Source organism: Parazoarcus sp. PS-13 R2A (genome assembly GCF_057621855.1).
The window spans coordinates 1-57,671 of sequence record NZ_JBYEXN010000025.1 but is presented as its reverse complement, the minus strand read 5'-3'; the positions used below and the strand labels follow the sequence as shown (position 1 = coordinate 57,671).

The 57,671-nt window shown below is 64.8% G+C and carries 46 protein-coding genes (1 of these 46 running past the window's edge); 37 read left to right on the top strand and 9 right to left on the bottom strand.

Translation table 11 applies throughout. The features are described 5' to 3' along the window. From AC22G6_RS18965 to AC22G6_RS18930, 8 genes are all read left to right on the top strand, one after another. Positions 1–33: the 3' end of a thiazole synthase gene (locus tag AC22G6_RS18965; RefSeq protein ID WP_487368086.1), read on the top strand. Its footprint begins 801 nt before the window's first position; the window shows 33 of its 834 coding nt (coding positions 802–834); its start codon lies beyond the left edge, outside the window; it ends in the stop codon at positions 31–33. 108 nt (positions 34–141) lie between these two features. Next, a complete protein-coding gene (pdxR, locus tag AC22G6_RS18960) occupies positions 142–1,644 on the top strand; it encodes a MocR-like pyridoxine biosynthesis transcription factor PdxR (protein WP_487368085.1) in 1,503 nt (500 codons plus the stop codon). 166 nt (positions 1,645–1,810) lie between these two features. Next, positions 1,811–2,197 carry a nuclear transport factor 2 family protein gene (locus AC22G6_RS18955; protein WP_108948058.1) on the top strand — a complete coding sequence of 129 codons (387 nt, stop codon included), beginning with the start codon at positions 1,811–1,813 and terminating at the stop codon, positions 2,195–2,197. Between the two features lie 38 nt (positions 2,198–2,235). Continuing rightward, complete coding sequence (locus AC22G6_RS18950; protein WP_487368084.1) at positions 2,236–3,678, top strand: NAD(P)/FAD-dependent oxidoreductase; 1,443 nt, start codon at positions 2,236–2,238, stop codon at positions 3,676–3,678. Between the two features lie 180 nt (positions 3,679–3,858). Further along, the gene (locus AC22G6_RS18945) at positions 3,859–4,854 is read left to right on the top strand and encodes a TRAP transporter substrate-binding protein (protein WP_487368083.1); all 996 of its coding nucleotides are present in this window, start codon (positions 3,859–3,861) and stop codon (positions 4,852–4,854) included. A 157-nt stretch (positions 4,855–5,011) separates the two neighbouring features. Next, the gene (locus AC22G6_RS18940; RefSeq protein WP_487368082.1) at positions 5,012–5,557 is read left to right on the top strand and encodes a TRAP transporter small permease; all 546 of its coding nucleotides are present in this window, start codon (positions 5,012–5,014) and stop codon (positions 5,555–5,557) included. Between the two features lie 27 nt (positions 5,558–5,584). Next, positions 5,585–6,925, top strand: coding sequence for a TRAP transporter large permease (locus AC22G6_RS18935; protein WP_487368081.1), 1,341 nt, complete (start codon positions 5,585–5,587; stop codon positions 6,923–6,925). A gap of 83 nt (positions 6,926–7,008) precedes the next feature. Further along, positions 7,009–7,908: a cache domain-containing protein gene (locus AC22G6_RS18930; RefSeq protein ID WP_487368080.1), complete on the top strand. Its 900-nt coding sequence runs from the start codon at positions 7,009–7,011 to the stop codon at positions 7,906–7,908. Between the two features lie 156 nt (positions 7,909–8,064). Here AC22G6_RS18930 and AC22G6_RS18925 read toward each other — a convergent pair whose 3' ends face one another. Continuing rightward, positions 8,065–8,325 carry a hypothetical protein gene (locus AC22G6_RS18925; protein WP_487368079.1) on the bottom strand — a complete coding sequence of 87 codons (261 nt, stop codon included), beginning with the start codon at positions 8,323–8,325 and terminating at the stop codon, positions 8,065–8,067. 306 nt (positions 8,326–8,631) lie between these two features. Between AC22G6_RS18925 and argC the strand changes: the two genes are divergently transcribed. Next, positions 8,632–9,591: an N-acetyl-gamma-glutamyl-phosphate reductase gene (gene argC, locus AC22G6_RS18920; RefSeq protein WP_487368078.1), complete on the top strand. Its 960-nt coding sequence runs from the start codon at positions 8,632–8,634 to the stop codon at positions 9,589–9,591. A 107-nt stretch (positions 9,592–9,698) separates the two neighbouring features. On the opposite strand, the gene AC22G6_RS18915 is transcribed toward argC, so the two are convergent. After that, positions 9,699–12,029 (bottom strand): putative bifunctional diguanylate cyclase/phosphodiesterase, encoded by a 2,331-nt coding sequence (locus tag AC22G6_RS18915; protein ID WP_487368077.1) that lies wholly within the window; start codon positions 12,027–12,029, stop codon positions 9,699–9,701. A 299-nt stretch (positions 12,030–12,328) separates the two neighbouring features. Continuing rightward, positions 12,329–13,234 carry an AEC family transporter gene (locus AC22G6_RS18910; protein WP_487368076.1) on the bottom strand — a complete coding sequence of 302 codons (906 nt, stop codon included), beginning with the start codon at positions 13,232–13,234 and terminating at the stop codon, positions 12,329–12,331. A 455-nt stretch (positions 13,235–13,689) separates the two neighbouring features. Between AC22G6_RS18910 and AC22G6_RS18905 the strand changes: the two genes are divergently transcribed. The 26 genes from AC22G6_RS18905 to gshA all read left to right on the top strand — a co-directional run bounded on the left by AC22G6_RS18905 (position 13,690) and on the right by gshA (position 48,612). Further along, the gene (locus AC22G6_RS18905; RefSeq protein ID WP_487368075.1) at positions 13,690–14,142 is read left to right on the top strand and encodes a DUF4399 domain-containing protein; all 453 of its coding nucleotides are present in this window, start codon (positions 13,690–13,692) and stop codon (positions 14,140–14,142) included. A gap of 84 nt (positions 14,143–14,226) precedes the next feature. Next, positions 14,227–14,475, top strand: coding sequence for a hypothetical protein (locus tag AC22G6_RS18900; protein ID WP_487368074.1), 249 nt, complete (start codon positions 14,227–14,229; stop codon positions 14,473–14,475). A gap of 157 nt (positions 14,476–14,632) precedes the next feature. Further along, positions 14,633–15,295, top strand: a complete 663-nt coding sequence (locus AC22G6_RS18895) for a response regulator (RefSeq protein ID WP_487368073.1) — start codon at positions 14,633–14,635, stop codon at positions 15,293–15,295. Further along, a complete protein-coding gene (locus AC22G6_RS18890) occupies positions 15,292–16,635 on the top strand; it encodes an ATP-binding protein (RefSeq protein WP_487368072.1) in 1,344 nt (447 codons plus the stop codon). The genes AC22G6_RS18895 and AC22G6_RS18890 overlap by 4 nt, the downstream gene beginning before the upstream one ends. A 76-nt stretch (positions 16,636–16,711) precedes the next feature. Further along, positions 16,712–18,184: a DegQ family serine endoprotease gene (locus tag AC22G6_RS18885; protein WP_487368071.1), complete on the top strand. Its 1,473-nt coding sequence runs from the start codon at positions 16,712–16,714 to the stop codon at positions 18,182–18,184. 60 nt (positions 18,185–18,244) lie between these two features. After that, positions 18,245–18,685, top strand: a complete 441-nt coding sequence (locus AC22G6_RS18880; protein WP_487368070.1) for a hypothetical protein — start codon at positions 18,245–18,247, stop codon at positions 18,683–18,685. A 257-nt stretch (positions 18,686–18,942) separates the two neighbouring features. Then, positions 18,943–22,083 (top strand): PAS domain S-box protein, encoded by a 3,141-nt coding sequence (locus AC22G6_RS18875; RefSeq protein ID WP_487368069.1) that lies wholly within the window; start codon positions 18,943–18,945, stop codon positions 22,081–22,083. 541 nt (positions 22,084–22,624) lie between these two features. Further along, complete coding sequence (locus AC22G6_RS18870) at positions 22,625–24,907, top strand: phage tail sheath subtilisin-like domain-containing protein (RefSeq protein WP_487368068.1); 2,283 nt, start codon at positions 22,625–22,627, stop codon at positions 24,905–24,907. A gap of 54 nt (positions 24,908–24,961) precedes the next feature. Further along, positions 24,962–25,486 (top strand): phage tail protein, encoded by a 525-nt coding sequence (locus AC22G6_RS18865; protein ID WP_487368067.1) that lies wholly within the window; start codon positions 24,962–24,964, stop codon positions 25,484–25,486. 12 nt (positions 25,487–25,498) lie between these two features. Next, entirely contained in the window at positions 25,499–26,197 is a 699-nt protein-coding gene (locus AC22G6_RS18860; RefSeq protein WP_487368066.1) for a hypothetical protein, read from the top strand. Positions 26,198–26,204: 7 nt separating this feature from the next. Next, positions 26,205–27,098 (top strand): hypothetical protein, encoded by an 894-nt coding sequence (locus AC22G6_RS18855; RefSeq protein WP_487368065.1) that lies wholly within the window; start codon positions 26,205–26,207, stop codon positions 27,096–27,098. After that, positions 27,095–28,387 (top strand): Pvc16 family protein, encoded by a 1,293-nt coding sequence (locus AC22G6_RS18850; protein WP_487368064.1) that lies wholly within the window; start codon positions 27,095–27,097, stop codon positions 28,385–28,387. Before AC22G6_RS18855 ends, AC22G6_RS18850 begins: the two co-directional genes overlap by 4 nt. After that, a complete protein-coding gene (locus tag AC22G6_RS18845) occupies positions 28,384–30,345 on the top strand; it encodes an ATP-binding protein (RefSeq protein ID WP_487368063.1) in 1,962 nt (653 codons plus the stop codon). Before AC22G6_RS18850 ends, AC22G6_RS18845 begins: the two co-directional genes overlap by 4 nt. Then, positions 30,342–30,614, top strand: coding sequence for a hypothetical protein (locus AC22G6_RS18840; RefSeq protein WP_487368062.1), 273 nt, complete (start codon positions 30,342–30,344; stop codon positions 30,612–30,614). The genes AC22G6_RS18845 and AC22G6_RS18840 overlap by 4 nt, the downstream gene beginning before the upstream one ends. Further along, the gene (locus AC22G6_RS18835) at positions 30,611–32,506 is read left to right on the top strand and encodes an eCIS core domain-containing protein (RefSeq protein ID WP_487368061.1); all 1,896 of its coding nucleotides are present in this window, start codon (positions 30,611–30,613) and stop codon (positions 32,504–32,506) included. Before AC22G6_RS18840 ends, AC22G6_RS18835 begins: the two co-directional genes overlap by 4 nt. After that, on the top strand, positions 32,503–33,156 hold the full coding sequence (locus tag AC22G6_RS18830) for a hypothetical protein (protein WP_487368060.1): 654 nt from the start codon (positions 32,503–32,505) through the stop codon (positions 33,154–33,156). Before AC22G6_RS18835 ends, AC22G6_RS18830 begins: the two co-directional genes overlap by 4 nt. Next, positions 33,153–33,494: a hypothetical protein gene (locus AC22G6_RS18825; protein WP_108948034.1), complete on the top strand. Its 342-nt coding sequence runs from the start codon at positions 33,153–33,155 to the stop codon at positions 33,492–33,494. The genes AC22G6_RS18830 and AC22G6_RS18825 overlap by 4 nt, the downstream gene beginning before the upstream one ends. After that, a complete protein-coding gene (locus tag AC22G6_RS18820; RefSeq protein ID WP_487368059.1) occupies positions 33,487–34,614 on the top strand; it encodes a hypothetical protein in 1,128 nt (375 codons plus the stop codon). The genes AC22G6_RS18825 and AC22G6_RS18820 overlap by 8 nt, the downstream gene beginning before the upstream one ends. Further along, on the top strand, positions 34,611–35,126 hold the full coding sequence (locus AC22G6_RS18815) for a phage baseplate assembly protein V (protein ID WP_487368058.1): 516 nt from the start codon (positions 34,611–34,613) through the stop codon (positions 35,124–35,126). The genes AC22G6_RS18820 and AC22G6_RS18815 overlap by 4 nt, the downstream gene beginning before the upstream one ends. Before the next feature lie 25 nt (positions 35,127–35,151). Beyond that, on the top strand, positions 35,152–35,475 hold the full coding sequence (locus tag AC22G6_RS18810) for a hypothetical protein (RefSeq protein ID WP_487368057.1): 324 nt from the start codon (positions 35,152–35,154) through the stop codon (positions 35,473–35,475). Between the two features lies 1 nt (position 35,476). Beyond that, positions 35,477–35,836, top strand: coding sequence for a GPW/gp25 family protein (locus AC22G6_RS18805; RefSeq protein WP_108948031.1), 360 nt, complete (start codon positions 35,477–35,479; stop codon positions 35,834–35,836). Further along, entirely contained in the window at positions 35,833–38,283 is a 2,451-nt protein-coding gene (locus AC22G6_RS18800) for a putative baseplate assembly protein (RefSeq protein WP_487368056.1), read from the top strand. The genes AC22G6_RS18805 and AC22G6_RS18800 overlap by 4 nt, the downstream gene beginning before the upstream one ends. Next, a complete protein-coding gene (locus AC22G6_RS18795) occupies positions 38,280–41,402 on the top strand; it encodes a putative baseplate assembly protein (protein ID WP_487368055.1) in 3,123 nt (1,040 codons plus the stop codon). Before AC22G6_RS18800 ends, AC22G6_RS18795 begins: the two co-directional genes overlap by 4 nt. Then, on the top strand, positions 41,399–43,534 hold the full coding sequence (locus AC22G6_RS18790) for a hypothetical protein (RefSeq protein ID WP_487368054.1): 2,136 nt from the start codon (positions 41,399–41,401) through the stop codon (positions 43,532–43,534). Before AC22G6_RS18795 ends, AC22G6_RS18790 begins: the two co-directional genes overlap by 4 nt. 52 nt (positions 43,535–43,586) lie before the next feature. Next, positions 43,587–46,700 (top strand): DUF6519 domain-containing protein, encoded by a 3,114-nt coding sequence (locus AC22G6_RS18785; RefSeq protein ID WP_487368053.1) that lies wholly within the window; start codon positions 43,587–43,589, stop codon positions 46,698–46,700. Positions 46,701–47,019: 319 nt separating this feature from the next. Continuing rightward, on the top strand, positions 47,020–48,612 hold the full coding sequence (gene gshA, locus AC22G6_RS18780; RefSeq protein WP_487368052.1) for a glutamate--cysteine ligase: 1,593 nt from the start codon (positions 47,020–47,022) through the stop codon (positions 48,610–48,612). A 9-nt stretch (positions 48,613–48,621) separates the two neighbouring features. On the opposite strand, the gene AC22G6_RS18775 is transcribed toward gshA, so the two are convergent. Both AC22G6_RS18775 and AC22G6_RS18770 read right to left on the bottom strand, forming a co-directional pair. Next, positions 48,622–50,733: a transglutaminase family protein gene (locus AC22G6_RS18775; protein WP_487368051.1), complete on the bottom strand. Its 2,112-nt coding sequence runs from the start codon at positions 50,731–50,733 to the stop codon at positions 48,622–48,624. Between the two features lie 380 nt (positions 50,734–51,113). Beyond that, positions 51,114–52,007, bottom strand: coding sequence for a LysR family transcriptional regulator (locus AC22G6_RS18770; RefSeq protein ID WP_487368050.1), 894 nt, complete (start codon positions 52,005–52,007; stop codon positions 51,114–51,116). 143 nt (positions 52,008–52,150) lie between these two features. On the opposite strand from AC22G6_RS18770, the gene AC22G6_RS18765 reads away from it, so the two are divergent. Together AC22G6_RS18765 and AC22G6_RS18760 are read left to right on the top strand one after the other, a co-directional pair. After that, positions 52,151–53,014, top strand: coding sequence for an SDR family oxidoreductase (locus AC22G6_RS18765; protein WP_487368049.1), 864 nt, complete (start codon positions 52,151–52,153; stop codon positions 53,012–53,014). Between the two features lie 82 nt (positions 53,015–53,096). After that, the gene (locus AC22G6_RS18760; protein ID WP_487368048.1) at positions 53,097–53,297 is read left to right on the top strand and encodes a hypothetical protein; all 201 of its coding nucleotides are present in this window, start codon (positions 53,097–53,099) and stop codon (positions 53,295–53,297) included. A gap of 161 nt (positions 53,298–53,458) precedes the next feature. Here the strand turns inward: AC22G6_RS18760 and AC22G6_RS18755 are convergent, their stop codons facing one another. The 4 genes from AC22G6_RS18755 to AC22G6_RS18740 all read right to left on the bottom strand — a co-directional run. Next, complete coding sequence (locus tag AC22G6_RS18755; RefSeq protein ID WP_487368047.1) at positions 53,459–54,415, bottom strand: AEC family transporter; 957 nt, start codon at positions 54,413–54,415, stop codon at positions 53,459–53,461. Positions 54,416–54,636: 221 nt separating this feature from the next. Continuing rightward, positions 54,637–55,287 (bottom strand): 3-isopropylmalate dehydratase small subunit, encoded by a 651-nt coding sequence (leuD, locus tag AC22G6_RS18750; RefSeq protein ID WP_487368046.1) that lies wholly within the window; start codon positions 55,285–55,287, stop codon positions 54,637–54,639. A gap of 9 nt (positions 55,288–55,296) precedes the next feature. Continuing rightward, positions 55,297–56,700, bottom strand: a complete 1,404-nt coding sequence (leuC, locus tag AC22G6_RS18745) for a 3-isopropylmalate dehydratase large subunit (RefSeq protein ID WP_487368045.1) — start codon at positions 56,698–56,700, stop codon at positions 55,297–55,299. 427 nt (positions 56,701–57,127) lie between these two features. After that, on the bottom strand, positions 57,128–57,671 hold a 544-nt coding region (locus AC22G6_RS18740), incomplete at its 5' end, for a hypothetical protein (protein WP_487368044.1).

The following is a 57,671-nucleotide window of genomic DNA, read 5'->3' as shown; positions in this document are numbered from 1 at the left end:
CCGTCCTCCCCGATGGCCGGTCTGATGGCCTGAGTACATGGCGGGGGCGCAAGTCCCCCGCCATCAACGTTTTCGGCAATATCCTGCCGACGTTTGCGACGGGATAATCCTCATCCCAGTCATGACCTCCACAACGAACCCATGAGCATTCGCCCCACCTCCGCGATGTGGAAGCAGTTCATGCAGCGCGAAGCCAACAGCGCGATGAGCCTGCAGGGCCAGATTCGCCAGATGCTGGTCGCGACCATCCTCGACGGCCAGATTCCACTCGACGAGCCGATTCCCTCCAGCCGCGAACTGTCTTCGCACATCGGCGTTGCGCGCAACACCGTGGTCATCGCCTATCAGCAACTGGTCGACGAGGGCTATCTGCTGTCGCTGGAGCGCAAGGGCCACTTCGTCAACCCGGCCATCCTCGAAGGGCGTGCGGGGAAGACCGACCTCACACCGGTCGCAAGCCCTGCCGGTGCGCCCGACTGGAGCCGTCGCTTCCGCTTCCAGCCCTCCACCCAGCGCAACATCTGCAAGCGGGCGGACTGGCAGACCTACCCCTACCCCTTTGTCTACGGTCAGTTCGACCCCACCCTGTTCCCCACCGCCGACTGGCGCGAGTGCTGCATGAAAACGCTCAGCGTGCTCGAGATCAGCGAATGGGCGCAGGACATGATCCTGCGCGACGACGAATCCCTCGTGCGCCAGATCCGCACCAGGGTGTTGCCGCGTCGCGGCGTACGGGCGACGGACGACGAGATCGTGATCACCGTCGGCACCCAGCAGGCGCTGTATCTGCTGGCCGATCTGCTGACCAGCAGTGACACACCGGTCGGCATGGAAGACCCCGGCTACCCCGACGCGCGCAACATTTTCAGCAGCCGCACCAAGCGCATGGAAAGCCTTGCAATCGACGAGCAGGGTCTGATCGTCGACGACCGGCTCAAGCGCTGCGATTACGTCTATGTCACGCCCAGCCACCAGTGTCCGACCACGGTCACCATGCCGCTCGAACGTCGCGAGGCCTTGCTGAAGATGGCCGAGGAAGCGGACTTCATCGTCATCGAAGACGACTACGACAGCGAGAACCCGTTCGAAGGCGAGCCCCTGCCCGCGCTCAAGAGTCTGGACCGCAACAACCGCGTGATCTACATCGGCAGCCTGTCCAAGAGCCTCGCACCAGGCATGCGCCTGGGCTACGTCGTCGGCCCGGCCGAGCTCATCCGCGAACTGCGCGGTGTGCGGCGGCTGAACCTTCGTCACCCTGCGGCTTACATGCAGCGCGCGTTCGCGATCTTTCTCTCGCTCGGTCACCACGACTCGCTGCTGCGCAGGCTCTCGACGGCGCACAACGAACGGGCATGCGCACTGACGGCGGCACTGGCGAGCCATCTTCCGGCTTTTCGCCATGTGCCGATCTCGGGTGGTTCGTCGTGCTGGGTGGAAGGCCCTCCCTGGCTTGATGCCAATGTACTCGCAGAGCAGGCCCTCGCGCACGGCGTCCTGATCGAGACCGGCAGCGTATTCTTCATGTCCGAACCGCCCCCGAGAAACTACTTCCGTCTAGGCTTCTCCTCGATTCCGGTCGAGCACATCGACGCTGGCATCAAATGCCTGGCCGGCGTTGTCGCAAATCTGCAAACTTCAGAATAATTTCCATATTCTTCAAAGCCTTATCTGGACCAAACGATTCCCCCCAACTGGTCCTACGTCGTCCTCCGCAAGGGCCTTAACCTGTACCCACGTTGTCGATGGCCAGAGACACTGTTTTCGGCCACCGGCGCAACAGACAAGCCCAGCACCATCACGGAGAGATCACATGACCCAACCCACCACTGCCCTTCTGGAAGCCTTCGGCGACGCCTGGAACCGTCACGACATCGACGCCCTGATGAGCTTCATGGCCGATGACTGCTCCTTCCACGCCGTCGGCGGCCCCGACCTGCTCGGCCGCAGTTTCGTTGGCCGCGAGGCAGTGCGCGAAGGCTTCATGCTGGCCTGGCAGACCTTCCCTGACGCAGCCTGGCTCGACGGCGACCACTTCGTCGATGGCAATCGCGGTGTGAGCGAAACCACCTTCGTCGGCACCAAGGCCGACGGCACCCGCATCGAAGCACGCATGGTCGATATCTTCACCTTCCGTGACGGCAAGATCGCGGTCAAGAATGCATTCCGCAAGGATCGTCCGCCGGTATCCGTAGCCTGAGCGCGGATTCACGTCACACTGAATCAAGGAATCCGAGCATGGACGCTGCTACCGCCAACGTGAGCGCCGCCGCCGAAGGCCGCGCCACTCCCCCCTCCAAACCCTACGATCCCGCCTACGACCCCCTGGTCTCCGCAACGCCCGGCCAGGGCCGCGAGTACGCACCGACCTACTGGATCGGCACTGCCGGCGAGCCGCCCGCGGACGATGGTCCGATCACCCATGACATCGATGTAGACGTCGCCATCATCGGCTCCGGCTTCACCGGCCTGACGACCGCCATCTTCCTGGCGCAGGAATACGGCATCAAGGCGACCGTGCTGGAAGCCAACCGCACGGCGTGGGGCTGCAGCGTGCGCAACGGCGGTCAGGCGCAGTGCGCCTCCGGCCGGCTGAAGCGCTCGCAGTGGATCACCCGCTACGGTCTTGAAGCAGCCCTCGGCCTGCACCGCGAATGTGTGGACGGCATGGAAAACTTCAAGGAGCTGATCAAGGACATCGACTGCGATCCTCAACCCGGCGGTCACCTGTATGTTGCGCACCGCGAACGCATCATGCCGACGCTGGAGAAGGAAGCAAAGCTTCTGCGCGACGTGTTCAAGTACGACGCGCGCATCCTGGATGCCGACACCGTCAAGCGCGAGTGGGTTGGCGACGAGGAAGCCTGCGGTGCGATGCACGAACCCGAAGGCATCGGCATTCACGCCGGCAAGCTGGCCTTCGGTTACGTCAAAAAGGCACGCGCACTGGGCGCCACCATTCATCCCGCGAGCCCAGTACAGGGCTGGGAAACGCGCAACGGCGTGCATTACCTGAAGACCCCCGGCGGCATTGTGCGTGCCCGCGCTGTAGGTGTGTGCACCGGTGGCTATACTTCAAACAGCCTGCACCCCGAGCTGAAAAACCGTCTGCTGCCGATTCTGTCGAACTCCATCGTCACCCGGCCGCTGACCGCACAGGAAATCGAAGCGTGTGGCCTGCGCACGCACCAGGTCATTACCGATACGCGCGTACTGCGTCACTACTACCGCCTGATGCCGGACAACCGGCTGCAGATCGGCAGCCGCAGCGCGATTACCGGCAACGACGCACCGCAGAAGCAGTACGAGCAACGCCTGATCGGAGACATGTGGCGCAAGTTTCCGGCGCTCAAGGGTGTTCAGATCGACTACTCGTGGTGGGGCTGGGTGGATGTGAGTCACGACATGATGCCGCGCATCCACCAACCCGATCCGAAGGAAACGATCTATTACTCCCTCGGCTACGGCGGCAACGGCGTGATGTATTCGGCCCAGGCAGGGCGTCGCCTGGCACAGTGGATCGCAGGCAAGGGGAACGAACTGACATTGCCGATCTTCACCTCGAGGCTGCCGTTCCCGAACATCCGCGAGATGGTGGTTTCGGAGGCCTTTGCCCCGTTCCGCCGCTTCGGCCAGCGCTTTCTCTACCGCTGGTACGCCTACAACGACGAACGCCCCTGATTCATCCGCTGGCCTTCCGGCTCGCCGGAAGGCCCCCGCCCACCCCACTCATGGAGCGCAGGACCTCATAACAAGGGAATCCGCAGCGGGTACGCGAAAAGCGACCAAGGGTTTCCATCCCGAGCAGCACCACAGCCCTGTCCGAAACATCGGACCAGACAGACAAAGTTGGAGCCAACCATGAACATCAAGAAAACCGTACTGATCTCGTTCCTTACCGCCGGCCTGATCGCCGGATCGCAAGGTGCCTTCGCAGCCAATTTCAAGATGGCGCTGGGTGATGCTGCTGGTGGTACGCAGTGGGAACTGGGCCAGACCTTCAAGACCCTTTTCGAACAGAAAACCGGTGGCAAGCACAAGGTTGACCTCTTCCCCAACGGTCAGCTGGGTGACGAACAGAACACCGTGAACAACGCTGCGCTCGGTACGCTTGATTTCTCCGTGCTCGCAATCAACAACATCACCCCGTTCTCGCCCTCGGTTGGCGTGCTGACCCTGCCCTATGTCATCCAGAGCGCAGAGGAGGCCAAGAAACTCACCCAGGGCGACGTCGGCAAGGAACTCACCGAAAACACCGTTCGCGACGCTGGCGTTCGCATCGTCGGCTGGGCTTACTCGGGCTTCCGCGTACTGACCAACTCGAAGAAGCCGGTAACCAGCGTGGCCGACCTCAAGGGTCTGGTCGTTCGCGTACCGAAGAACGAAATCATGATCGCCACCTACCAGGCATGGGGCATCAACCCGACGCCGATGTCCTGGACCGAAACCTTCACCGCCCTGCAGCAGCGCGTCGTCGATGGTCAGGACACGCCCTACATCACCATTTCGGCGATGAAGTTCAACGAAGTCCAGAAGTACGTCACCAACATCCGCTATGTCTTCCTGCTCGAGCCGCTGATCGTCAGCGAGTCCGTATTCCAGGACCAGAAGCCGGACGTGCAGAAGGCCATTCTCGAAGCCGGTCGTGAAGCCACCGACCACAGCTACAAGTACCTGGTCGAAACCGAAGAGAAGATCAAGAAGGAACTCGCCGCCAAGGGCATGCAGATCAGCGACCCCGCCAACGGCGAAAAAGAGTTCATCGAAAAGGCCACCACCACGGTGTGGCCGAAGTTCTACAGCAGCATCGGCGGCAAGGACAAGCTCGACAAAGTCCTGAAGTCGCTCGGCCGCTAAGTCCCGGACTGCCGGCGCATCAATGCGCCGGCAGTGTTATTCCCGAGGTGCGCCCCCTTCTGCACCTGCCCCTGATCGAAATGCCGAACGACGCTGCTGCACTGCCCGCTTACGGCCCGATCACTGCTTTTGCACTTCTGATTCCGCGGAGCCTGCCATGTCCATCAAAAACGCCGCTCTGAAGCTCGTTGGAAATATCGAGGAGTACCTGGCAGAAGCGCTGCTTGCCTGCTTCGTGGTGCTGCTGTTCGTACAGATTCTGTTGCGCCAGTTCTTCCAGTATTCGCTGCCCTGGGGTGAAGAGCTCGCAACCTACATGTTCGTCTGGTTCGCCTACCTCGGTGCAACCGTGGCGGCAAAGATGTCGGCCCACAACCGCGTCACCTTCCAGTTCAAGTTCTTCCCGCCCATCGTGCGCAAGGTCTGCATGGCTCTGTCCGACCTGCTGTGGGTGTGCTTCAACATGTACTTCGTGTACCTGAGCTACGACTTCGTGTTCAACCGCATGAACCTGTTCTGGAAGTCGCAGACCCTCGGACTGCCGATGAAGTACTTCTACATGATCCTGCCGATCGCCTTCACGCTGATGTCGATCCGCATTCTGTGGAACCTCTACCTCACCCTGTTCAAGGGCGTGGAACTGATGGACCCGGAAGCCGAAGAGATCGAGAAGCTCAAGAAAACCGCAGCCACACAACAATAATCACGGCCACCCGCAGAGAGAACACACATGGACGCCTATATCGTAGAAATCCTGTTCGGCGGATTCTTCCTCATGCTGTTGCTTGGGGCGCCGATCACCATTGCACTGGGTGGCGCGGCACTCGCCACCTTCATCGCGGTGGAGAAGAACCCGATCGCCTTCGTGCAGATCGCCTTTACCTCGGTGGGCAGCTTTCCGCTGATGGCCCTGCCCGCGTTCGTGCTTGCCGGCGCCCTGATGGAAGCCGCCGGCATCTCGCGCCGTCTGGTGGACATTGCGGAAAACCTTGCCGGCCCGATCACCGGCGGCCTCGGAGCCGCCACCGTTCTGGCCTGCCTGTTCTTCGGCGCCATCTCCGGCTCCGGCCCGGCCACCACGGCGGCCGTCGGCATGCTGATGATCCCGGCCATGACCAAGCGCAACTACGACCGCAGCTACGCCTCGGCCGTGACCGCCGCCTCGGGTGGTCTTGGCATCATCATTCCGCCCTCCATCCCCATGGTGATTTTCGGCATCTCGGCCATGGGCCTGATGCCACCGCCGGACGCCGTCGCCAAGTACGGTGAATTCGCATCGGTGTCGATTCCGAAGCTGTTCGTTGCCGGTGTTGTTCCAGGCATCGTGATGGCGGGCAGCCTGGTGGTGATCAACTACTTCATCTCGAAAAAGCACGGCTACGTTGGTCTGACCGAGAAGTGGTCCTTCCCCGATATTCGCAGCTCGCTGCGCAGGGGCGTGTGGTCCATGCTGGCGCCAGTGATCATTCTCGGCGGCATCTACGCCGGCCTGTTCACCCCGACCGAATCGGCCATCGTGGCGATCTTCTACACGCTCTTCGTCGGCATTTTCCTGCACCGTGAGCTGAAGTTCGCATCCTTGCTCAACTCGCTGCGCACCACGACCTGGATCACCGGGCGCGTGCTCCTGATCCTCTTCACCGCGACCGTGTTCGGCCGCCTGCTGGTAGAGCAGCGCATCCCGGCAACCATCGCGGACTCGATGCTCAGCCTGACCGACAACATCTACCTCATCTGGTCGATGATCATCGTGTTCCTGCTCTTCGTCGGCATGTTCATGGAGACCCTGGCGGCCATCATGATTCTGGTGCCGGTGCTGCTGCCGGTGATGTACACCCTCGGCATGGACCCCACCCACGTCGGCATCGTCATCATCTGCACGCTGTCGGTCGGCTTCATGACACCACCGCTGGGCGAGAACCTGTTCGTCGCCTCGGGCATCGGCGGATCAACCATCGAAGCGATCGTCGCCCGCATCCATCCATTCGTGATCGTGTCGACCATTTCGATCTTCCTTATCGCCTTCTTCCCGCAAATCTCCCTGTGGCTGCCTTCGATGGTCGGCTACTGAACGTGAATCCCGGCCGGCGCATCGACGCCGGCCGGACACCTAACGGCATTTGTTGCGCATAAAGCCATCAACGGAGACTCATCATGTCGCTGAACCAAGGCCCCGTTTACGCAATCGCGCTGGCCACCCTGATCGGGGTCGGCCAGCCCACTGCATCAGTCGCAGCGCAGCCTGCTGCAGTCACGAGCGCCGAAACCCCTGCCGGCGTTTACAGCAACCCTCAGGCCGAGCGCGCCAACGCGCTGCTTGAACGCGCGGTAGAACATGTGCGCAAGAACGGCGTGATGGGGGTGGACGCCTTCAGCCGCGAGGCTCAATTCATCGATCGCGACCTCTACGTGTACGCGCTCGACATGAGCGGCCGCTTTCTCGCCAGTGGCGGCGCCTCTGCGGTGCTGATCGGGCAGAACGTGCTGACCGAGACCGATCTCGACGGTCGCCCTTTCTTCAGTGAGATGATCGAGATGGCAAAGGCCAGCGATCACGGCCGCATCGAATACCACTGGTTCAACCCCGCCGACAGCAAGAGCGAGCCCAAGCTGACCACGTTCCGACGCGTGGGCAACATTATCGTTGCGGTCGGCTACTACGCGCCGCGCGCCACGCCGGCTCAGGCCAGAAGCCTGCTCAAGCGTGCGATGAAGGCCATGATCGACGACGAAGCCGCCGCACTCACCGCCTTCCAGCACTTCAAGGGCCCCTTCGTGCGCGACGACCTGTACGTGGTCGTCGTGGATATCGCCTCTGGCAAGGTCCTCGCCCACGGCGCCAACCCGGCATTGGTCGGCACCGACGCCAACGCGCAGAAGTCACCGGACGGTGTCGAGATCGGGCGCGAAATGCTGGCACTGGCGCGCAAGGACGGCAAGGGCGAGTACGAATACAACTGGCGCAACCCCCTGACCGGCCGACTGGAAAAGAAGCACAGTTACTTCAGCACCCAGAACGGGCGTCTGATCGGTGTGGGCTATTTCTCGCGCTGAGTTCAAGCGCGGCAAGGTGACCGAATGACGGGCAAGGTACGCGCATCCGGTTTCCTGTTTTCGCTGACAGAATGTGCGCCCATTCCCACCAGCAACGGGATCAGGCACTGAAGATCCGGCACGTCGGCAGGCCAGGAGCGCCAGCCTGTCTCCTGGTCAGGCCTGATCCAGCTTCTTCCGCCATGCATCGAATTCGTCGCGCTGGATGTAGGTCTCCAGCCGGTTGATGTTCCCCGGCAGCTGTCGCCCTTCCCACTGCTCGGTTGCCCACCGTTTTATGTTGGCGTGCAGGTCGCCATGCTGAATGGCCGCCGCCAGCAACACTTCGGCATCGTGCTCGGCCAATGAGGCAGAGCTCATCTCGTGCGCCGCCTCCAGCAGGCTCAAGACGTTCGATCCGGATTCATGCTTGATCATGCGAGTCTCCTCGGTCTTGTTCTGTTTTCAATCCGGTGAGTCCTTGCCCGCATCGCTGGCGGAGCCCGACTCAGACCAGAAAAAGCGGGCAACTGCGCCCTCGCCTTCCCTCGCTAGTGTGCCTCAGCCTGTGCCAGGGAGATACAGGCCTCGGGATGCACGATGCAGGCAGGCACTGAAGCAGCCGTGACTTGCGTGGCGGGCATTCGTCCGGCCAAGAACCTACTGGCGCTGCATCCGACGCCAGCCCTTCATCAAAACGGACATAGAATACGGGCTTGAGTAAATGCCCAGCGGAGCACACGCATGACTTACAAGGTTTTCATCGACGGTCGTCACGGCACCACCGGTCTCAAGATCGACGAGCGCCTCTCCGGCCGCGACGAAATCGAAATCCTGACCATCCCCGAAGACAAGCGCAAGGACCCCGCCGTCAAGGCCGAGTTCGTCAATTCGGCCGACGTCGTCTTCCTGTGCCTGCCCGATGCGGCATCGAAGGAATCGGTTTCGCTGCTCGCCCCGGGCAACACCCGCACCCGCTTCCTTGACGCCAGCACCGCCCACCGGACCAACCCTGACTGGGTCTACGGCCTGCCCGAACTCAATCCGGGCCAGCGCGAACGCGTTAAGAATGCACAGAAAGTCGCCGTGCCGGGCTGCCATGCCAGCGGTTTCATCATGCTGATGCACCCGCTCGTCGCCGCCGGGATCGTGCCCGCCGACTACCCGGCCAGCACCTACTCCATCACCGGCTACAGCGGCGGCGGCAAGGAGATGATTGCCAGCTACGAAGAAGCCGGCGAACTCGGCGACAACATGAAGAGCCCGCGCTTCTACGCGCTGGGCCTCGCCCACAAGCACCTGCCCGAAATGCAGACGCTCACCGGCCTCGCCAACAAGCCGCTGTTCACCCCCATCGTCGGCAACTTTGCCCAGGGCATGGTGGTGGCTGTGCCGCTGTTGCCGCGCCTGCTCAAGCAAAAGGTGTCCGCAGCCGATGTCCAGCGCTTCTTCGCCGAGTACTACGCCGGTGAGACCTTCATCAAGGTCATGCCGTCGGACCCCGCGCCGATACTGGACAACGGCTTCCTGCCCGCGACCACCTGCAACGACACCAACCGTGCCGAGATCTTCGCCTTTGGTCACGAAGACCAGATCCTCGTCGCTGCGCGTTTCGATAACCTCGGCAAGGGCGCCTCGGGCGCTGCCATCCAGTGCATGAACATCATGCTTGGATTGGACGAGACGGCCGGGTTGGCGGTTTGAGCGATCGCATCAGGGGGCGCTTACAGCTGACGTCAGAAAGGGGCTGACCGGGTTCAAGCTGACCCGCCAGCCCCTGTTCCACGCCGGAGCGCAAGCGCGCCCGGCGCTCACGCCCGCTTGCCGGCCCCTTGCTGGTTCGGCAGGCGCTGATTGTCTGCCAGCCAGCGGTACAGATCGTTCAACGGCATGGGCTTGGCGAAGTAGTAGCCCTGAATGTAGTCGCAGCCAATCTGACGCAGATGTTCAAGCTCCTCGGGCTGTTCGACCCCCTCCGCAATGATCTCCATGCCGAGCTCCTTCCCGATATTTGCGATGTTGCGTGCCATCACGTCATTGCCTGCGCACAGGCCGACGACGAAGCTGCGATCGATCTTGAGCGCGTGGAATGGCAGCTTGCGCAACCGGTCGAGCGAGGAATAGCCGGTACCAAAATCATCGAGATGGAAGTGGTAGCCAAGATCGATCAGTTGCCCCATGACGGGAACAATCTCCGATCCGGCCTCGACGAGCATGCTTTCGGTCAGTTCGAGACGCACCGCCGACGCCGGCACTGAGTAACGTTCAAAGGTCTCACGAATATCCTTGACCAGATCGGTTCCGTGGAACTGCGCAACCGAGAGATTGACACTGCACTGCAGCGCCGGATAAAGGCGACAAAGCCCTTGCAGCGCCTCGCCGACCTGATCAAAGACGAATTGACCGATGCGAACGATCAGACCCGCATCCTCCGCGATCGCAACAAACTCTCCGGGTGGCACAAAGGTCCCGTCGAGCGACCAGCGCGCAAGCGCCTCCATGCCGACCGCGCGGCCCGAATGCGCTTCGACGATCGGCTGGAACCATACGTCAAGATCGCACCGGTCCAGCGCGACCTTTAGGGCGAGCTCCAGTTGCATTTTCCGCGCTGCAACGTCGAGCATGCTGATGTCGAACGCTGCAAACTGTGCCTTGCCACGCCGCTTTGCCTCGTACATCGCCAGATCGGCATTCCGCAGAACCTCCGCCGGGGCGAGGGTCACGCCAACGGACGAAACACCGCCGGACGCGCTCACCCTGAGCGCATGCTCTTCAAAGAGGATCGGCTCCTCCAGCGACTGTGCCAGGCGTTTGGCAAACCGCATCGCCTCGGGCACGCTGACGTCTTCGAGCAGGATCGTGAACTCGTCGCCGCCGATGCGTGCCGGCGTATCGTACCGCCTCACCAGCGCAACGATACGGGCAGCGACCTCTCGCAGCACGTGGTCGCCAGCGGCGTGGCCAAGGCCGTCATTGATCAGCTTGAAGCCATCGAGGTCGATCAGCAGCAGACTGCTTCCGCCGCCACCAACACCGTGCTGCCCACGGTTCTGCGCGGCTTCCAGGCGGGCCAGGATGAGCCTGCGATTGCCAATTCCAGTCAGCGGGTCGTGGTCGGCGAGATGGCGCAGACTGCCGTTCTGCGATTCGACCTCGGTCATCAAGCCATTGAGTGAGCGCGCAAGGCTGTCGAACTCGTCATCGCCCTGGACTGGCCAGCGAATTCCATTACCGCCTTCTTGCTGATGACGGCCGGCCAGTCTGGAAAAGAGCCTCAGCCGTTTCAGCACGTGGACATTCAGGATCATGTAGATGCCGGCGAGAGCCACCATGACCAGCACCAGCGCGTTCAACCCGACGGTCATGTACGTGAGCCTGCGCTCCTCTCCAAGTCGCGTCGGTCCGCCCACCGTGATCACCGCAGGCAGATCCTGAAGGGGTTGCCGGAGCGTCCAGCGCTCGTCCGAACCGCGCGTGTCGTGCGTGACAGAGGCCGTCGCAGTGCCGCTCGCAGGCGTTTCATCCAGGGAGAACTGGCTGGAGGTCGTCTTGCGCAAGCCCGCCAGATACGCATCATCAAGGCTGCGCAGGAAGAACATGTAGCCGCTCGCCGCGTGCTTTCGCGCGGTGTCGGTGATCGGTGCAACCGATAGCAGGTGTGGCTGCTCGCCGCCCCACAGCATCGACGTCGCAGTATCGTCGACACCGTTCCGGATGAGCGCCGAGAGCCAGGGCTGCAGCTCTGCAAGCATCGGTGCCGGTGTCTCGACAAGCGCTCCCTGCCTGTTGATCGTCATGCTGGATATCGGCTCACCGGCGCGGTTCGCGATCACGAACGTCGTCATGCGGATGTTCTTCATCGAATCAACGGTGAAGTTGGCCTTGATGAAATCAGGGAGCCTGCCCGCGAGAAAATGCTCTGCATCATCCCACCGCGCATAGTCGCCAATCATCGACGCCATCGACCGGCGTTCCTGCTCGAATGCAAGCGTAACACGCGCCAGTTCCTGCCGATAGTATTCCGCATCGAAGGTATCGAAGCGCTTGTCGAGCAGGTACACCGACAGGGCGAAAAACAGCACGCCGAGGATCAGCAACAACAGCGTCAGACGGTACAGAATCCATCGCCCGATGCTAGCCACCGATCTCGTACGATCCTGTACCACCGGTCTTCCCTCAGCCGAACAGAAAATCACGACGGCAACCCTGCCTGATGGTTCGTCGTTCCACCCGATACGCATTCACGACCGGCTATCTGTTTGGCCTGACCTGTCATGATTTGCGTGCAGGAACAGAACGATGGTGTTCCCCGAAATCATATACTGAACGACTGAAAGCGCTAAGAAATTGTTAACGCGGCGCAAGGTCCAGAAGGCGGTTTTCGATCGGGCACCCAGGTTGCTGGCAGGTGGGCGCCGGGTAAGGTTCTATTGAGAGCGCATCAAGTCACCAGGATCAGGACAAGCATCAGGCTTGCTGCCGACAGCAGTGTCTGCAGGGTGATGATGCCGGCCATCAGATGACTGTCGCCGTCCAGCTGGCGGGTCAGCACGTATGCGGTTGGTGCGGTCGGTAAGGCGAAGAAGAGCACCAGGATTGAACGCTCGATGGCTGGCAGTCCCACAATGACGGCACAGCCGAATGCGATCGCCGGGACCAGCAGGAGCCGGGTCAGACTGTTCGTGATCAGGGCGCCCACCTCGCCATGGAGCTCGCCCGGCTTCAGAGCGGCACCGACACAGAGCAGGCCCAGCGGCAGACTGGATCCGGCCAGCAGCGCCAGCAGCCGGTCCGTACCCCACTTGATCTCAACGCCGGACTGATTGACCAGCGCCCCCGCGAGGCAGGCGAGGATGAGCGGATTCTTCACGATCGGGAGCACCAGCGCCTTGAGGCTGGTATCCCTGCCCGCCGACAGGGCAAGCACCGCCATCACGTTAACGATCGGCACGAGGAGCGCCAGCATCACCGCCGCCAGCAGCAGGCCTTCCTTGCCGAAAAAACCACCTATCGCAGCCAGCCCCAGATAGGTGTTGAAGCGCAGCGTTCCCTGCAGCATCACACCGAATCGTGCCGCAGGCCAGGCATGGACCCGGCGCGCGACCAGCAGTCCGACACTGCATACCGCCAATGCAAGCGCGACTGCGGTGAGCAGGCGTGGCAAAGCGGGATCATTCAAAGGCGCGGAAGCCAGACTCTTGAACAACAGCGCAGGGAACAGAATGAAGTAATTGAAGCGCTCCGCGCCGGGCCAGAACGCCTGCCCCGGAAACCCGCGCTTCTGCATGTAATACCCTGCGACGATTAGCACGAAGAGCGGCCACAAGGACTCCAGCACTTCGATCATTGCGCACGCTCCGGCGTACCTGCCCGCATCCCCCTCGGGCGGCATGCTGCAGCCACTTCGCGAGCACCCTGCAGGCATCGCTCACCGCCTGCCGCCATGGCGACACCAGGCACCCAGCCGCGAGGCATGTGCGCATCCCCCGTCGCCACGCTTGTCATCAACAGCCCTTGCAACATCCATTCTCCCTGCATGATCCCGCGTACGCCGCACGCGCTCGCGCACTGCCAGCATACCGGAGCCCGCGACCTGATGATCGAATCGCCGAACAGGGTCCGCCCGCAGGGACATGGGCACGCCGCGCCACTGGCGGTTGCACCCCTACCCGGGGCAATGCACGCCGGCCTCAACGCCAGACGTTGCAGGGCAGACGGGTACCGTCTCCGCCTCGCAAACTACCGCTTGACGCCCTCTGACGCTCTTTGTAGCGTACGCGCACCGACCCCCGGACAACAGACATGAAAAATAAATACAGTGCGCGCCCTCTCATCCTGATTGCAGCCCTGCTCATGGCCACCACCGCAGCGGAGGCCAGACATCCGTGGGTCACCGACAACCCGCGCCTCGACAAGAACGCATGGTTTTCCAATCTCGAATCGGGCGCCGAGGTGCAATCGCCCTTTGTCGCAAAGTTCGGGCTCACCGGCATCGGCATCGCGTCGATCAAGAAACCCGTGGCAAGCACCGGACACCACCACCTGCTGATCGACCGCGGGCTCCCGCTCAACTTTACCGAGCCGCTGCCCTTCAACGACCAGTACATCCACTTCGGCAAGGGCCAGATGGAAGCCATCCTCGACCTGCCGCCGGGCAAGCACAGCCTGCGCCTGGTGTTTGCCGATCACAGACACATCCCCAACTTCGTCTATAGCGACGAACTCGTCGTGAATGTCACCGGCAGCAGCGGATAAACCATCGATTCGCTCAAGCGCACGGAAATCAGTCTGCTCTCGCCCCGCGGCGGCAGCAGGGTCAGCCCGCCCTTTGCCGTCGCCATGCATGCGGCCGGCTACAATGTCTCGCACACCGAGATCACCGAACCCGACACCGGGCACTTCCGGCTGCGTCTTGCCCCGGCGAAAGGCGACGAAGTCGTCATCGATCTGACCGGTGGCGAAACCGAAGTCTGGCTCAACCCGCCTGCAGGCAGCTACAGCGCATCGCTCGAGATGTTGAGCAACAGCGCGCCGGGAACGGTGATGGCGAAGACGGCGCCCGTCCGCTTCGACGTAAAACCGCGCTGACCCCGGCCACGCAACGCACGGTCAGATCCGAGCGACGGCATCCGGCAATCACCCGAGATGCAGGCCGATCGCGGCAGCCTGCCTGCATCGAAATCCGACGCAGGCAAGGACCTCGATTAGAATCCACCTCTTTCCCGACCGGACCGCCTGCCCCCACGTGAGACTCCTGCTGATTGAAGACGACCCGATGATTGGTGCCGGCGTGCAGCAGGCGCTGCGGCAGGACGGCTATGCGGTGGACTGGGTGCGCGATGGCGTCGCTGCCGAACTCGCGGTGCAGGACAATCCCTACGAACTGTTATTGCTCGATCTGGGGCTGCCGCGCCGGGGTGGCATCGAACTGTTGCAGAACCTGCGTGCAGCCGGCAATACGCTGCCGGTGCTGGTCATGACCGCACGCGACGCGGTTGCTGACCGCATCCGCGGCCTCGACGCGGGTGCCGACGACTATCTCGTCAAACCCTTCGATCTCGATGAACTCGGGGCCCGCGTGCGGGCATTGCTGCGACGCCAGCGCGGACAGGCCGCGCCGCTGATCGTCCACGGCGGGCTGACGCTCGACCCGGCCACGCATGAAGTCAAACTGGACGGTGAAGTTGTGCGTCTGTCGGCACGGGAGTACGCATTGCTGCGGGCACTGCTCGAACAGCCCGGCAAACCGCTGTCGCGGGCACAACTCGAAGAGCGGGTCTACGGCTGGGAAGAGGAAGTGGAAAGCAACGCGATCGAGGTCCATATCCACGGCCTGCGGCGCAAACTCGGTGCCGACTGGGTGCGCAATCTGCGCGGTGTCGGCTACTACCTGCAGGAGCGGACATGAACTCATTGCGTCGCACCCTGCTGGTCTCGCTGCTGAGCGCCATCGCCGTGGTGTTCGCAATCGCCGGCTATGCGACCTACCGCACCGCGCGGGGCGAAGTCGACGAACTGATGGATTACCATTTGCGCCAGTTCGCGCTGTCACTGCGCGACCAGCATTTCGGCCAGCAACCCCCTCCGCCACCACCGATGGAATCGCCTGAAGAGTCTTTCGATTTCGTCATCCAGATCTGGGACGCCGAGGGCGTGCGACTCTACCTCTCCCGGCCGCACAGCGTACTCCCGGCGCTCGCGCGCTTCGGCTACAACACGGTCGACACCACCGAAGGCAAATGGCGGGTGTTCTCCATTCCGTTGCAGAACCAGGTCATCCAGATTGCACAGCCGATGTCGGTGCGCAGCCGGATGGCGGCCGACGCGGCGTTGCGCACCCTGATTCCGCTCCTTGTCCTGATTCCCCTGCTCGGCGCCCTGATCTGGTACCTGGTCGGACGCGGCCTGCGTCCGCTGGAGCAGCTCGCACGCGAGGTCGGCACGCGTCGCGCCGACTCCCTCTCCGCCCTCCCCGCCGCCGAGGTGCCGGACGAAGCGCGGCCGCTGGTGCTTGCACTCAACGACCTCCTGCACCGGCTCGATCAGGCCATGAGCGCACAACGCGCGTTTGTAGCCGATGCCGCTCACGAACTGCGCACGCCGCTCGCTGCGCTGCAGATCCAGCTTCAGCTCACCGAACGCGCAAGCGACGACGCCACGCGTCAGGCTGCGCTGGGAGAGCTGCGTGCCGGTCTGCAGCGTGCCACGCACCTGGTGCAGCAACTGCTGACGCTGGCCCGCCAGGAACCCGGCGCTGACGCGAGCGCAAAGTTCGTTCCGGTCGTGCTCGCCGACATCGCGCGCCAGGGCCTCACCGACCATGCTTCGCTCGCAGACGCACGCCAGATCGACCTCGGTGCGGACACGCTCGACGAGGCCGCCGTGGTTCAGGCCGACCCGGCCGCACTCCGCACCCTGCTCGGCAACCTGATCGACAACGCGATTCGCTACACCCCGGCCGGCGGGCGTGTGGATGTCACGGTGTTTACCGACCCCACGACCCCCGCCTCGCACTGGCTGTGTGTCAGCGACAGCGGCCCCGGCATTCCGCCCGAAGAGCGTGATCGCGTGCTGGACCGTTTCTATCGCCGTGCCGAGGTGGAGCAAAGCGGCAGCGGCCTGGGGCTTGCCATCGTTCGCAGCATCGCCGAGCGCCATGGCGCGAGTCTCGTGCTCGACACCTCGCCCCACGGCGGGCTCAGGGTCGGTCTGTGCTTCCCCGCCGAGCGACAAGCGCAAGTGTCTTAAGTCTGGTTTAAGTCGACGCACCTTAGATTGCAGCTGTCGCGGGTTTTGAAGCCCGCATCGGTTAAAGGAGCCCGACATGAAAACCAAGGTCATCCAGCTTTCCGGCGTTGCAGTCGCCGTCGCGGCACTTGCCATTGGCGGATACAACTTCGCCAACCATTCCATCGGCAGCGCGCACGCGGCCCCCGCTTCCATCGTCGCTTCCGCCTCGTCTTCGGCCAGCCCGTCTGCCACGCTGACGCTGCCCGACTTCCAGTCCATCGCAGAGCGCTACGGTCCCGCAGTCGTCAACATCAGTGTCGAGGGCACGGTGAAGACCTCCGCACGCGGACAGTCGCCCTTCGAAGGGATGAGCCCGAACGATCCTTTCTACGAATTCTTCCGCCGTTTCGGCCCCCAGATCCAGATACCCGACGGCGAGCAGATCACCCACGGCATGGGCTCGGGCTTCATCGTCAGCGCCGACGGCGTCATCCTCACCAATGCACACGTGGTTGCCGATGCCACCCAGGTGACGGTCAAGCTGATGGACAAGCGCGAGTTCACCGCCAAGGTGATCGGCATCGACAGGCCCACCGACATCGCCGTGCTGCGCATCGACGCCAGGGATCTGCCCACGGTACCGCTCGGCGACCCGAGCCAGACCCGGGTCGGCGAATGGGTGCTGGCCATCGGCGCGCCTTTCGGTTTCGAGAACAGTGTGACCGCAGGCATCGTCTCGGCAAAGTCGCGCTCGCTGCCCGACGAAGGCTACGTCCCGTTCATCCAGACCGACGTTGCGATCAACCCGGGCAACTCCGGTGGTCCGCTGCTCAACCTCAAGGGCGAGGTCATTGGCATCAACTCGCAGATCTACAGCCGCTCCGGTGGCTATCAGGGTCTGTCGTTCGCGATTCCGATCAATGTCGCCGCGCAGGTCCGGGATCAACTCGTCACACATGGCAAGGTCACCCGCGGCCGGCTGGGTGTCGCCGTCCAGGATCTGAACCAGGCACTGGCGAACTCGTTCGGGCTGGAAACCGCGCATGGCGCGCTGGTGAGCCGGGTGGACACCGACGGCCCCGCTGCCAAGGCCGGCATCGAACCCGGCGACATCATTATCGGGCTCAACGGCGAGCGTGTCGAAAGCTCGGCTGAACTGCCGCCCAAGGTTGCAGCCATCGCGCCGGGAGAATCCGTGAAAGTGGAGATCTGGCGTCAGGGCAAGAGCCGCGAACTGACGGCGACCGTGGGCGAACTCAAGTCCGCACAAGTGGCCGCAAACGACGGTCAGGGTGCGGACCAGGGACGTCTCGGCGTGGCGGTCCGTCCGCTCAGCCCCGACGAGCAAAAGCAGATCGAATCCAGTTCCGGTCTGCTCGTCCTCGACTCCACCGGCCCCGCGGCCCACGCCGGCATCCAGCGTGGCGATGTCATCCTCGCCGTAAACGGGAAGCCCGTGATCAGCGTCGAAGGCCTGCGCAAGGACCTCGCCGCACTTGGCAAACATGCAGCAATCCTCATCCAGCGCGAGGATGCACGGATCTTCATTCCCATCGAACTCGGCTGAACCTCGACTACCCCAGACGGCTGCAGGGAGAGCCTGCAGCCAAACCCACCGGAGAGACGCATGAGAAACAGACACCGTATTTCGCGCCGTGTGCTGCGGCATTTCCTTCAACTGGCGGCTGCGACCTTCGCCATCGGCGCCAATGTTGCACCGGCCAGCGCGGGCAGCGACAACGCAAGGCTTGCTGCCGACCGCCAGGAAGACAACAAGTACGCCCACAACGTGGCTGCGGGCGGGCAGTCGGATGCCTATCCGCTGAGCTTCGCACTTCCCGCGCCATCCGTGGCGCCAATTGCGGGGCAGACCAGAGCGGACGTCCGCGTGCTTGACCGCGACGGCCGCAAGCTCGTCCAGCTCGCGCTCGACGGCGACAGCATGATTGGCCCCTTCGACCACGGCGCATACACAGTGCTGATCAAGGCCAACGGTCTGACCGAGGTCCATCGGGTTCGCATCGGCACTGACACCCTGCCCTATCTTCATTTCACCGAGAACGTCTGAGGCTGCGCCGGGGCGACCGCCGTCACGCGTCGCAGTCACCCCGGAACGAGCCTGAGCGTGCGCGAGGGAAGCACTACGTCACAGCGCACGTTCGCTTCCCTCAACTTGCGATCAAACGTGTGACCTGCGTCAACCCGATATATAACGAACGACCTAGATAATACTGACGGAGCCACAGCCTTTTCGGTAATCTGCAGGCGACCACCGGCACGTTGAAAGGCAGCGTGAACGGACAGATTCTGTGGCAGGGAGTTTTGATGTTTTCCAGGTTGAGTCGTTTGAGCATTCGCAACCGCATATGGTTGATCGTGACCATGCTGGTCGGCAGCGTCGTGCTCGGCGCCTTGCTCGACGGAATGGCGCTGCGCGATGCGCTCTGGCGCGAAAGGGAGCTTCAGACCCAGAGCCTCGTCGTGTCCGGTCACGACGTCATGCTGCATTTCCACGCTCTGCAGCTGGATGGTACGCTGTCGGCCGCCGACGCACAGCGCGCGGCGATCAGCGCCGTTCGTGCCATGCGTCGTTCGGACAGCGAGTACCTCTGGATTGCCGACATGAGCGGCAAGGATCCAAAGGTGGTGATGCACCCCTTGCAGCCAAGGCTCGAGGGGCGCCTGCTCGACGCATCCCGCTTTACCTTTGTGCCTGACCTGCGTTCGCTCCCGGTTCCTTCCCGGGCACCGACGTACGGGACTAAGGACGCGCAGGCAACCCTCCGCGCACTCGCCGAGCAAGGCGGGGAAGGTTACCTGAGCTACGTCTGGCCCCGGTCTGCATCCTCGCCCGATCAACCCTCGGAGCTTTATCCGAAGCTCTCCTACGTCCGGAATGTGGCGCCGTGGAACTGGGTCATCGGTTCCGGTCTATTCATTGAAGACGTCGACGCAGCGATCTGGAAACAGACCTCCAACACCGTGCTGCGCACCGGCATTGCCAGCATCGTCCTGTTGCTGCTCGCCTCGCTCGTAGCGCGCAGTATCACGCTCCCGCTCAAGCGGTCCACAAGGGCCATGCGTGGTATCGGTCCACCGTGGGGGAAAGCCGAGCGTCTGCCTGTCACCGGTCATGGCGAACTTGCAGAACTCGCCACCGGCTTCAACCGGATGCTCGATGAGCTCGAGGTGCACGAAGCGGCACAGACTCAACGCGAGCAGCAACTCGAGGAAGCGGTCGCCCGACGCACGGCCGAGCTCAGAGCCGCGAACAGGCAACTGGAAGCAGAACTCACTGAAAGACAACAGGCAGAGCAGGCATTGCGTGACAGCGAAGCCCACTTCAGCAACATCTGCACCACGGCGCAGGACGCGATCTTCCTGATCGACGAACAGCGACGCATTTCGTACTGGAATCCCGCTGCCGTGCGGATCTACGGCTACAGCGCAGACGAAGTGCTCGGTCGTGACGTACTTGAGTTTGTCATCCCTGAACGTCTCATGGACTGGGCCGGCGCAGAGTTCTCCGAGTTCATCGCAAGCGACGACTACAAGCGCCATGGCAGGCAGCACGAGGTAATCGGTCGCAGCCGGGATGGCCGCGAGTTTCCCGTTTCGCTGTCAGTCTCGGCCATCAGGCTCAATGGAAGCTGGTCAGCTGTGTGCTTCGTCCGTGACATCAGCGAGCAGAAGCAGTCTTCGCAGGCAGTGCGCGAAAGCCGGGCGCGCATGCGTGCGCTCCTCGACGCAAGCAGCGAATCCGTGCTGCTCCTCGACCCCGCGGGTGTGATTCTCGAGATCAACACCTGTGCCGCACAGCGCTTCAACCTGACCCCCGAAGACATGAGTGGCCGGAACTTCTTCGACTATCTGCCACCTGCGCTGGTCGCGCCACGTAATGCTGCGATCCAGCAGGTCGTGATCAGCGGAGAGCCCACGCACCTGAACGACCGCCGCGACGGACGCTTCTTCGACAACAACCTCTATCCGGTCAAGGACGACAGCGGCAGGGTTGAGAGCATCGCAATCTACGCCCGGGACACGACAGAGCACGAGCGCAATACTGCGATCGAGGCCACCTTCAACCGCATGGACAATCTCCTCCTGCAGCAAAAAACGGAACTGGCCGAAATTGCACGTATCTTCTGCCAGCGCATCGTGCCCGTCTTCGACTTTATCGGCGCCTGGATCGGGCGCGCGGAGAAAGACGGCCGCCTCACCGTGATCGCCACCTCGGACACCGAGGCGGGCGGCGCACTCGAGGGTCTGAGCAAGGCCGCCCTGCGCTGGGACGACGCGCCTCATTGCCACCCTGCCTCCATGGTGATGCGCAGCGGCGAACCGGAAATCGTGGATTTTGCCGACGCCGGATGTCACGGCTGCGAGGGCAGCATCCATGCGCTCGGCGCCGGCGAATCCATCCTTCTGCCGCTGATGCTGCGCGGCAAGCCCTGGGGTGTCCTCACGTTCTACGGCCGTCGGAACGGGTGCTTCAGTCACGCCAGCACGCTGCAGGCACTCAAGGGCCTTGCGGATCGCGTCGGTGTCTCACTCGAGTCCGCGGTACAGCAGGAGTGGCTGACCCTGCTGAACACCGCGCTGGCCAATGTCGCCAATGCGGCCTATATCACCGACGGCAGCGGCACGATCCTGTGGGGCAACCGCGCGCTCTCGACCCTTTCCGGCTTCTCCGAAGCCGAGATCCTGGGTGCAAATCCGATGATATTCAGCGCGAAGGACGACAACCCGGACTTCCATGCACGTTTCCGTGACTCGATCACCGCCGGCAAGACCTGGCATGGCGAACTCATCAACACCCACAGTACGGGCACACGCTACACGGTGGACCAGACCATCACGCCCCTGCTGGATGCCAATGGAACGGTCACACACTACGTTGCCATTCTTGAAGACATCACCGAGCGCAAGAACACCGAGGAGCGGATGCAACATACCGCCCATCACGACCCGCTGACCGACCTTCCAAACCGGGGGCTCTTCATCGACCGCCTCGGCCAGGCACTGGCGCTGGCGCGCAGGGAGGCCCGCAGCGGCGCCCTGATGTTCCTCGACCTGGACCACTTCAAGGCGGTCAACGACAGGCTTGGCCACGCCGCGGGCGATGCCCTGCTGATTGCCGTGGCCGAACGCCTGCAGGCCCAGGTCAGGGAGAGCGACACCGTCGCGCGCCTTGGCGGTGACGAGTTCACCATCATCCTTCCCAGCCTGCGCGAGCCCGGCGATGCGGACATGCTGGCCGACAAGATCCTGCACGCACTGTCGCAGCCACTGACGATAGAGGGCGAAGCGATACACATCGGCGCGAGCATCGGCATTGCGCGCTTCCCCGAGGCCGGCACCACCATCGAAGCCCTGCTGCGCGCGGCCGACGATGCGATGTATGCCGCCAAACGATCCGGCCGCAACCGCCACATGTCGGCGGTGGTCGCGGACACGCCCGCCTGAGCCTGAGCCCGTCCCCGCCTCACGCCTGACGGCTCCGCCCTTGAGTGGCTTGCGGTGCGCACCCGCCGCAGCACTCAAACCCCATCGAATCCGGCATGTCAAGCAAAAATATCACATTGAGTTTCCACTGCTCCTTGTCTAAGTTCAAGCTGTCAGCATCGGCGACGTCACCGGGAGCAAGCACTTCCAGGTGACGCCGTGGCGCCGCATCCCGCCTGTCGAAAAAGAACCGGGGCCGGCCAGACGCTGACTGTCACCTGCAGGCCGGGCAGCCACATCGCATGGCGTTTTCGTCCGCACCTGCACTGACCGATGTGAATGGGATGATTGATTCAGGAACGCAAGCCGCCGTGCGCCGTCACGGCGGCTGAGCAGATCGCATGCGCATCTTTCCGCCCGCCTTTGAGGGTGTTCCAGGAAGCTGGATCGATCAGGGGTTCCGGTCGCACCGTTGCGCACGGAACGCAGTCTCCGACCGGTTCGGTTTTGCCCGATCACGACGGGGTGGCCCATCGGGGCAACCCCGGAAAAGGAGCCCGTCATGCCCGTCCAGTTCGCCGCCCCCGGGGTCTACATCCAGGAAATTCCGAGCGGGGTTCGCACCATTTCCAGCGTTGCCACCTCCGTCGCAGCCTTCCTCGGTGCCGCACCGCGCGGTCCGGTCAACAAGGCGGTTCGCATCCACAGCTTCGCGGATTTCGAGCGCAACTTTGGCGGCCTGTCCGCCGACTCCGAGATGAGCTACGGCGTGCGCCAGTTTTTTGGCAACGGCGGCTCGGACGCGTGGATCGTGCGCGTGGTCAAGGACGCCTCACCCGCGAGCCGGACCCTGCTCAGCACCACCGCAGCCAACGTGCTGACGGTCACCGCGCTCGACGCCGGTGTATCCGGCAACGACATCCAGTTGCGGGTGGATTACGCCACCGCACTGCCGGACAGCACCTTCAACCTCAGCGTGATCCGCAGCAGTGACGGACGCGCCGAACAGTACGCCAACGTGTCCATGAATTCGGCCGATGCGCGCTATCTGCCGGACCTGATGAATGGCGTGTCGCAACTGGTGAAGGTCAGCCGCGATGTCCCTCAGGCAACCCTCGACGGACTGCCCGCCGGCACCTCAACCAGCGGCGCGATTGCAGATGTTGCTACCGTGATTGACGCCACGCATACGGACTTCCGGGTGGTGGTCAACGGCTTGCCGTCGGTCACCGTCAGCATCACGCTGCCGGCGGACATCGCCGGCGGCACCGCAATCCAGCGCCTGACCACCCTTGCCGCGGCTATCCAGGCCAAGGTCCGGGCACAGGCAGCAGGCAAGCCGGCCTTGCTCAACTTCACCTGCACCCGCACCGGCTCCACCCTCGTTCTGGGTTCGGGCAGCGGGGGCGAGTTCTCCTCGGTACGGGTGCTGGCCGGCGCGCGCAACAATGCTGCGGGCGTGCTCAAGCTGGGCGCGGCCGCAGGCGGCATCGAAGCCGATGCGGTCGCCGCAATCCGTCCGGCACGACTGCCCGACCCCGCAACGCTGACCAGCGGCGCTTTCGCCGCAAACGATCTGGACGCGCTGCCCGATGCGACCCACAGCAGCCTTCGCATCAGCCTCGACGGCTATGGGCCCGACCTCGTGGATATCGGCGTTGCCCCCGCGGTCGGCGCCAACCTCGGGGCGAAAATGGCCGATGTCGCAGCCCGTCTGCAGACAGCGGTTCGCGCGCTCAAACCCGGCAACCCCGCCTATCGCGATTTCGTGGCGAGCGTTCAGGGCAGCACCCTGGTGCTTGCGTCCGGTTCGCGCGGCGCAGGCTCGGCGATCGCCGTGAGCGCCGCCGCGAGCAATGACATCGCAACCGGCCTTCACCTGCTCACAGGCGCCGTCCTGTCGCCGCCGCCCACCGACGCCTTCCTCGACGGCGGCAGCGAGACCCCTTATGCCGCGGCCGACATCTACCCCGCCTTCATCGGCAGCCGAAGCAAGCGCGAGGGTCTGTACGCACTGGAAGACGTCGACCTGTTCAACCTGCTGGTCCTGCCCGGCATTACCGACAGTGGCGTGCTGGCCGATGCAACGAGCTACTGCCAGGAGCGCCGGGCCTTCTTCATCATCGACGCCCCGCCTTCGGCCACCGACGTGGCCACCATGGTCCAGTCGGCCTCAGGCACCGACCTGCCAAAATCCGACCATGCCGCGGTGTACTTCCCCTGGACCCATGTGGCCGACCCGCTCAAGAACGGCAAGCCGCGGCTCACTCCGCCGAGCGGCACGATCGCCGGCCTGTATGCCCGTACCGACGGCAGCCGCGGCGTGTGGAAGGCGCCCGCCGGCACCGATGCCAACCTGTCCGGCGTGCAGTCGCTGGCGCTCACGCTCACCGACGGCGAGAACGGCAGCCTGAATCCGCTCGGCGTGAATTGCCTGCGTACCTTCCCCGTCTATGGCGCAGTGTGCTGGGGCGCGCGCACCTTGCGCGGTGCGGACCAGATGAGCTCGGAGTACAAGTACGTGCCCGTGCGACGGCTCGCGTTGTATATCGAAGAGTCGCTCTATCGCGGCACGCAGTGGGTGGTGTTCGAACCCAACGACGAACCGCTGTGGGCGCAGATCCGGCTCAATATCGGCGCCTTCATGAACGGGCTGTTCCGCCAGGGGGCCTTCCAGGGTTCCTCACCGCGTGACGCCTACCTGGTGAAGTGCGACCGCGAGACCACGACGCAGGACGACATCAACCGCGGCGTGGTGAACATCCTGGTCGGCTTCGCGCCGCTCAAACCGGCGGAATTCGTCGTCATCAGCATTCAGCAACTCGCCGGACAGATTCAGGTGTAGGCGCACTGACCCATCGCCCCGCATACCCGTCACCGCATTCGAGGAGGCCGCACCATGGCGCAGTTCACCGTCAATTCGCAACGGTTCGATCCCTACAAGAACTTCAAATTCCGCGTGAAATGGGACGGCCGCTACGTCGCCGGCATCAGCAAGGTGTCCGCGCTCAAACGCAGCACCGAAGTCGTCGAGCACCGCGAAGGGGGCGACCCGTCCAGTTCGCGCAAGTCGCCGGGACGCAGCAAGTTCGAAGCCATCACGCTCGAGCGCGGCGTCACCCACGACAAGGACTTCGAGCAGTGGGCGAACAAGGTGTGGAACCTCGGCTCGGGCCTGGGCAGCGAAGTCTCGCTGAAGGATTTCCGCAAGGACCTGATCATCGAGGTCTACAACGAAGCCGGCCAGCTCGCGCTGGCGTACAAGGTGTTCCGCTGCTGGGTGTCCGAGTATCAGGCCCTGCCCGACCTCGACGCCAATGCCAACGCGGTGGCGATCCAGCAGATCAAGCTCGAGAACGAGGGCTGGGAGCGGGATTATGAAGTGAGCGAACCCAGTGAACCCAGCTACGTCGAGCCGGCCTGACGGAGCCCGCTTATGCGGCCACTCAGCGCTTCGCAACTCCTCTATCTGTGGGACGCCGGTCAGTCCCGGCATCCGATAGACCGCGCACTGCTTGCGCTCGCCCTGGGACTGCCCGAGGAGGCGCCGGACGGGCTTGCCGACCATCCGGTGGGCTGGCGCGAAGCCCGCCTGCTGGCCCTGCGCAACGCCACCTTCGGCGCGCAGATCGACGGCTACGATGCCTGCCCGCGCTGTGGCGCAATGATGGAGTTCTCGGTTGATGGCGACGCGCTGCTGGCCGCACTGCCGCTGCCGACGGACGATGCCTTGATCGAACTCGATGGCAGTCAATGGCGCCTGCCTTCGAGCCGCGACCAGGCGCTGGCGCTCGCGGCGGGCGAACCCGAGCGCGTCGCCCGGCGCTTGCTCGCGCGCTGCCACGTTGCGGGCAGCGAAGACATCACGGCCGCGCAGACCGCCACGCTCGAAGCCCTGATGGAAGACCTGGACCCGGCAGCAAACATCCACCTCGGCATGCACTGCAGCGAATGCGGCGAGCACTGGGACGCCCTGCTCGATGTCGGCAGCTGGTTCTGGGACGAACTCGGAGCCCGGGTACGTGAGCTGCTGCATGCGGTCCATCGGCTTGCCCTCGCCTACGGCTGGCGCGAAGCCGACATCCTCGCCCTGAGCCCGGCACGGCGTGCCGCCTATCTGGACCTGATCGGTTGAGGGCGACATGAGCGGATATCTCCTTCAACTCGCCAGACGCAGCCTCGGTATCAGCCACCGGGCGCGCAGCCGTGCAACGCTGCCCTATGCGACCGCAGCGACATGCGCCCCGATCGAGGAAGGCCTCGCGCCGGCCTTCGAGCCTGGCCTGTCACAGCCGGACACTAACGGCCGTTCCACACCACACCGCGGCGCCGCTCGCGCTCAGACCATGACGCCCGCCCCGCACATGGCAGACGCCGAACGCACGCCACAGCCCCTGCTCCCCTCCCCTTCCCCGCGCGCCGCCGCCCTCCAGCACGCAGCGCAGGCAAAGCCCGACACGCCCGGTCCAGGCGAACGCGAGAACCGTCCCGCGCCCGAACGCCAGCGCGCTCAGCCCACCCGCAGCGGCTCATCACCGGACACCGACTCAGCGCCAGCCTTTGACGCCCCATTCACGGACGCGCCTCATCGCACACGTCCCGCTGCGCTCGCACCACCCGAGGCACGCCAGCCGCAGTCGGAAGTACAGCCCGCCGCGACGCCCCTGCGTGCGGGCTCAAGCCGGGACCTCGACAGCCTGATCGAGCGTCTGGTTTCGCCCGCAAGACAATCCACGCCACCCGCACAGGATGAGCCACAACCGACCGCAAACGACGCCGTGCCGACCCGCTTCGTGCCCGCACGTGCAGCGGGATCGCCGGTCCGGCCGGCTGCTGCGTCCGAACGCCTGCGGAGCGAGGCGCAGCCACGCAAGCCGGCCGATGACACGGATGCGGCACCGGAGGTCCACATCACGATCGGTCGCCTGGAGATCAATCCTCCGCAACGCCCGGCGCCTCCGCCGCCGCAGCGTCGCGGCCCGGCACCACTGTCGCTCTCCGACTATCTCGCCCGTCGTCAGGGAGGCGGATCATGAGCAATGCGCTTGCGATTGCCGGTGTCACTGCCGTCCTGAAGGACCTGCTGGACTCGGGCCTGATCGACCATGCCATCAACGACGCACTGGGCGCAGGCGTGATGGTCAGCGCCGGCGCACCCGACACGGTGTCGCTGGACGACAAGACGGCGCCGCAGCTCAACCTCTTTCTGCACCAGGTGACGCCCAATCCGGCGTGGCGCAACGCGGCGCTCCCCAGCCGCGACAGCGCCGGCGGGCGCATCAGCAACCCGCCGCTGGCGCTCGACCTGCACTACCTGCTGACGGCCTATGGGCGCGCAGACCTGCAGGCCGAGGTACTGCTTGGCTACGCCCTGCAACTGCTGCACGAAAACCCGATCATCCCGCGCGAAGCAATCCGTCGCGCACTGCAGCCCGAGATCGTCGACGGTGCCATTCTCCCCACCATCTACCAGAGCCTGCGCAGTGCGGATCTTGCCGAGCAGGTGGAACTGCTCAGGATCACGCCATCGGCAATCGGCAGCGAAGAAATGTCCCGCCTGTGGTCCGCGCTGCAGGCACGCTACCGGCCCACGGCAGCCTTCCAGGTGTCAGTGGTGCTGATCGAATCGATCAAGCCGGCGCGCAGCGCGCTTCCGGTACTCAGCAGAGGCGGCGTCGAACCGGCATCGGGACGCGAGCGTGGTGTCAGTGTGTTCACCGGGAAGGTGCCGCCACTGCCAACGCTCGAGGCCGTCATTCCGGCCGGTGGCCATCCGGTGGCGACGTCGGGCAGTGAGGTTCGTGTCGACGGCCATCACCTCGACGGTGCAGACCGCCACGTCACGCTGAGCATTGCGGCACTGCAGCTCAGTCGCAGCCTCGCGATCGACGGCGGCAACAGCAATCAGATCCGCTTCACCGTCCCACCCGATCTGCCTGCCGGCCTCTACCGTCTGAGCATGTCCCTGCTGCGCCCGGAAGACGACCACGCGCGCACCACCAACCAGCTGCCGCTTGCGCTGGCCCCGACGCCGGTGCTGCCCCCCTTCAGTGGGGTCCGCGACGGCACGACCGTCACGCTGGTGATGGATGTCGTCCCGGCGCTGCGACCGGGGCAGTCGGTCTCCTTGATTCTGGGCGATCACGAGCTCAGTGCGGATCCGATCTTTGCCCCAAGCAACCGTCTCACCTTCAAGCTCCACAACGCCCCTGCGCCCGGCACCACGCACCTTGTACGCCTGCGGGTGGATGGCTTCGAAAGCCCGATCATCGACCGTGCGAGCACACCGGTGTCCTATCTCGACCGCAGGATCACGCTGCCATGAACGCCCCCATGGCTCCGGACTGGGTCAGCGCCAACCAGCAACGGCTGGTTCATGAGTTCGCGCGCCTCAGGGCCTTGCTCCAACCGGAAGCCACCGCCGTCCCTTCGACCCGCGCCCGCTCGACCGGGCATGTGCAGGCACTGCACGAGCACGGCGCCATTGACCAGCTCACAGGCTGCTTCGACCTGTCAGGCTTCGAGCGCGATCTGCTGTTGCTGTGTGCAGGCGTCGAGATGGATGCCGGAGTGGCACTGGCATGTGCGCACGGGCATGGTGATGAGGGCCGCCCCTGGGCGAGCTTCGGGCTCGCACTGGCAGCGCTGCGGGCACCGCACTGGAGCGCGCTGTCACCGCATTCGCCGCTGCGCCACTGGCGCCTGATCGAGATCGACCCCACGCCGGGCCTGGCGACGGCACGGCTGCGCATCGACGAACGCATTCTCCACTTCCTGGCAGGCATCAACGAACTTGACCGCCGGCTGTCACCGCTTGTCTCAACGGTCGACACGGTGCACCTGCAGCCACCGAGCCACAGGCTGGTGACCCGGCAGGTGATCGATACCCTGACGGACGCAGCGTCGAACCGCCGGACACCGCCCCTCATCCTGTTCGAGGGCGACGATCCGATGGCTCAGCGCGATATCGCCGCGCGCGCCGCAAGCGCCCTCGGTCTTGGGTGCCGGGTACTGAATGCAGAGGACATTCCGCGCGCAGCGGATGAACGCAGCGCACTGCAGACGCTTTGGGCACGCGAAGCACGATTGCTTGGCGTGGCCTTGATCATGTCCTTCACCACCGACAGTCCTGATGAAACCGCTGCAGCGCGCGGCTTTCTCGAGCATGTCAGCGGGACCTGTTTCGCGTGCGGCAATAGCGGCCTGGCAACGGTGCGACCGGCACGCCGTTTCCGCGTGGACAAGCCCGCCAGCGGGGAGCGTCACGCGCTGTGGACGGACGCGCTCGATGCGGAAACCGTAGAGCAACACAGCGCCGAGCTTGAGCGCACTGCAAGCCATTTCCGTCTTTCCAGCCACGCATTGCAGGCCATCGCCCGCGACGCGTCCAATGCATCGCACACGAACCGCGCACAAGTACCCGCCACCGGGTCGGGCTTGTGGCAGCGTTGCAGGCAGGAGACCAACAGCGCGCTCGACGCCCTTGCGCAGCGTTTGTCGACCGAGGCAGGCTGGGACGATCTGGTCTTGCCCGATGCGCAGCTTGGCGTCCTGCGGCAGATTGCGGCGCATGTCCGCCAGCGTCATGTCGTGTTCGAGCGCTGGGGCTTCGCCGGGACAGGCAGTCGCGGGCTCGGCCTGGCCTCGCTGTTTGCGGGCGAGAGCGGCACCGGCAAGACGCTCGCGGCAGAGGTCCTGGCCAACGCCCTGCAGCTCGACCTCTACCGCGTCGACCTGTCATCCGTGGTGAGCAAGTACATCGGCGAGACCGAGAAGAACCTGCGTCGCATTTTCGACGCAGCCGAAGACTGCGGCGCCATCCTGCTCTTCGATGAAGCCGACGCGCTGTTCGGCAAGCGCAGCGAGGTCAAGGACAGCCACGATCGCTACGCAAACATCGAGATCAGCTACCTGCTGCAGCGGATGGAGTCGTACCACGGCCTTGCAATCCTCACCACCAACCTGAAGTCGAGCCTGGACAGCGCCTTCACGCGCCGCCTGCGCTTCGTCGTTCAGTTTCCGTTTCCCGATTCAGGGCAGCGCCTCGCCTTGTGGAAACGCGCCTTTCCGCCGGCAGCCCCCACCGCCACACTCGACTTCGACAAGCTGGCCCGGCTGTCGGTCACGGGGGGCAGCATCCGCAACATTGCGCTGTCTGCGGCGTTTCTTGCCGCTGACGCCGGCGACGCCATCGGCATGCAGCACCTTCTCCAGGCCGCTCATGGCGATGCCGCGAAACGCGAACACCCACTGACCGATGCAGAGACGAGGGGATGGACATGAGCAAGTTTCATCTTCACATCGACCATCTGAGCCTCCCCGCCGGCTTCAGCCCGGCGCAGCAGCGCGAGTACATCGCCGCCCTCGAACAGCAGATCGCAGCCCGTATCGCGAGCGGCGTGTCGGCGTCTTCACTCGTCCCGGCACGCAGCAGTGTGAAGACTGGAAGCACAGCTGACCTGCGAGCCGCGACGCTCGCCCGCACCACTGTGGAGGCGCTCAACATCAAGCCTCCTGCGGGCGGGACCGGGACTGGCGGGGAAACGTCATGAACCGCCTGCACACCGCTTCGATTCGCGACACCGCATCCGCGCCGGATCGCCCGGCGCGGGAGTCCGCTGCCGATCGCAGTGCGATCCGCGCATTCGACACCCTCGCCGGCCACACCGAACCTGTGCGTGAGCGCGGCCTGATACCCGACCGCTCGGGCACGCACAGCCCGCTCCCCAAGGGCAGCCCGCAGCCAATCCCGCCGGCCTTGCGCACGCAGTTTGAACGCGGATTCGGACACGACTTCTCCCGTGTGCGCATCTTTGCGAGCGGTGCAAGCGCAGAAGCCGTGCATGCGGCGGGCAGCCGCGCCATCACGTGGGGCTCGGACATCGCCCTCGCGCCGGGGCAATGGTCTCCCGGCAGCGCAGCCGGCCGCGCGCTGCTGGCCCATGAACTCGCGCATGTCGTGCAACAGGCTGGCGAAGCGCATCCCCGCCTTGAGCACAAGACGCTGGACGAGGAGATCGACGAGGCCTTGGCAAAACGCGTGACGGACGCGAAGGGCCTCGACCCGACCCATCCGGACTATGCGATGAACCTCCAGAGCTACGGATTCTCCATCACCCACGACAAGAGCATGAATCTGCTCGAGGAGCCCAAGGACGCAAAGGCCAAGGCCGAATGGAAGCGCAACTTCCAGAAGGCCGAAAAGCTGGCTGGACGGATTCTGGATAACAGCGGCCCGAAAGTCTTCCAGAAGGAATCCCGTGCGCAGATGCTCGCGACAGACCTCGCAGCTGCCGGATTCATCGACGAGGCAATGGCACTCGCCCCGAAGATCACCGATTCAGGCGTGCGCAAGTTTGTCTATCAGGCCGTACTCGGCCACCCCGCCAAGGTATCGGATGCGCAGATCACCACCATCGCTCAGTTCCAGGCAGCGAACGCGAGTTCGCTTGGTGATCATGGACTGTTCACCCGGCTGACGACCGATCAGGGCAAATATGCGGCCAAGCTGGGCGCGGCAAAGGTCAATGCAGCGCTCAAGGTCATCGTGAAGGCCTATGCCACCGACGCTGATCTGCCACTGAAGCTTGCCCAGGTGATGTTCTACCATCCTGCCAGCCGCACCGACTTCACCGAATGGATGATGACTGACAAGCGCAGCGCCTTGCTGCGGGCCGTGTCGGAACAGGCTTACTTCGTCGAGGGTGCACAGATCCAGACTGACGGCAATACGATCAATCCGGATGCGAATACGCTGGCGTGGTCCATCGGCAACAAACAGCGCGTCACGGTCGAAGACGTTCTCGCGCTGTCGAAGGCTTCCGGCATTGCGATCCCGGCACCCGCATCGCGCAGCATCGGTGTCCTCAAGGCCTGGCTTGAAGCAAACACCGAGAAGATCGGTCAGGCGGTAGACAAGCAGAATCCCGGAAACCCGGCAGCAGCCAAGGCGCTGTTCAAGCAGATCACGGAGGCCTTCACCTGGCATGTGCCACCGGATGCGTCCGAGGACATCAAGCCTGACAAATCGGGGCACCTTACCAAGCTCACGGCAGCGGGCCCGCGGAATTCGCAGCTCAAGGTCGATTGCGATGTGCTGGCGACCTACGGCGTGCGCCTGCTCACGTCAAGCGGCTTCACGCCGATCGGCTACATGGCGGTGAAGCCAAGCGACAACGGCCGTGCGGCGCACGCGATGGCCCTGCTGAAGCACGGCAAGACCTACCAGGCAATCTCGAACAGCGCCTCCACCGAACTGACCGCGACGACAAAGGACGATGCGCTGAAGGAACTGCGTGACTTTGGTCTTCAGGAAGCCTACGACGCGAACCGCCCGCTTACGGGTTACGACATCTTCTACATGGACTGCGATGCCAAAGGCACCCTGCCCGACGACCTCGCGAACATGGACAGCAAGACCCGCCAAGGGAGTCTGAGCAAATGAGCAGCCCCCTCTCGCCCCGCCTGCTGCGCGGCGGCCTGATCCTGATCGATCCATCCAGCGGTGCGGTGCAGCGGGTGATCTCGCTGCAGTACAACCCCGAGACCCTGAGCCGCACGCTGCAGCCGCAGACCGCGGAACAGAGCGGGACGTTTTCCGAAGCCCTGCGGCTCAAAGGACCGCCGACCGAGACCATCAAGCTCGACGCCGAGATCGACGCCACCGACCAGCTCGAGTTTCCCGACCAGCATCCAACGGTGACCGCGTCCGGCATCCACGGCCAGCTCGCCGCCCTTGAGACCATCGTCTATCCGGACAGCGCGGCGCTGATCCACAACAACCTGCTGGCCAGTCTCGGCACGCTCGAAATCGCCCCCACCGTCGCACCGCTCACCCTGTTCGTGTGGAGCCGGGAACGCGTGGTGCCGGTGCGGATCACCGACTTCTCGATTACCGAAGAAGCCTTCGACGCCAGCCTCAACCCGATCCGCGCCAGGGTGTCGCTGGGTCTGCGGGTGCTGCATGTAGGCGACCTGGGCTTCGGCGACAAGGGAGGACATCTGTACATGGTTTATCAGCAACGCAAGGAACGCCTCGCCGCGGGGGCTGCCACCGGCAGCCTGTCCTCCGTCGGCCTGGCGTCGCTGCCATGAGCATCGAACGCTTCCCGCCCAACAGCCGTTACGCCGGCGTGGCCACGGGCGAACTGACGACCGCCGACGGCGAGAAGCGCGTCTTTCTGCGCCGCCGTTTCATCCCCGACCCGGCCAGCCTGGTGAGCATGGGCGAAGTGCGGGTGGAGGCCGGTGAGCGCCTCGATCGCATTGCGGCCGCGAATCTGGGCGACCCGGTGCAGTTCTGGCGCATCGCCGACGGCAACGATGCGCAGATTCCGGACGAGCTGGAAACACCCGGCCGCGTGCTGCGCCTGACCCTGCCTGCCGGACTCAGCGGCGGCGGCAATTTTGGCAATGGTGGCGGCGGTGCTTAAGGGTATCCAGCTCACGCTGCTGGTGGGACCGGGCGTGCCCGTGCCCGCACCGAAGCCGGTCATGGACGCACTGGAGAGCGTCGAAGTGACCTCGGCGGCAGGCAGCCCGAGCGGCTTCCAGCTCGCCTTCGCCATCGACAGCCGCTCGCCATTGCACACCCTGCTGCTGATCGCCGGCGGGCAGGTCCCCTGGCTGCGGGTCATCCTGGTCGCCACGCTCAACAGCCTGCCCACGGTACTGATGGACGGACTCATCACCCGCCAGGAGATCAGCGGCGGCAACGAGCCGGGCCAGGGACGCCTCACCATTACCGGTGAGGATCTGACCGTGGCCATGGACAAGCAGGACATGAGCGGCCTGCCCTATCCGGCCATGCCACCCGCCGCGCGCGTGGCGCTGATCGTCGCCCGCTACGGGCTGTACGGCATGTTGCCGGTGATCATCCCCTCGGTGTTCGAGGATGTGCCGATTCCGGTCGACCGCATTCCCACCCACGAAGGCACCGACCTCGCCTACACCCGCCAGCTCGCCCGCGAGGCAGGCCATGTGTTCTACATCGAACCCGGCCCGCTGCCGGGCGCCAACATTGCGTACTGGGGGCCGGAGATCCGGCTCGGCCCGGTGCAGCCAGCGCTGAACACCGGCATGGACGTGCACACCAACGTGGAGTCGCTCTCCTTCGCGGTCAACCAGTCCGATGCCGAAATGCCGATCGTGTTCATCCAGAACCCGATCACCAAGTTTCCGATTCCGCTGCCGGTGCCCGACGTAAGCCTGGCCAACCCGCCGCTGGGCCTGATTCCGCCCATGGTCAAAAGCCTCAGGCTTATGAAGGAGACGGCAAAGCTGTCCCCGATTGCGGCCCTGGGCAAGGGCCTGGCTGCTGCGGCCGCCTCCTCGGCAGACGCCGTGACCGGCAACGGCAGCCTCGACGTGCTGCGCTACGGCCACATCCTGAAGGCTCGCCAGCTGGTGGGCGTGCGCGGTGCCGGCATGGCCTTCGACGGCCTGTACTACGTCAAACGCGTCAGCAGCAGCCTCAAGGCCGGCGAGTTCAAGCAAGCTTTTTCACTGGCCCGCAACGGCCTTGTCTCCACCCTGCCACTGGTGCCCGCATGAGTGAAAAGACACGTCATTTCGGCAAGTTCCGCGGGGTCGTGGTCAACAACATCGACCCCATGCAGATGGGCCGCATCCAGGTTCAGGTGCCCGATGTGCTCGGCCCGGCGCTGTCATCCTGGGCCATGCCCTGCGTGCCCTTCGCCGGCATGCAGAGCGGCGCCTTCGTGCTGCCGCAGATCGGCGCCGGCGTGTGGGTCGAGTTCGAACAGGGCGACGCCGACTATCCGATCTGGGTCGGCGGCTTCTGGGGCTCTGCGGCCGAAGTCCCGGCGCTGGCACTGGCCGGCCTGCCGGTTTCGCCGAGCATCGTGCTGCAGACCGGCAACCAGAACGGACTGATGATCTCCGATCTGCCCGGTCCCACCGGCGGCATCCTGCTCAAGACCATGACCGGCGCGATGATCTCCATCAACGAGGTGGGGATCACCATTTCCAACGGCCAGGGCGCAACTATCATGCTCACCGGCCCGACGGTGAGCATCAATCAGGGCGCCCTCACGGTGATCTGACAACAACGACGAGGACGATACGAACATGCCCGGATTCCTCCTCCACCTCGGTGCCACCGTCCTCTGTGCCCACGGCGGTCAGGCCACACCGAGCTCACCCAATCCACGGGTGCTGCTGTCCGGCCAGCCCGCGACCACGCTCGGCGCGCCCTATGTCATCGCCGGTTGCGCCATGCCGCCGCCCACCGCCGGCAACGGTCCGTGCGTGAGCGGGCAATGGCTGATGGGCGCAACACGGGTATTCATTGGCGGTCAGCCCGCGTTGCTGCAGAGCTCGCCTTCGATCTGCGCCCCCACCGGCACGCCGATGACGGTGGCGACGACGCAGACGCGGGTCACGGGGATGTGACATGAGCCTTCACTTTCCCTTCCAGCCCGACCACCGCGGCCGCAGCGCCGAAGCGGACGAGGACACCCACCTGCGCGACATGATCGAGCAGGTGCTGTTCACCATTCCGGGCGAACGCGTGAACCGCCCCGACTTCGGCTGCGGCCTGCTGCAACTGGTGTTCGCGCCGAACAGCGACACCCTGGCCGCCGCCCTGCAGATGACCGTACATAGTGCGCTTCAGCAATGGCTGGGCGAACGCATCGTGGTCGAAGCGGTCACCGTCGAGCATGACGACGCCTTACTGGCAGTCGAGGTGCAGTACGTCAGCCGCAGCGGCCAGGATCGCCGCCTGGCACGCTTCAGCCGGGGTGCGCCATGAAACGCCAGTTCCGCAGCGACAACCCGCGCCGCCTGCAACGCCTGCGTGATCAGCAGCCGCCGGGCAGGAACGGCATCGACTACGTCGAGATCGCGTCCGTCGACCAGCGCAGCCTGCGCGTGGTGTGCGTGCATCCGGTGGCTGGCATCACCCGCGCAAACGTGCGCATCGACGGCGGTGTGCGCATCACCGGCATCCGGCTCGCGCAAGACCCGGTGCTCGCCGGGAACGAGATCCGCATCACGGTGGACAAGGCGGGCGATTTCTCCTGGTACACCCTGTCGCTGATCAACCCCGCCGAGCCCGATGTGCCAGCGCCCGGCTTCGACATCTGCCTGTCGAGCATCCGCATCAACTTCAAGGCCGGCTGCCCGTCGGAGTTCGACTGTGCAGACGACGCCACCTGCCCGCCGGGGTCACCCCCTGAGCCTCGCCTCGACTACCTCGCCAAGGACTACGACAGCTTCCGCAAGCTGATGCTCGACCGCATGGCGCAGCTCGTGCCCGACTTCACCGAGCGCAGCCCGGCCGACTTCACCGTGGCCCTGATTGAAACCCTCGCCTACGTCGGCGATCACCTGTCCTACACCCAGGACGCGGTGGCCACCGAAGCCTATCTCGGCACCGCCCGCCGCCGCAGTTCCCTGCGCCGCCACGCACGCCTGCTCGACTACGCCATTCACGACGGCTGCAATGCACGGACCTTCGTCACCCTTGATGCGGGCGCACCAGCCGAGGGCAGCGTGCTGCCAGCCGGCACCACCCTGCTTGCGCTCGCCGATGGTGGCGCGCCGGTGCGGCGCACGGCGCTGCTCGATGAACTCCCGCTGCCCGGCATCGAGGTCTTCGAGACCCTGCACGATCAGGTACTGCACGCCGCGCACAGCCGCATCGCGATCCACGACTTCGCCGACCCCGGCTACTGCCTTGCGCGCGGCGCCACCGCAGCCGCCCTGGTCAACACACCGGCGCTGGCGCTGGTGCCGGGGGATGTGCTGATTCTCGAGGAGATCCTCAGCCCGGTCACCGGCAAGCCGGCCGATGCCGACCGCAGCCACCGTCACCCAGTGCGACTGACCTCGGTCGGCACCGGTCACGACGATCTCACCAATACCGCCCTGCTGCTGGTGAGCTGGCATCAGGACGATGCGCTGCCTTTCCCGCTGTGCGTCAGCCACGAGTTCGATGTCGGTGGCGCCGTGGTCAAGGAGGCGATTGCCCTTGCCCGCGGCAACGTGGTGCTGACCGATCACGGCCTGACGCGCCCGTGGCAGGCGGTCGTGCCCGACACCATTGCCGATGGCGGCGCCAGCGCGCTGCGCCGCCCGTGGCGACCGCGGCTGAAGGATGGCGGCCTCGCCTTCAGCGAACCCTACGATCACGACCGCGCCATGTCCGCTTCGATCTCGGCCAGCGCCGCACTGCGTCAGGATGCACGCCGTGCCCGGCCGTCGAACATGCGCCTGCAGGCCGACGATGCCGCCGTGTTCGGCGATCAGCCCGACCCGGTCGCAAGCGCATGGACACCGGTGCGCGACCTGCTCGGCAGCGAACGCTTCGCGCGCGAGTTCGTGGTCGAAACCGAGAACGACGGCAGCGCATGGCTGCGCTTTGGCGACAACCGGTTCGGCGCCGCGCCGCCCGCCGGGCAGCGCCTGCTTGCACGCTACCGTCTGGGCGGAGGCAGCCAGGGCAATGTCGGCGCCGACGCCATCACTGCGCTGGTCAGCGACGATGCCACGCTGAAGCTGGGCATCGTGGGCCTGCGCAATCCGCTGCCGGCGCAAGGCGGTGCCGAAGCCGAAGCGCTCGACGCAATCCGGCTCAACGCCCCCGAAGCCTTCCGCACTCAGGAACGCGCCGTTACCACCGACGACTACGCCCGCGTTGCCGAGCGTCACCCCGCGGTGCAGCGCGCCGCCGCCCGCCTGCGCTGGACCGGCAGCTGGCACACCGTGTTCCTGATGGTGGACCGGCGTGGCGGCCTGCCGGTAGACCAGGCGTTCAAGATCGAGCTGCGCGCCTTTCTCGAACGCTTCCGCCTTGCCGGTCACGATCTCGCCTTCGCCGACCCGGTCCACGTGCCGCTCGACATCCAGCTGCAGGTCTGTGCCCGCGCGAGCTACTTCGCCGCAGATGTGAAGGCCGCGCTGATTGCCGCCTTTACCTCCGGCCAGACCCGGGATGGCGCCCCCGGCTTCTTCCACCCCGACCGCTTCACCTTCGGCACCCCGCTCTATCTCTCGGCCGTGGTCGCAGAGGCGGCAGCGATCGCCGGCGTGGCGTCGGTGCAGGTGAAGCGCTTCCAGCGCTGGGGCCGCAAACCCAATGGCGAGCGCGACGCCGGCCTGATCAGCACCGGATCACTGGAAGTCCTGCGTGCCGACAGCGACCCGAGCTTTCCCGAGAACGGCCAGATCAGCTTCATCGTGGAGGGCGGATCATGAGCACCCCGGAGAACTGCGGCTGCTGCACCGGTCTCGTCCCGCTCACGCCGGACGCCACCGCTCAGCCCCCCGGCCAGCCGGCGCTTGCGCTGCGCATCGGCACCCACGGCCGCTTCCGCCAGAGCCTGCTCGCAGACCTCGCGCGCGAACCGGCGCTGGCTGCGCTGACCACCCGTGCCAGCGACGACCCCGCCATCGCACTGCTCGACAGCTGGGCGGCCGTCCTCGACGTGCTCGCCTTCTACCTGGAGCGTATCGGCAACGAGCACTACCTGCGCACCGCCACCGAACGCCGCTCGATCCTCGAACTGGCGCGCGCCATCGGCTACGAACTGCGCCCCGGCGTTGCTGCATCCACCTGGCTCGCCTTCACCCTCGAAACTGCGCCCGGCGCCCCTGCCAGCACCCGCATCGACGTCGGCACCCGGGCGCAGAGCATTCCCGCCCAGGACGAGAGCGCGCAGGTATTCGAGACGCTTGAGGCGGTCGATGCGCAGGCGCGCTGGAATGCCCTGCCGGTGCTGGCCAGCGAGGCCGTGCCGCCACGCATGGGCGGGCGCCACCTCTACCTTGCCGGCACCGCCACCCGTCTGCAGCAGGGCGATGCGCTGCTGATCGTCGGCGACGAGCGCAGCAAGGACCCGGGCAACGAGAACTGGGATTTCCGCCGCGTCACCCGCATCCGCGAGGTGCTGCCCGCAGACCCGGCGGACACCAGTGACATCGGCTACACCGTTGTGACCCTCGATCACGGGCTTGGCAGTCCGCTGCGCGGGGTGCGTCCGGCAGCGACGAATCCGCGCTGTTTTGTCCTGCGTGGCCGCGCTCACCTGTTCGGTCACAACGCGCCCGACTGGCGGGCCATGCCCTCGGGCTTGCGCGCCACCTATCTCGGCCTCGCCGAAGACAGCAAGCCGCCGATCGGCCAGCATCCGGAATGGCCCGGCTTTACCCTGTCCGACATTTCCGACTCACCCACCACGACGGCCAGCGGTACCGGGCTTTACGGCGAGTACTACCGCGGCAAGGGTTTCCGTCAGCGCGTCCTCACCCGCACCGACGCAGTGGTGAACTTCGACTGGCATGCCGGCGCGCCGGATGCGGCCTTGCCTGCCGACAACTTCTCGGTGCGCTGGAGCGGCTGGGTCTCACCCCCGACAACCGGCGTCTACACCTTCCATGTCACTGCGGACGACGGTGTGCGACTGTGGATCGACGGCCGACTGATCGTCGACTTCTGGATCAACCAGAGCCCGACCGAACGCACGGGTCAGGCCGAACTCAGCGCCGACCACAAGCACGACATCCTCCTTGAATACTATGAAGCCAGCGGCGCGGCCTCGATCAGGCTGGAATGGTCTGCCAGCGGCGTGTCAAAGGCGGTGATTCCGACGCAGCGCCTGTACCCGCGCGACATCCACTCGGTTCATCTCGACGCCAGCTATCCGAAATGGCTCGCAGGTGGCTGGGTCGTCATGTCCATCCCGAACTACGAGGAGGCCTACCGCATCAGGACGGCCGAAGAGGACGCCCGCGCCGATTTCACCCTGTCGGCCACATCCACCCGGCTCACCCTGCAGGGAGAGAGCATCCCCGAGCTCTTCAACGATCAACTGCGCGCAACCACGCTGTTCGGACAGTCGGAGGAAATGAACTGGGCGATGCGCCCCCTGTCCGGCTTCGTTCGCGGCCATCTCATCGAACTCGCGGACTATCACACCGATCTGCCTGCGGAACGCTGGATTGCGCTGTCCGGTCTGGTGCTGGCCGAAGTGCCGGCAAACAGCGCGGCGCGCCAGCGGCTGGAACAGGGCGATGCCCTCGCTGCCATCCGGATCGCCCGCGACCGTCTCAGCGCCGAACTCGAGTTCGAGGATTTCAAGCGCTATCGCGTCAGCCTGAACAGTGCTGCAGAGGTCGCGCGCATCAAGCGCAACGACAGCAGCGCGGGGCGCACCCTTCTGCATCTCGACACCGACCTCACCCACGACTATCTGCCGGCCACGGTGCGCATCAATGCCAACCTTGCGCCGGCCAGTCAGGGCGACAGCAAGCAGATGCGCATCCAGCCCGAAGCGCTCGGCAGCGGCGACGCCAGCCGCAGCCTGCAGCGCTTCAGTCTGCGCCAGCCGCCACTCACCCATATCGCAGCGGCCACCCCCAGCGGCACCGCGAGCACCCTCGAAGTCAGGGTGGACGGCCTGCTGTGGAAGCCGGTGCCACGATTCACCGCCGCCGGCCCGGACCAGCGCAGCTACACCGTGCGCCTGGACGAAAACGGCGGTGCCAGCGTGCAGTTCGGCGACGGCGTGCACGGTGCGCGTCTGCCAAGCGGCAGCGGCAACGTGGAGGCGCGCTACCGGGTCGGTCTGGGCAAAGCGGGCAATGTGGCTGCAGAGCAGATCAGCCTGCTGTTGAGCCGCCCGCCCGGCCTGAAAGCCGTCATCAACCCGGTCAAGGCCAGCGGCGGCACGGATGCCGAGGCCGGCGACGCCGCACGCAGCAACGCGCCGCTCACGGTGCGCACCCTGGACCGCATCGTCTCGCTGCGCGACTTCGAGGACTTCGCCGCCGCCTACACCGGAATCGGCAAGGCGCAGGCCGTGTGGTTGTGGGACGGCGAGCAGCGCCGCGTTCATCTCACCGTGGCCGGTGCCGACGGCGCCGCGCTCGCGCCTGGCGACACGCTGTACCGCAACCTGCTCGACGCCATCGACGCCGCCCGCCCGCCGCATCAGCCACTCAGGGTCAGCCCCTGCCGCATGCTGACTTTCGGTCTCAGCGCAAGCCTGTGGATCGACCCTGAGCATGAACTGCCGACCGTCCTTGCTGCGGCAGCCGCTGCACTCGCGCGCGACTTCGGCTTCGCCGCCCGCCAGTTCGGCCAGCCGGTAAGCGGCAGCGAGATCCTCGCCAGCCTGCAGCGCGTGAGCGGTGTCACCGGCGCCGACCTCGACCGGATCACCCGGATCGGCGGTGGCCTCGGTCCGCAGACCGTCGCCGGCCCCGACGGGCAACTGCCCGCACGCACCGCGCACTGGCAGGGTAACACCCTGCAGCCGGCCGATCTGCTGCTGATCGACCCCGCTGCGGTCACGTTGCTGGAGCATGGATCATGAAACTCGACGCCGACGCCCTGCTCGACCTGCTGCCTGCCTTCTATCGCGAACGCGACGCCGAACTCGGTGGCCCGCTGCGCGCGCTGCTCGGCGTGATCGCCGGCCAGGGCGCGCTCCTTGAGGCCGACCTGCAGCGGCTCTACGACAACGCCTTCATCGAAACCTGCGACGACTGGGTCGTGCCCTATATCGGCGATCTGCTTGGCGTGCGGGCGCTGTACCCGGTAAGCGGCACCGCTGCGTTCGGGCCGCGCGCACTGGTCGCCAACACCTTGCGCCTGCGCCGCCGCAAAGGCACTGCGCTGGTGCTGGAAGAGCTTGCCTACGACAGCACCGGCTGGCGCGCGCGGGCGGTGGAGTTCTTCGAGCAGGTCGCCACCACCCAGCACATGAACCACCCGCGCCCTCATGCCCTGCGCACGCCGGACCTGCGCCGGCCACTGTTGCTCGACCGGGTGGACAGCCCCTTTGGGGTCGAAGCCCATACCGCGGACGTACGTGCGCTGCCTGCCGGGCGCTACAACCTGCCCAACATCGGACTGTTCCTGTGGCGGCTTCAGGCCTATCCACTGCAGCGCTGCAGCGCACGCCCGGCCACGACACGCCCCGGCTTCTACACCTTCGATCCGCTGGGGCTGGCCCAGCCCCTGTTCAACCGCGCCCGTACCGAGGACGACATCAGCCATCTGGCGCAAGCGATCAACGTCCCCGAACCGCTGCGCTGGCGCGACCTGCATGCCGAACTCGAAGCGCGCCGCCAGGCGCTGACCGACGGCGAAGAGCCCGACGACCGCTACTTTGCCGATGAGGCCGGCGGCCCGGTGCTCAAAGTGTGGGTTGATGGACAGGCCGTTGCGGTCGAGCACCTGGTGATCTGCGACCTCGGACCGATCCCCGGCGTCGCCCCCGAAGACTGGCGCCATCCGCCGGCCAGCATCACCGTGCGCGCAAACAAGCCCGGCCGGCCGGACCGGACCTTCCCCGCGGCCGGCGGCATGCTGATCGGCATCGATCCGCAGCGAGGCCGCCTTGCCCTGCCCGCCGGCATGACGGCAGGCGCGGTCGAGCTTGCGTACGCCTATGGTTTTCCGGGCGATGTCGGCGCCGGTCCCTTCGACCCCCGTCCCGATCCGACCGAAACCGACCCGCTCGCCGTGCTCTGCAACCCGGCGGATTTCGACGTGCATCTGCACATTCCGAGTGCCGCCACACCGACGCTGGCCGCCGCCTTCGCCGCCCCCGCCAACCCGGCCGATGCCGCCAACCGCGTGCTTCCCGGTCGCCGCACCCTGATCACGCTCGACACCGACGCCACCGAAACGCTCTCGCCCGCGCTCGACCTCCCGGACACCCATCTCGCCATCGAGGCGGCACAGGGACGGCGCCCGGTGCTGGTGGGCGACATTCAGCTCAAGGGCAACGCCAGCACGCGGCTCAGTCTTGGCGGTCTGCTGATCGACGGCAAGCTGCAGCTGCAAGGCGCCTTGCGCGCGGTCAGTCTGCGCCACTGCAGTCTGGTACCAGCGCGCGGCGGCATTGCCCACAGCGGCACCGCCACCGATCTGAAGCTCGGGTTGTATCGCTGCCTGTGCGGTCCGGTGCGCAGCCAGAAACCCATGGCTGCGCTGAGCCTGCGCGACTGCCTGGTGGATGGCAGCGGCGGCGCTGCTGTAGATGCGGACGACAGCCCGCTTGCCGTCAGCGCCAGCACCCTGTTCGGCACCACCACCGCCGGCCGGCTGGAAGCGACCAACAGCATTCTCGACGGACTGGTCAGCATCGCGCGACGTCAGGAGGGCTGCGTGCGCTACTGCTACCTGCCACCCAAATCCGCCACGCCGCGCCGCCATCGCTGCCAGCCCGACCTCGTCATCGACGGGCTGTCCGCCGCCGAGGCCAAGCGCGAAACACGCCGTGTGAGCCCCGCCTTCACCAGCACCCGCTTCGGCACCCCGGCCTATGGCCAGCTCACACAGGGAACCGCCACCGAGATCCGCCGCGGCGCCGACGACGGCGCCGAGATGGGTGTGTGGCATCTGCTGCAACAGGCGCAGCGCGAAGCCAACCTGCGCCTGACGCTTGAAGAATATCTGCGCTTCGGCCTCGAGGCCGCACCGCTGTTCGTGACCTGAGCCACACCGCAAACCTGTCAATCGATCACACCCGACCACCGGGAGAGACATCATGAAAGCCGATCTGAGCCGCAGCACCTTCGACCCCGCACGACGCTACCGCACAGTGCGCATGCAGCAGGGGCGCGTGCAGCTCGATGCCGACTGGAACGAGCAGCAGGACATCCTCAACCGCCGTCTGGAGACCGAAACCGTCGACAGTCTGGGCACGGTCGCGATACCGATCGCCAAACCCGGATTCGCCATCACCCCTGCGGGCAAGGACCTCGCGATCTCGGCCGGGCACCTGTATGTGGACGGCCTGCTGTGCGAGAACAGCGCTGCCGCCAGCGTCGCAAAGCAGCCGGATCTGCCTGCCATTGCCTCTGCGGTGTTGCCTGGCAGCGCCACGCTGCTGCCCTTGCCACCGAAAGGCATCAAGGCCTCGGATATCGACGGCGTGGTGGTGTTCGACAACAATGGCGCCCCCGCCGCGCCCGCTGTCGGCACCTATCTCGCCTATCTGGAGGTGTGGCAGCGCCACCTGAGCACCACCGACCTGCCCGCTGGCGACACCAGCATGCGCGAAGTGGCGCTCGGCGGACCGGACACCTGCACCCGCGAGCAAACCGTGTGGCAGGTCAGACTGCTGCGTGCCGGCGACGTCGGCGCGGCACTGAGCTGTCTGTCGGCGATTCCGGCGTGGACCGCACTCACCACGCCACCCGACGGTCGCCTCGCGGCACGCGCCGAAGCCACGATCCCGCCGAAGACACCCTGCCAGCTGCCACCGGAAGCCGGCTACCGCCTGCTTGAGAACCATCTCTACCGGGTCGAGATCCACGACGACGGCAGCGTGGCCGGCAAGGCGCGCTACAAGTGGTCGCGCGACAACGGCAGCCTGGTCAGCCGGGTGGTGCGCTGGCTCGACGACCCGATCGCCGACGAGTTCGAAGTCGCCAGCATCGGCCGCGACGACGTGCTCGCAATCACTGCCGGATGCTGGGTGGAGTTCATCGACGACACACACGAGCTGCTCGGCCAGCCCGGCCCGCTGGTGCCGGTCATCCGCACCGAAGGCAATGTGGTCACCGTTGACCTGTCGCAGCGCATCGGCCACGCGCTCGACGCGGCACTGTTTCCGGACAATCCGCGCGTGCGCCGCTGGGACGGCGTGGCTGAACTGAAGACCAGCGCGGTCGCGAATCCGAACACGGGCTGGGAAGAGCTCGCCCAGGACGGCATCGAGCTCAAGTTTGCCACCGGCAGCTACCGCATCGGCGACTACTGGCTGATCCCCGCACGCACGGCCACCGCCGGCATCGAATGGCCGCAGGACAGCGGCAAACCCGCCTTTGTCGCCCCAGCCGGGGTGCTGCGCGCATTCGCCCGCCTCGCCCTGCTCGGCTTTCAGGGCGGCGCCTGGAGCGCGCTTGCCGACTGCCGTCCGCTGTTCCCGGCACTCACCGAGCTGACCCGGCTCGACTATGTTGGCGGCGACGGCCAGAGCGTCAAGCCCAATTCGCTCAACACGCCGGCCACGGTCGCGCTCCCCAGCCCGCTGCGCGTCGGCGTGTCGAACGGGCAGTTCCCGGTCGCAAACGCGCAGGTCCGCTTCACCGTCGACGCCGGCACGCTGCCCAACGGAACCCATACCGAGATTGCCACGACACAGGCCGACGGCGTCGCCTCCATCGTGTGGTCACTCGCCTGCGATCCCGCCAAGCCGGTGCAGCGTGCGAAGGCGGAACTGCTGGTGGCCGGCCAGCCCGTTGTCGGGCGCTACCTGCCGGTGCACTTCAGCGCCCAGCTCGCACTCGCCAGCCAGGTTGCCTACGACCCTTCCGGCTGTGCCGATCTCCTCAGCGCAAAAGCCTTCAGCGTGCAGGAAGCCATCGATGCCCTGTGCAAACGACCCCAGGGCGGCGGCGGTGGCTGCTGCCTTACCGTGGGCGAAGGTGGGCAGTTTTCGTCACTGGACAAGGCGCTGCGAACCCTTCTGGAAAAGGATCAGCTCAACATCTGCCTGTGCCTGCTCCCGGGCCAGCACACGCTGGAGGACGACCTCAGCGTCACCGGCAGCCGTCGCCACCGCGTGCTGATCCACGGCTGCGGCCCCGCCAGCCGCCTTCTGGTGCGCGATCAGGTGTTCCAGTTCAATACCTTCGGCGCCCTCGCGCTGCAGGACTTCACCCTGATCAGGACCGGGAACCTGGAAAGCCTGAGTTTTTCCGACTGTGCAGACCTGCGCATGAGCCGCTTCGACTGTGTCGGCAGTGCCACACCCGGCAACAGCCTGCTGCGCATTGGCGGCAGCCAGCGCCTGATCATCGAAGACAGCCGCGTGCTGGCTGACAACAACGACAGCAAGACACTTGAACGCCTGCTCGAACAGGTCGGCGATCTCGCCGCCTTCAAGGGCGCGTTCCGACCGACGGCCATCATTGACGGCCAGCTGCCTGAGTTCGCCGCGGAACTGTCCAGGCTCAGCGCCGAAGAAAAGAAGCGGATCTCCGGGGCAATCGCCAACCTGATCCGCGTATCGGGCACTGCCAACGCCGGCCTCAGTCAGCGCGAACTCGTCGCCCTGAACGCCATGCGCCTGGGCATCTCCAACGGAAGCGCATTCGCGCTCGCCGCACAGCTTGAGCAACTGGGCAACGCGATGCTCACCAGTACGCCGGTGTTCGCCCTCACGCTGAGTGACTTCGGCGATGCCAGTCTGGTGAACAACACCTTGCGCGGCCGTATCACCCTGTACGGTGAAGGTGACGACAGCCCCTTCCCGGGTCGCGACCTGCTCGGCCGGCTCAGTGGCGCCATCAACCAGGCCGAGGTGGGCCTTGAACCCGCCGGCAACCTGACCCTTGAGCGCAATCACCTCGGCGGCCTGCGTCTGAGCGAGAGGGTATTGAACGATGTGGTCGCGAACGCGCGCGGCATTCTGCCGGTCTGTGCCAACCTGCGGGTCACCGACAACCACATCGACAGTGACCTTGACCACTATGCAGGGGTCAACTGCGCCCTCAATGGCAATACGCTGCAGACTCAGGACGATGTCGGCATGATCGTCGCCACCCAGGCAAAAGTCATCGGCAATTTCATGCGCAACAAGCACAGGCTGTATGCAGTTGCGGTTGCGCCGGAGAACTTCGGAAATGGAAGCCTGACGATCACGCCCGTTTGAACCCGGTCGCATCGCGCGCCCGCCGCACATGACCCTACTCACGGTTGCAGTTTCGCGAATCCGGTTTCGACGGTAGAGTTCGGCATTCATTTTTGGAGCAAAGGATCGTCTGTGCGATCCGGACCGGGCTGCGACGCATGACGTCGCGCCTTGCCGTTAACCGGAGCGTCTGTAAGAAGCAGACACCGGGGTCCGACAGACACCCCTCTGCCAGTGGTCTGCGCGGGTTTTCGGACCTGCCACCCTAGATTGCGCCAGCCCTTGTTTACGGGCTTTATCGCCCCCATTGTGGCTGGACAGAAAAACAGGAATTCGACTCTTGAACGATCTACTTTCGCGCCGTCTGGCCTTGTTCGACAAGCCTGAGCACCTCGACCAGCTGCGTCACTGCCGCCACGGGCTCGAGAAGGAAAGCCTGCGCGTGGCACCCAGCGGCCAGCTGGCGCTGACACCACACCCGCAGACGCTGGGCTCGGCGCTGACCCACCCGCAGATCACGACCGACTATTCAGAGGCCCTGCTGGAGTTCATCACCGCAGCCGAGGAAGACCCCGCGCAAACACTTGCCGAACTCGACACCATACACCGCTACGCCTACAGCCAGCTCGGCGACGAGATCCTGTGGTGCCAGTCGATGCCGAGCAAGCTGCCGGACGAGGCCGACATTCCCATCGCCGAGTACGGCAGCAGCCACACCGGGCAGATCAAGCACGTCTACCGCAAGGGGCTCGCAGTCCGCTACGGCAAGGCGATGCAGTGCATTGCCGGCATCCACTACAACTTCAGCCTGCCCGACGCGCTGTGGCCCCTGCTGCAGAAGGCCGAAGGCGACACCCGCCCGGCGCAGGACTACCAGTCGTCAAGCTACATCGCGCTGGTCCGCAACTTCCGCCGCTACAGCTGGCTGCTGATGTATCTGTTCGGCGCTTCACCGGCCGTGTGCAAGGGTTTCCTGAAAGGCCGCCTGCACGATCTGGACACCCTCGACGAGAACACCCTGTATCTGCCGTGGGCGACCAGCCTGCGCATGAGCGACCTCGGCTACCAGAACAATGCGCAGGCCAGCATCCAGCCGTGCTATGACGGTCTGGAGAGCTATCTTGACAGTCTTCGCGAAGCGGTGTCGACGCCCTACCCACCCTACGTCGCCATCGGCACCCGGCAGCACGGGGAGTGGGTTCAGCTCAACACCAACGTGCTGCAGATCGAGAACGAGTACTACTCGACGATCCGGCCCAAGCGTGTCGCCTGTCCCGGCGAGCGGCCCATCCAGGCGCTCGGCTCGCGTGGCGTGCAGTACGTCGAGGTCCGCTGTCTGGACATCGACCCCTTCCTGCCCCTCGGTATCGACATCACCACCTCGCGCTTTCTCGACACCTTCCTGCTCTACTGCGCGCTGGAAGACAGCCCCGTGATGCCGGGCGAGGAATGCCGCGAATGCACCGACAACTTCGGCCACACCGTCAAGGAAGGCCGCCGTCCGGGCCTGACGCTGCATCAGAACGGCACCCCGCGCGAACTGGTTGAATGGGGCATCGCCTTGATCGAGTGCATGGCGCCCTGCGCTGCCATTCTCGACGCCGCGCATGGCGGCACGCTTCATCGCGACGCGCTCGAAGCGCAGCGCGCCAAGCTGCACAACCCCGAACTGACCCCGTCTGCACGGGTATTGCGCAGTCTGAGCAAGGATCACCTCAGCTTCTTCGAGTTCGCCATGAAGCAGTCGCGGATGCACGCCGAGGCGTTTCGCGCCCGCCCACTCGACAACGCCACGCATCAGGCCTTCGAGCAGTCGGCGCGCGACTCGCTCGAGCGTCAGACACAGATCGAAGCCGAACAGACCGGCCCGTTCGCCGACTACGTTGCCAGATACATGGCCGCAATCGACCCTGACTACAACACCTGCTGCTGAGAAAGACGCCTACACCCGCCGCAAGTCGAAGCAGTATTCGGAATACGCGGGTGCAGGCGCCTCGCGCACTTCCGGCAGCGTCTGCGCATCCACGGTTTCCGATACCAGACGCTCGGCACGGCGACGCCGAGCCTCGACCCGGCTGTCCGGCAGTCCATCGTATGCCTCACCCCGTGGATGCCAGTCGAACAGGCTGAGGCGCAGCGCATTTCCGCTGCGCGGATGCGTCAGCACCAGCTCCACGCCGTCCTGCGCAGGCAGGGCCGGGTGAAGTCCATGCACCGGAACAAAACTGCGATAGCGCACACCGGCCAGACACACAGGTGCGGCGCCATCGTACTCGGCCCGCAGCGGCACGGCGTAGCCATTGACCTGGAGCTTCAGCCCGTCGAGACCTTCGGCCTCGGGCGCGACGACGCGCAATTCGATGCGTGTCGTGCTGGCGTCGACCAGGCGTGAATCGGAGGGCTGCTGGGTGGTGACATCACCGATCAGCGGCCAGAATTCGAGTGCGCCCATCACCCGTACCTGCAGCCCTTCCCATTCCAGATGGCCAAGCTCCCGGCGGGCATCGTCCACCAGACGCGCAGTGATCGACGCACCCAGCCCAAGGCCGTGGGCTTCGAGATCCGCCAGCACCGCACGCAGGTCCTGCTCCAGATACCACGGCAGCGCAAAGCGGTTGTGCAGCTGCTTGCCCCAGTCGACCAGCGGCTTGTCGTAAGGGAAGTGCATCAGGCGCGCGATCAGGGCGCGCAGCAAGGCAGCTTCAGCTGCAAGGGTTTCGGCATCCGGGGCCATGCGCAGGGCACGGAATTCGACCAGGCCGGCCATCCCGCGCGCGCCCAGATAGGGGTTCCACAACTTCTCGATGTTGATCTCGCTGCGGTGGCTGTTGCCCGCCGAATCCGCGAGAAACGGTGCCAGGCTGGCCCACAGCAGGCCAGGCTCGGGCGCATCGAGGCGCTCCAGTTGCTCGAGCGCCACGTCGAGCTCGACCCGCCGCTCCTGCGGGCCTTCGTCCGCGCGCGGTGCCTGGCTGCCACTGCCGATTGAGTCCGGTGCAAACCAGTACGACAGCGCCGGATGCCGGTTCAGGTAACGGACGAGCCGGGTCAGCAGATGCGGCGCAACAAAGAACGGACTGCTTTGCGCAGTTGGGCCGCCCAGGGTGAGCTGCCCCCCACCCCCGGAATCGGCCTCACCGCCGTTGTAGTAGAGGCGATAGGGATAGAGGCCGAGGCTCTCTGCCGCAGAGAACAGCGCGGCATTGACGCGATAGAAGGATTCCAGATCGGTTGCCGGGGCGAGGTTGGCTTCGATCACCGCGGGGTCAGGCGTCAGGCTGGTCCAGTGCATCCCGGCGTCCAGCGGTGGCGGATGGCCGCGCAGCACCAGACCGTTGATGCCGGCGGCTTTGGCGGCCTCAGCCACGACTTCCAGCAGCGCTGCATAGTTTGCAGGGTCGGTCACCGCCGGGAGTTCGACCACCGGCCAGCCACCCTCTGCATCCGGCAGGTTCGCAAGCAGCAGCAGGAAATGACCGGATTCGGCGAGCTCGTCGCGCAGGCCTTCGGCGGGAATCGGGGCGGAATGCAGCGAGGGTCTGAAGCACAGCGCCGCGGAGCTTTCATCAATGCCGATCGGATGCTCGTCGCACCGCGTGACCACGCGCCAGTCGGTCGTACCCAAGCGTGTCTCGGCAGCCCATCCACGTGCAGCGCAGTGCTCCAGCAGACACAGGCTGAAATGCTCGATGTCGTGGAGCGCACAGGGCTCTGACACCAGCAAGGGGTCTGGCGGCCCCTGCCACAGGGCGGCACCGTCGCGGCGGGCAAGCACGCCCAGACTCCAGCGCGCGCTCGGCTCGCCCGGATACTGGCGCCCGATCGTCCGCAGCAGTGCGCAGCCAGGCAAGCTGGTGGAGAAATCGCGCAGCAACTCCGCCGCACGCGCCTCCTTCTCGCCGCCAAGTGCAAGTTGCAGCCACTCTGCAGATTCAGAATATCGGTCGGTAAAGGTCGGCTCTGCGCCAATCCAGATGTCCGCACCGAGCGCGCTGATACGCGCATCGAGGTCGGTCAACTCATCCTGAATGGGTTCGGCATTGGGGGGAATCATGAATTGGTATCCTGGGGCGCTGGCGTGTCGGCGATGCGTGCGGCGAGCTCCATGGCACAGCCGCGCATCCCATGCCCCGCATGATACGGACTAAAACCCTGCCTCAAAAGGCGCCATCAAGCCCTTTGTCCAAACGGATACAAAAAAGCACCGGGCGGTCCGGATGAACCCCACGGTGCCAGAGGAGACCGCTCAATCAGAAAAAGCGGTAGGTGTAATCGATGTAGAAGCGATGATCGATCTCGTCTTCCTTCACACCATTGAGTCGTCCGGTCTTGTCCGGCTTGCCGTCGTCGCCGGCGGTGTGGATACCACCGGTCAGCTTGAGTGCGGAAATGAACTATCGACACCGTTTGTTGCGTTACAAGCACTCATTGCGATCAGCTCTCCGACCAGCCGCGATCCCAGTGCGGCGGGTCGCCAACACGTTCGGCAAAGTAGTCGAGAAAGCTCCGCACCTTTGGCAGCAGATAGTGGCGGCTCGGATACACCGCATAGACTGAAGGCGACGGCATCTCGTAATCCTCCAGCAAGGGGACGAGCACGCCGGCGCGAATGTCATCGCCGACCAGGTATGAGGGCAGGTGTGCCACCCCTGCTCCGGCGCATGCCAGCGCATGCAGAAAATCAACGTCACCGGCCACACGGGTTCGCACCGCGATGCTCTGCTCCCCGCCCGCACCGCGAAACGGCCAGATGCTGCGCTTGAAGTAGCTGTGACTCAGGCAGTCGTGATGGCGCAGGTCTTCAGGGCGCTCAGGGCGGCCATTGCGCTCGATGTAGGCCGGTGACGCACACACCACCACGCGACAGGGTGCCAGGGGGCGTGCGACCAACCCGGGGTCAACCGCATGGGTGATGCGGAAGGCTAGGTCGATGCCCTCGTCCACCATGTTGAGCGTGCGGTCGCTGAGAATGAGGTCGAAGCCCGTTTCCGGAAACAGCTGCATGTACTCGGCAATCGCCGGCGCAAGATGCGCGCGCGCGAACGACACCGAGCTGGTCAGCCGCAGCACCCCCCGCGGCTCACCCCGGTGTGCCTCACCCATCGTGTCGGCCTCCTCGACCAGCGCCAGGATGCGACGGCAGCGATCCAGATAGGCTTCGCCGATCTCGGTCAGATGCATGCGTCGCGTCGTGCGTTCGAGCAGACGCAATCCCAGGTCGGACTCCAGCGCAGCAACATGGCGCGTGACCTGAGCCTGCGACAGACCCAGCTGATCTGCAGCCGCCGAAAAGCCGCCACTGTCGACCACGCAGGCAAAAATCCTCATGGACTGCAGCCGATCCATATCCTGACCTCTAGTTATGTACTGAACGTATCAATCATATGATATTCCCGGCGTTTATCTACATCCTGAGGATAGGCAATATGCGTCCCATCCCATCGGGACCTAAACCACCTCAGGAGCACATCATGATTTTCATCACTGGCGCCACCGGCCAACTCGGCAACGCAGTCATCAATACCCTCATCGAAAATGGCACTCCCGCAGCGCAGATCGTTGCCGGGACGCGCAAACCAGACGCCGCCGCGGCACTCGAAGCGAAAGGCGTGCAGCTGCGTAAGGCCGACTACGCCGATCCCGCAAGCCTTGACGCCGCCTTCAAGGGTATCGACACCCTGTACCTGGTGTCAGGTGACGCGCCGATCGACGTCCGCATCGAGCACCACCGCAACGCCATCGCAGCGGCCGCACGCAATGGGGTGAAGCGGATCGTCTACACCAGCTTCGTTGATACCGCAGAAGATTCGCCATTCGGCTTTGCACGCATCCACGCCGACACCGAGCGCACCCTCGCGGAAAGCGGCCTCGAATTCACCATCCTGCGCCATGGTGTCTATGCAGACATTCTGCCCGCCTTCCTCAATGGCTATGCCGAACGCGGCGTCGCCTCGCCCAACCAGCACGGTAAGGCACGCTTCATCCGCCGCGCCGACCTGGCCGCAGCCGCTGCCAAGGTGCTCACGACGGAGGGTCATTCGGGAAAGACCTACACACTGACCGGCCCGACCGCGCTGAACATGGCAGACATCGCTGCCGTGCTGGAAACGCGCACCGGCAGGCCGGTTGCATATCACGCACTGCCGACGAGCGACTATGCGTCGATACTGGTGAAAGCGACAGGCATGCCGCAGTGGCTGGCCGACGCGCTGGCAGGGATGTTCGCCGCCATGGACCGCGGCGGCTACGACATCCAGACGGGCGACTTTGCCCGCCTGCTCGGTCGCGATGCGATGCCGGTGGAAGCCGCGCTTGTGGCTCAGCTCGGCCTTTGATTCGCCTCGCACTGGCGACGTTCCGCTGCGGCGGGCCCACCGTCGCCAGTGCCCCGAACCCACTCATTGGAGAACCAGCCCCATGTCCGACGTCCGTATTTGCCCAAGCTGCCAGGCCCGAGCAATCTACAAGGAAAGCAAGGAAGACGGCACCCCAAGCTACACTGCCATTCAGGATGAAGAAGCATTGAAGAAGGTCGCACAGCTGAAGAAGGCTTTCGAGAAAGCGAAAGCACGGTGTGACGAACTGGAGGCTGAGCTCGCCCGACTTGGCGGCAAGTGAAGGTCATGGCTCGATGATGAACGGGGAGGCGTCTGCACCATGGCGTCGACCACCTTGCCGGTGTTGCGGCTGAGAGTGCGCAGCGTGCTGACCGGATCACCCGCCTTCACCAGCCCGTATTCGATGACGCAGGGCCCGCTGCCTGAGCCCCCCTGCCGCGCTCAACTCAGTGCCGGAATGAAGCCCGTCAGCTCCATGACCCAGATGATGATGCTGATGGACACGAAAGACGCCACCGTCGCCACTACCAGCGCAGCCGAGCACATGCCTTCGAGTCCGTACTTCTGCCCCATGATGGCGTAGATGCTGAACATCGGCACGCAGGCGATCAGCACGGCGGCGGCCTGCAGTTCGGGACCGATGCCGGGTACCAGCAACACGGCAATCAGCACCGCAGCAGGATGGAGCAGCAGCTTGGCCACGGTGATCAGCGTGACATCGGCGACCATTCCTTTCACGCCCATTCCGGCAAGACTGCCGCCGATGACGAACAGCGCCAGCGGCCCCGATGCGAACGACAGCATGTCGACCACATTGGAAAGCGGCGCCGGCAGTGCCAGACCTAAGAGGGCAAAGGCAAAGCCGATCGCAATGGCCACCAGCATCGGATTCCTGAACAGGCTTGCGAGCGTTCCCCGCAGCATGGCCACAATGCTCGCGCGCTTGTGCCCGGCGCGGTCCGCCATGATGAGCAGCAGGGGCAGCATCAACAGGTTCTCCACCAGCAGGCACAGCGCCATTGCCACCGAGCCAACCGGCCCCAGCACCTGCACGGCCACCGGCAGACCGATGAAGGCGCTGTTCGACGATGAAGCGCCCATGCCGATGATGACGCTGCTCAGAAAATCGCGCTTGCGCCATTTCAGCGCGAGCAGGATTGCAACGCCCATCGCAGCCAGCGAGCCGAGCGCATACGCAATCAGGTAACCCGAGTTCATCACCTCGTCAAAGGGACGCTCCGATAGCGCCCTGAACAGCATCGCGGGCAAGGCAAACCGGATGACGAAAGTGCCAAGGACGCGCATGTCCGCCCGCGAAAACAAGGCCGCACGCACGGCAAAGTATCCAAGGCCGATCAGGATGAAGATCGGGCTGGTGATGGAGAGAATTTCGAGCACGCATGACTCCGGCGGCCCCGCTGGCCTGCGCCGCCGCGAGGGAATCTGGTAGGTGAAGCGCTGGCGCCGGTATCGGCCCGGGCACATTCTCCACGAGCCCGGCCACGCGCGAAAGCGCTCATGCGCAATGGCTGTTATCTAAATCCGTTATGGATTGGGCAACACGCTGTCCCCACCCTCGGCCCGAGCGATGCCGAAGGCGGGGACAGGCTGGGCCGGGCTCAGTCTGCCAGCCGGTAATCGAGCCAGGGCGAGCGCGCCAGATGCGCGCGCTCGAAGGCTGCAATCGCATCCGCTTCAAGCAGGGTCTCGCCAATGTCGTCGAGGCCATTGAGCAGACGGTGACGGCGGAAGGGATCGACCTCGAAGGGAATCGACTCGCCGGACGGGGTCGTCACTGCCTGCTGCTCAAGGTCAACCGTCAGGCGGTAGCCCTCCTCCGCTCCGACTTCCGCAAACAGGCGGCCGACCACTGCTTCCGGCAGCACGATGGGCAGCAGCCCGCTCTTGAAGCAGTTGTTGAAGAAGATGTCGGCGAAGCTGGGCGCGATGATCGCCCGAATCCCGTATTGCTCGAGCGCCCATGGCGCATGCTCGCGCGACGAACCGCAACCGAAGTTCTTGCGCGCAAGCAGAATGCTGGCGCCCTGATAGCGCGCGCGGTTGAGCTCAAAGTCCGGATTCAGCTTGCGGCTCGCCGGGTCGATGCCGATGTAGCCGCGATCGAGGTAGCGCCACTCGTCGAAGCAGAACGCGCCAAATCCGGTGCGGTGAATCGACTTCAGAAACTGCTTGGGAATGATCGCGTCGGTATCGACGTTCTCGCGATCAAGCGGTGCGACCAATCCGTTCAGAACAGCAAATTTTTCCATGATGCCTCCTCAGCCAAGGGTCCGTGCGTCGATGAAATGGCCGCTCACCGCAGCCGCCGCAGCCATCTGCGGACTCACCAGATGGGTTCGTCCACCCGCACCCTGGCGTCCTTCGAAGTTGCGGTTCGAGGTCGATGCGCAGCGCTCACCCGCAGCCAGGCGATCGTTGTTCATCCCCAGGCACATCGAACAGCCCGGCTCGCGCCACTCGAAACCGGCGGCCACAAAGATCCTGTCCAGCCCCTCCTGTTCAGCCTGCGCCTTCACCAGTCCGGAGCCGGGCACCACCATCGCCAACGATACATTGGCCGCAACCCGGCGACCTTCGACCACACGGGCCGCGGCGCGCAGATCCTCGATGCGGGAGTTCGTGCACGAGCCGATGAAGACCTTGTCGATCGCGATGTCGGCGATCGGAGTGTTGGCCTCGAGCCCCATGTAGTTCAACGCACGCTCCATGGCTTCGCGCCTGCCCGGATCGCGCTCGGCGGCCGGGTCGGGAATCCGCCCGCTGACGGGCAGCACCATCTCGGGCGAAGTACCCCAACTCACCTGCGGCTCGATTGTCGAGGCATCGATCTCGACGACGCGGTCGAACACCGCGTCCGGGTCGGAATGCAAACCGCGCCACGACGCCACCGCCGCATCCCAGTCCGCACCAGCCGGGGCATAGGGACGGCCTTTCAGATAGTCGATGGTCGTATCGTCCACCGCGATCATGCCGGCGCGGGCACCCGCCTCGATTGCCATGTTGCACACCGCCATGCGCCCTTCCATCGACAAGCCCCGGATTGCACTCCCGGCAAATTCAATGGTGTGGCCGCTCCCGCCCGCCGTGCCGATAGCGCCGATGATGTGGAGAACGATGTCCTTGGCGGTCACGCCCGCGGCAGGCGTGCCCTCCACCCGGACCAGCATGTTGCGCGACTTCTTCATCAGCATGCACTGCGTCGCCATCACGTGCTCAACGTCGGACGTGCCGATGCCAAAGGCCAGCGCGCCAAACGCACCATGCGTGCTGGTGTGCGAATCGCCGCAAACGATGGTCGTGCCCGGCAGGGTTGCGCCCTGCTCCGGCCCGACCACATGCACGATGCCCTGGCGCCGGTCTTCGAGGCTGAAGAAGGGAATCCCGTGGTCGGCACAGTTATCGACCAGCGTCGACACCTGAAGCGCCGAGATCTCGTCGTCGATGCCCTTCGAGCGCTCGGTGGTCGGCACGTTGTGGTCCGGCGTAGCAATCACGCTGCTCGTGCGCCACACCTTGCGCCCGGCCAGCTTCAACCCCTCAAAGGCCTGCGGGCTGGTCACCTCGTGCATGATGTGACGATCAATGTAGATCAGGCAGCTGCCGTCGTCGCCTTGCTTGACGACATGCGCGTCCCACACTTTTTCGTAGAGGGTCTTTCCCATTCTCGTTGCTCCAGGTCATGCGATCCATTGCGGTGACGCAATACTTGCAGAGATGGGAAAGCCTGAATAACGGTCAATTGCCATGCCAGCCATCTCATTTGGAGATGGCTTTTGCGGAACTGCGGTTCCAGGTTGTTGAAGTCGAGAACGGCCGGACCGCATCCGGGTGAATTCGTTTGGGACGATGGACGTGGTTAATAACCCGTGAACGCGTTCGATTCAGCAGGCGACGGTCGCCATTGAGTGGTGAGTCTTTCCCGACCGGAAGCAGGTCGGTCAAAGCCGTCAGTCGTGGGCTGACCGCAGCGGTCACTCTGCAATGACCGCTTCCACTTACCTTAGATGGGCACTTCGGACTCCAAGCTGTTATTCGACTCGTTCAGCACAGTTGTTTTCCAACCCTAAGGCAATCCGAACCAGTGGTTTATCAATCGAATCGTGAACGCTCCTCCTCGATTTCCTCGCGCTCGATATTTCGATCCAGGGACTCAATCTCGGCCTCGATCCACTGCGTTATCTCGAACTCGAAGCCTGCCGCCAGCCATCGACGAAACTTCTCTCGCTTTCGCTTCAGGTAGGCACTTGTTGAACCAGTCCATCCTCCGGAGTGAAAGGTCGCACTGATGCCACTTCGCACACCATCGAACTGTCCATATCTGTACAACAATTCTCGAGTTAATCGACCGCCATGTTCGTCATCAAGCGTTCGCGGTGCCGCATGAGCCATTAGCCCTGCTCTGTGCTCGGGGTCTTCTTCAATCCATTCGAGCATTTCGGGAACCGGCAGGTCAGCAATTGCTCCTCTCGGGGCCTCTTCATCGAATCCGGATAGGCCACCCTTGAGCCACTGAAAAAGATCACTGCGCCATTTTGGAAGCGACTCTTCAAAGTGCGTTTTCACAGTATCCCACGCTCCGACTGGGTCAGCTAATACGAGCTCGTTTGCAAGAGGCACGACGTTGGAGGCGTAG

Excerpts from the sequence above, each read along its gene's own strand:
- pdxR (WP_487368085.1), top strand. The coding sequence starts at position 142 with ATGAGCATTCGCCCCACCTCCGCGATGTGGAAGCAGTTCATGCAGCGC.
- AC22G6_RS18955 (WP_108948058.1), top strand. The coding sequence starts at position 1,811 with ATGACCCAACCCACCACTGCCCTTCTGGAAGCCTTCGGCGACGCCTGG.
- AC22G6_RS18950 (WP_487368084.1), top strand. The coding sequence starts at position 2,236 with ATGGACGCTGCTACCGCCAACGTGAGCGCCGCCGCCGAAGGCCGCGCC.
- AC22G6_RS18945 (WP_487368083.1), top strand. The coding sequence starts at position 3,859 with ATGAACATCAAGAAAACCGTACTGATCTCGTTCCTTACCGCCGGCCTG.
- AC22G6_RS18940 (WP_487368082.1), top strand. The coding sequence starts at position 5,012 with ATGTCCATCAAAAACGCCGCTCTGAAGCTCGTTGGAAATATCGAGGAG.
- AC22G6_RS18935 (WP_487368081.1), top strand. The coding sequence starts at position 5,585 with ATGGACGCCTATATCGTAGAAATCCTGTTCGGCGGATTCTTCCTCATG.
- AC22G6_RS18930 (WP_487368080.1), top strand. The coding sequence starts at position 7,009 with ATGTCGCTGAACCAAGGCCCCGTTTACGCAATCGCGCTGGCCACCCTG.
- AC22G6_RS18925 (WP_487368079.1), bottom strand. The coding sequence starts at position 8,325 with ATGATCAAGCATGAATCCGGATCGAACGTCTTGAGCCTGCTGGAGGCG.
- argC (WP_487368078.1), top strand. The coding sequence starts at position 8,632 with ATGACTTACAAGGTTTTCATCGACGGTCGTCACGGCACCACCGGTCTC.
- AC22G6_RS18910 (WP_487368076.1), bottom strand. The coding sequence starts at position 13,234 with ATGATCGAAGTGCTGGAGTCCTTGTGGCCGCTCTTCGTGCTAATCGTC.
- AC22G6_RS18905 (WP_487368075.1), top strand. The coding sequence starts at position 13,690 with ATGAAAAATAAATACAGTGCGCGCCCTCTCATCCTGATTGCAGCCCTG.
- AC22G6_RS18900 (WP_487368074.1), top strand. The coding sequence starts at position 14,227 with ATGCATGCGGCCGGCTACAATGTCTCGCACACCGAGATCACCGAACCC.
- AC22G6_RS18890 (WP_487368072.1), top strand. The coding sequence starts at position 15,292 with ATGAACTCATTGCGTCGCACCCTGCTGGTCTCGCTGCTGAGCGCCATC.
- AC22G6_RS18885 (WP_487368071.1), top strand. The coding sequence starts at position 16,712 with ATGAAAACCAAGGTCATCCAGCTTTCCGGCGTTGCAGTCGCCGTCGCG.
- AC22G6_RS18880 (WP_487368070.1), top strand. The coding sequence starts at position 18,245 with ATGAGAAACAGACACCGTATTTCGCGCCGTGTGCTGCGGCATTTCCTT.
- AC22G6_RS18875 (WP_487368069.1), top strand. The coding sequence starts at position 18,943 with ATGTTTTCCAGGTTGAGTCGTTTGAGCATTCGCAACCGCATATGGTTG.
- AC22G6_RS18870 (WP_487368068.1), top strand. The coding sequence starts at position 22,625 with ATGCCCGTCCAGTTCGCCGCCCCCGGGGTCTACATCCAGGAAATTCCG.
- AC22G6_RS18865 (WP_487368067.1), top strand. The coding sequence starts at position 24,962 with ATGGCGCAGTTCACCGTCAATTCGCAACGGTTCGATCCCTACAAGAAC.
- AC22G6_RS18860 (WP_487368066.1), top strand. The coding sequence starts at position 25,499 with ATGCGGCCACTCAGCGCTTCGCAACTCCTCTATCTGTGGGACGCCGGT.
- AC22G6_RS18855 (WP_487368065.1), top strand. The coding sequence starts at position 26,205 with ATGAGCGGATATCTCCTTCAACTCGCCAGACGCAGCCTCGGTATCAGC.
- AC22G6_RS18850 (WP_487368064.1), top strand. The coding sequence starts at position 27,095 with ATGAGCAATGCGCTTGCGATTGCCGGTGTCACTGCCGTCCTGAAGGAC.
- AC22G6_RS18845 (WP_487368063.1), top strand. The coding sequence starts at position 28,384 with ATGAACGCCCCCATGGCTCCGGACTGGGTCAGCGCCAACCAGCAACGG.
- AC22G6_RS18840 (WP_487368062.1), top strand. The coding sequence starts at position 30,342 with ATGAGCAAGTTTCATCTTCACATCGACCATCTGAGCCTCCCCGCCGGC.
- AC22G6_RS18835 (WP_487368061.1), top strand. The coding sequence starts at position 30,611 with ATGAACCGCCTGCACACCGCTTCGATTCGCGACACCGCATCCGCGCCG.
- AC22G6_RS18830 (WP_487368060.1), top strand. The coding sequence starts at position 32,503 with ATGAGCAGCCCCCTCTCGCCCCGCCTGCTGCGCGGCGGCCTGATCCTG.
- AC22G6_RS18825 (WP_108948034.1), top strand. The coding sequence starts at position 33,153 with ATGAGCATCGAACGCTTCCCGCCCAACAGCCGTTACGCCGGCGTGGCC.
- AC22G6_RS18815 (WP_487368058.1), top strand. The coding sequence starts at position 34,611 with ATGAGTGAAAAGACACGTCATTTCGGCAAGTTCCGCGGGGTCGTGGTC.
- AC22G6_RS18810 (WP_487368057.1), top strand. The coding sequence starts at position 35,152 with ATGCCCGGATTCCTCCTCCACCTCGGTGCCACCGTCCTCTGTGCCCAC.
- AC22G6_RS18805 (WP_108948031.1), top strand. The coding sequence starts at position 35,477 with ATGAGCCTTCACTTTCCCTTCCAGCCCGACCACCGCGGCCGCAGCGCC.
- AC22G6_RS18800 (WP_487368056.1), top strand. The coding sequence starts at position 35,833 with ATGAAACGCCAGTTCCGCAGCGACAACCCGCGCCGCCTGCAACGCCTG.
- AC22G6_RS18795 (WP_487368055.1), top strand. The coding sequence starts at position 38,280 with ATGAGCACCCCGGAGAACTGCGGCTGCTGCACCGGTCTCGTCCCGCTC.
- AC22G6_RS18790 (WP_487368054.1), top strand. The coding sequence starts at position 41,399 with ATGAAACTCGACGCCGACGCCCTGCTCGACCTGCTGCCTGCCTTCTAT.
- AC22G6_RS18785 (WP_487368053.1), top strand. The coding sequence starts at position 43,587 with ATGAAAGCCGATCTGAGCCGCAGCACCTTCGACCCCGCACGACGCTAC.
- AC22G6_RS18775 (WP_487368051.1), bottom strand. The coding sequence starts at position 50,733 with ATGATTCCCCCCAATGCCGAACCCATTCAGGATGAGTTGACCGACCTC.
- AC22G6_RS18770 (WP_487368050.1), bottom strand. The coding sequence starts at position 52,007 with ATGAGGATTTTTGCCTGCGTGGTCGACAGTGGCGGCTTTTCGGCGGCT.
- AC22G6_RS18765 (WP_487368049.1), top strand. The coding sequence starts at position 52,151 with ATGATTTTCATCACTGGCGCCACCGGCCAACTCGGCAACGCAGTCATC.
- AC22G6_RS18760 (WP_487368048.1), top strand. The coding sequence starts at position 53,097 with ATGTCCGACGTCCGTATTTGCCCAAGCTGCCAGGCCCGAGCAATCTAC.
- leuD (WP_487368046.1), bottom strand. The coding sequence starts at position 55,287 with ATGGAAAAATTTGCTGTTCTGAACGGATTGGTCGCACCGCTTGATCGC.
- leuC (WP_487368045.1), bottom strand. The coding sequence starts at position 56,700 with ATGGGAAAGACCCTCTACGAAAAAGTGTGGGACGCGCATGTCGTCAAG.